Here is a 57,671-nt window from a genome sequence, read left to right as displayed (position 1 = left end):
ACCATCACGCAGTACGGTAATTTCATCACACAGTTGAAATATTTCTTCCATTTTGTGAGAAATATAAACAATACCGCATCCACGCTCTTTCAGCTTACGGATGATGGTAAACAGATGGTTAACTTCTTTCTCGGTTAACGATGACGTTGGTTCATCCATGATGACGATTTTGGCGTCATAGGAGAACGCCTTCGCAATTTCAATCATCTGCATTTGTGAAACGGATAATGTGCCGACGCGCGCACGCGGATCGATATCAATATCCAGTTCATCAAATATCGCTTTGGTATCGCGGTACATTTTTTCCTGATCGACAAACATACCTTTGGTGGGATAGCGCCCCAGCCACATGTTATCCATTACAGAACGTTGTAATACCAGGTTTAATTCCTGATGTACCATTGAAATACCATTCTCAAGCGCTTCTTTAGCAGAATGAAAATCGATTTCTTTACCCTGAAATAAAATACTACCGGAATCTTTTTGATAGATCCCAAAAAGACATTTTAATAATGTTGACTTTCCAGCGCCATTCTCGCCCATCAGAGCATGAATAGAATGTGGGCGGACTTTTAAATTGACATTATCAAGAGCCTTAACGCCGGGAAAGGACTTGTTGATGCCGCTCATTTCCAACAAGTATTCGCCTGACGACTGAGTATTAGTGCTGACCATAATTATACCTTGTTGGCCTTGCAGAGTGCGCAATTAAGGGCGCAATGAAATTGCGCCCACAGACGGAGTATTTATTTGTTGGTGAACTCTGCCAGATTATCTTTATCGACACCTACATATGGAACGCGAACAATTTTGTTCTCAATTTTCCAGTTGGTGCCGTCTGCCGCGCCTTTGCCATCAGCCAGGTTTTTCGCCAGATCAAAGGTGGCTTTCGCCTGGTTATTAGCATCGTTCAGCACGGTGCCGGCCATAGCGCCAGATTTCACCAGAGCCAGGGCTTCAGGCAGCGCATCGACGCCAAATACCGGGACGCTGGTTTTGTTGTGTGCTTTCAGCGCTTCAACTGCGCCCATTGCCATCGCATCGTTGTTGGCGATAACCACTTCGATTTTGTTTGCGTTAGGACCGGACATCCACGCATCCATCTTATCTTTCGCCTGAGCGGTATCCCACATTGCAGTATCTAACTGCAGTTGTTCAGTTTTGATGCCTTTATCGTTCAGCTCTTTAATTACGTAGGTCGTACGAGCTTCGGCATCCGGGTGTCCCGGTTCGCCTTTCAGCAGAACAAACTGAATTTTGCCATCTTTGTTCAGATCCCAGTTCGGGTTAGCGGCCCAGTGCTTGGCAATCAAGTCACCCTGAATAATCCCGGACTCTTTAGAGTCGGTACCGACATAATAGGCTTTGTCATAGCTGTCCAGCGCTTTACGGGAAGGCTCTTTGTTGAAGAACACAATCGGTACGTTCTGACCGCGTGCTTTTTCAATGACCGTTCCTGCTGCTGCCGGGTCAACCAGGTTGATAGCCAGTGCTTTAACGCCTTTTGCCAACAACACATCAATCTGATCGTTCTGTTTGGACTGATCGTTTTGCGAGTCATTCATCAGCAACTGTACATCCGGCGCCGCTTTGGCATCTTTTTCAATAGCCTTACGTACCACGGACATAAAGTTATCGTCATATTTATAGATAGTCACACCAATGCGGGTATCAGCAGCGTGCGCAGCCGCGCCGAATAACATGCTTGCCATTACAGCAGACAGGGTCAACACCTTCTTATTCATGGTATCTCCGGTTTTATTATGCAGGGTAGTGCTTGAGATAAATGCTCGGCAGGCAGAACGTTACTGAAGTGTTACTGAACGCCGAAGCTCACTTTTAAAAATATTTCTTCCGTGTCTGGCAACGCTCCAAAAACAGGCTTTAATTGTTGTTTAAGACGCCTATACCTCGATGAAAGTGATTATTCACCGTTACATAGTAGTTACAGCGCAGCAAACAGTGTCATCATAGCTATCGCATTGTTAAGATACTGTGAATTTACTCACATATTGAAAGCGGTTACATAGCCCGACATTATCAGTTAGTGATCGGTGCCGCATTCTGCCGCAAAGCCACAGAATGACGTCGCACCAGCGTCGGCATAAAGCAATGTGTTGCGTCAGGATCCAGCGTTCCCGCCGCGCCTTGTAGCGCAAGCTCAGTGGCCATTTTTGCCATAGAAGCAATGGGATAGCGCACCGTTGTCAGCTGCGGGTCAGTGTAACGTGCGATAGGAATATCGTCGAAACCAATGATAGATAGATGTAATGGAATGGCGATGCCGTTGTCTTTTAGGGCCGTTAGCGCGCCAGCGGCCATATTGTCGTTGTAAGCGAAGACTGCCGTCAGTTGCAGGTTACGTCCCAGTAGTTCCACCATTGCGGACTCTCCGCCCTGCATATCCGGTGAACCGGTACCTATCCAACTGTCTGCCGGGGTAACCCCCTGTTCTTTCAGGGCACTTAGCCACCCTTCTTTACGCATTGCATCGTCCTCAATGCGGTGACTTGATGCCAGGTAACCAATACGTTGATGCCCATTATTCAGCAACATACGGGTTGCCATTTTAGCCCCGCTAATATTATCCAGACAGACGCAACGATGCGCATAGCCCGGCACAATGCGGTTGATCAGCACCATGCCAGGGATCTGATCCATGAACCCGGCCAGCTCGCGATCGCTCAACGCTTTCGAGTGAACAATCAGTGCGTTACAACGCTGACGAATCAGTACCTCAATGGCATGACGTTCTTTTTCAGCCTCATGGTAGCTGTTGCCAATCAGGACGTACTTCTGATGCTGTTGAGCAACCATATCCACGGCTTTTACCAGCGCGCCAAAAAATGCGTCTGAAACATCCATCACCACAACGCCAATCGTGTCGCTCACCTGCGTCGCCAGCGCTTGCGCGTTGGCATTCGGTCGATAGCCGAGCTGAGTGACCGCCTTCATTACCGCTTCACGCGTATCGGGACTCACCAGCGCGCTGTTGTTCAGTACGCGGGAAACAGTCGCGACAGAAACGCCAGACTGTCGTGCCACATCACGGATGGTTACCATATTCACTACCCTGTTTAAGATGCGGTTACCCGCAGACACCCCAGGCTGGGTATTTTGTCAGCACAACGAAACGGACTGCGTGAGTGATGTCACAGGAATGAAAGCGCTTACATCCATTTTGTTAATGAATGTGATCCAGATCGTTATCTGGATGTTCGCGGTAATGATGTCCCTGACGCACGCAGGGTCAATTGACGCCATAGCCATTCTACCGGGCCTTGCCGGTAAAAATGCAACCAAATGACGGAGAAAAGCAGGTTAACGGCCCAGACCGGAATGACGAAATACAGCAACTCCAGCCGGTCGAATTTCATAAATAAGCCGAATTGATAAAACAGCGTGGTGCAAATTAAGGTTTGTAACAAATAGTTGGTTAGCGCCATGCGCCCAACGCAGGCTATGGCAATGACCCATTTTAAACGGCTAAGCTGCGGCCAGAAACCGAACATCAGCGCAGCGTAACCAATGGTCTGCAACGGCGCGCCCAGCTCTCGCGGGGCTTGTAACAGGAAAGCACACCAGCGGTAGGCCCAGTCCAGATGCCACTGCGCAACGATAGCAGGCAGGTTAATCGCCATCCCAATAATGACCAATAACGCGCCGGTACGTCGATAGTGCTGCAAACTGTACTGCCCTTTCAGCCAACCGCTGCGCATCAATGCCGCGCCCAGCAGCATCATCCCCGCCAGTTGCCAGCCGTACTGCGCACCCAACGCCAGCAAGCTATTGGACATCATATCTACGCGATTGCTGACCGCTTCCATACCGCCGTTCACCTTCCAGTATTTCTCATACAGCAACGCAGAAGCATCCGGTGTCCAGGCCCGACTGGTCTCACTTCCGGAGATAAATCCCAGCAGCAACAGCACACCAACGCCCGCCAGATAGAGCAACACGCCGGTATTAAACAGACTTTTGACGGAAGGGGCATCGCGAACCAACCGCCAGCAAATCAGCCCAATCAGGCCATACGCCAGCAGGATATCGCCATCCCAGAACAGCAAACCGTGAATAAACCCCAGCAGAACCAGCAAAGTGAGTCGTGACTGGATCCAACGTTTGCCTCGCGGTAGCAGCATCTGCAGACCCGCGCCAAACAGCAGCGCAAATAACGTGAGGAATTTCACCTGCGCGAAGAGATCAAGCACGGCCCAGGTCCAGGCATCTGACGGGGTAATGTTGCCGTACCAGGCAGGATTCAGATAGGCCGCCTTTGGCAGACCAAAGGCGCTAATATTGAGAAGCAGGATGCCGAGGATGGCGACGCCACGAATAAAATCCAGCGTGACATTACGCTCCATGGCCCCTGCCCTGATCAGTTGTGGTGACGTACGGCGCGCAGGAATTCCTGACGCGTATTCTGGCTGGACTTAAACAATCCGCCAAGCGAGGTAGTGGTGGTAGCGCTGGTCGCATCACGAATACCACGCGCTTTCACGCAGTAATGCACAGCATCAATTGAAACCGCCACATTATTCGTCCCGAGCAACGTTTGCAGCGCGGTGAGAATTTGCTGAGTCAGGCGTTCCTGGACCTGCGGGCGCTGAGCGAAGAACTGCACAATGCGGTTAATCTTCGACAGACCGATGACCGAATCTTTCGGGATATAGGCCACCGTCGCTTTGCCATCAATCGTGACGAAGTGATGTTCGCAGGTGCTGGTCAGCGTGATATCGCGAACCGTGACCATCTCATCAACCTTCATCTTATTTTCAATGACGGTGATTTTCGGGAAGTTGGCGTAATCGAGGCCGGAGAAAATCTCATCGACATACATTTTAGCGATGCGATGTGGCGTTTCCATCAGACTGTCATCGCTCAAATCAAGATTGAGCAATTGCATAATCTCGGTCATATGACCGGAGATAAGACGTTTGCGCGTTTCATTATCCATCTCTTGCACGGGCGGGCGTAGTGGTGTTTCAAGACCACGCGCGACCAGCGCTTCATGAACCAGTGCCGCTTCTTTACTGAGTGATGACATTTCTTTTTCTCCTGCAGGTGGGGCGCCTCTGCCCTGCGTGGGGCAAAGTTTTTAGGCTGTGTCACAGCCAGAACATTGTGCGTGAGGCGGCGCACATAATCCAGTATTCACCGCGATAATTATTGAAATTGGTGCTGCCTTTTAGCACACAGATTTCATATGTCGTTCAACCGGGTGAATTCGAGTGTTAATGTAAAGTTATATAGATGATGAAGTATGTTTGCTCAATGCGGAAGTGAAAGTTACTCACAGTGCAATGAATAATCTGTATTATGGTGAGTTCGCAAACACATTCAGGTTCAACACAACAAGGAGCCACGCATGGAAATGCTTGAAGAGCACCGCTGTTTTGAAGGCTGGCAACAACGCTGGCGTCATGACTCCACCACGCTAAATTGCACCATGACCTTCAGTATTTTTCTTCCACCCCCCCGGGATAGCACCCCACCTCCGGTGCTGTACTGGCTGTCAGGTTTGACCTGCAATGATGAAAACTTCACCACTAAAGCCGGAGCACAACGTATTGCGGCTGAACTGGGCATCGTTCTGGTGATGCCTGATACCAGCCCGCGTGGCGAACAGGTCGCCAATGATGAAGGCTACGATTTAGGCCAGGGTGCCGGATTTTATCTCAATGCCACGCAACAACCGTGGGTCTCACATTTTCGCATGTATGACTATATGCGTGACGAGTTGCCGGCACTCATTCAGTCACAGTTTAACGTCAGCGATCGCTGCGCCATCAGCGGGCACTCTATGGGGGGGCATGGTGCACTGATCATGGCACTGAAAAACCCTGGCAAATACACCAGCGTTTCTGCCTTCGCCCCCATCGTCAATCCATGTCGCGTACCGTGGGGTGAGAAAGCCTTTAGCGCCTACCTGGGTGAGGATAAATCACGGTGGGCGGAATGGGACAGCTGTGCGCTGATGCTGGCCAGTAAACCCGCAGATGCGATCCCAACGCTTATTGATCAGGGGGATAGCGATCAGTTTCTCGCCGATCAACTGCAACCCGCAGTGCTGGCCGAAACGGCCCGTCAAACCGCATGGCCGATGACATTACGCATTCAGCCGGGTTACGATCATAGCTACTACTTCATTGCATCATTTATTGAAGATCATCTGCGTTTCCACGCCCAATATTTGCTGAAGTAACGCCTGAGTGAGGGCGTCAGCCCTCTTCATTTCTCCATCATTCCTTCACTTTTTCTCCTTTTTTATTTCACCACTATCCCACTGAATTAAAAAGATTTTCCATGCTAAACACATCAAATACAAATGATTTCTATTATCATTTGTGTTTACAAAAATTCATACTTTTGTACAATCCCCCCGCTTCTTTACTGAAAAGAGTCCTTAAAAGACAAATACATACAATTGTCATGGCCTTTCACATGACACGCAGTTAGATTCATTTAAATGGAATGATACAAATGACTATACCTCACGTTAAGGCTGTAGCCGCCGCAGTATGCGTCGCGAGTCTCCCATCACTCGTCTATGCCGCCGACCAGGATACCGTGGTCGTCACCGCCACCGGGTTTGAGCAAAAAATTCAGGATGCCCCCGCCTCCATTTCGGTTATTACCAAGCAACAGATCGAAGATAAAGCGTATCGCGATGTGACCGATGCACTGAAAGACGTCCCTGGTGTTGTTGTGACCGGCGGCGGTAGCAGCAGTGATATCAGCATCCGCGGTATGGCCTCGCAATACACGCTCTTCCTGGTTAACGGTAAACGTATCAGTACACGCGGTACCCGCCCGAACAGCGACAACGCGGGTATTGAGCAAGGCTGGCTACCGCCACTGGAATCCATCGAGCGTATCGAGGTGATCCGCGGCCCGATGTCGTCTCTGTACGGCTCTGACGCTATGGGCGGCGTGATTAACGTGATCACCAAAAAAGTCTCGAATACTAAAGCCTGGACCGGCTCCCTGCATGGTGATGCCACCCTCCAGGAAGATCGGGACTCCGGAGACCTTTACCAGACAAATGCATACGCGTCCGGACCACTGATCGACGGGCTACTCGGCGCAAAAGTGACCGGGCTGTTCTCCCATCGCGGAGAAGATAAGATAGTCAATGGTTACAATGAACAACGCCTGCGCAACGGCGGACTCACCCTCAACTTCACCCCGGATGATAAAAATGACATCGACTTCGATGTCGCGCATGAACTACAGGATCGCAACAGCACACCAGGCGAATCGATGGCGGCAGAAAACTGCCGTAACGGTGTTTGTAAGCCAAACAGCAAAAGCTACAACCGTTATGAACACACAACGTATTCATTAACCCACAGCGGTTATTACGACGATTTCAACAGCACCAGCTATGTTCAGCAGGAAGAGACCAAAAACCCTGGTCGTCAGATGAAATCCTACAACACGATCTTCAATAACCAGAACCAGGTCTTCCTCGGGGCGCACACCCTGACAGTTGGCGGGCAATACCGTTATGAAAAACTGCGCGATAACGGCAACCAACTGCAAGCAGCTGACGGTCTGAACAAATTGACCCGCTGGAGTTGGGCGTTGTTTGCCGAAGATGAATGGGCGGTTACCGATACTTTCACGCTGACCGGCGGTCTGCGTATGGATAAAGATGAAAACTACGGTGACAACTGGACGCCGCGCGGCTATGGCGTATGGCACCTGAGCGATCAGTGGACCTTAAAAGGGGGAGTTTCTGCGGGCTATCGTGCACCGGATCTGCGCCAGTCATCCGCAAGCTGGGGGCAAGTGACCGGTGGCGGTCGTCTGAACGGTATCATTGTCGGCAACCCGGATCTGAAACCAGAAAAAAGCCTGAGCGAAGAGATCGGTTTGCTGTGGGATAACGGCAACGACCTCAATGCGGGTGTCACGCTGTTCAATACTGACTTCAAAAACAAAATTACCGAAGTCCGTCGCTGTAACAGCAGTGCCGATCCGGCTTGTACTATTGGCAGCACTCATTACGACTTTGTCAGCGATCGGGTTAACGTTGATAAAGCCAATATGCGCGGTGTCGAATCCACCTTCGGTTGGAAGATGACCTCCGACATCAACTGGACAGCGAACTATACCTACACTGAATCTGAACAGAAAAGCGGTCAGTTCTCGGGCCAGCCGTTGAACAAAATGCCGAAGCATATGTTCAACACCACGCTGGACTGGCAGGCTACGCAGGATATCGGTTTCTGGAGCCGTTTGAATCTGCGTGGCAAAACATCAGAATACCTGAGCCGTACCTCCATGGCGCAAGGCACCCCGTCCTATACCCAGGTCGATATCGGTATGCGTTACTATGCGACCAAAGATGTTCTGCTTACTGCTGGCGTGTATAACGTGCTGGATAAACAGATTGATTACGAGACCTATGACACCGTGCTTGATGGTCGTCGTTACACTGTTGGCCTGACATATAACTTCTAAATTTTAGACCATAAAAACCCCGGCATTCACCATGCCTAATGCTGTTCAGTTAACATAAAGCATCAACATGTGTTGGCGGGGTAATGAACATGCTCTCTCAGAGAAAGGGTTCCGTTCACCTCATGTTCATCGCTTCTCTGTACACTGAACACCCGTGAACGTGTTAAGGGTGCTATCTCCGCACCCTTAACAATCCCGGCTCCCGGCAGGAAAATTGTTGCTTCGCAATCCCCTCCGCTTATTCCTCCAGGCTACCGGGGCGGGCGCGATGCAACATCCCTGTCGTTCACACCCTGAACCCGCATCCCTGCGGGTTCTCCCGGCCTTATGGATACACGTCGGCAATTATCAGCCGGACCAGCCCACACCTCACCATCTGCGTTTTTTGTTTAAACAGCAAAACAGATTTAACTGGAAGTCAGAGCGTTGAAGCGATGACCCCGGTCCGGCTGAAAATCGATGAGGCGTTGACGGTTGACCGGGACGGCCTGCAGGGACGCGTGCCCGGGCCGGGCCGACCCGGCAGGCAGACGGAATAAGACGAATACATCGTGCAGCGGCGATTTTCCCGCCGGGAGCCAGGGTTGCAAGGGAGGCGGCGGCGAGCCTCCCTTGCACGCTCACAGATATCTGTGCTTCAGAGAAATGACACCACTAAGATGAACGGAACCCTATAGCGGAATCAAATGTTCTCCATAATGCTTACCTGGCAAGCATTATGCACTGGATTACTTCTTCACACGTTTCGGAAAGTGCATTTCGCTGTAACGAACGAAACGGGTTCCTTTGGTCAGCTTATAGCCAAACCAGATGATCAGGAACAGCGGGATACCAATATAGGTTGCCATTACACCGCCCCAGTCAATGGTATCCTTCAGGAACGCTTCGTAGTTTTGCCCCAGGGTGATTATCAAGCACAGGACAAAGGCAAAGATCGGCCCCAGAGGGAAGAAGCCTGAACGATACGGCAGATCATTAATATCATGGCCCTGCAACACGTAACCACGGCGGAAACGATAGTGGCTAATTGCAATTCCCAGCCAGGCGATAAAGCCCGTCATCCCGGAAGTGTTCAACAGCCACAGGTACACAGTCTGGTTACCAAACATGGATGTCAGGAAGCACAGACCTGCCACAACAGTCGTCGCATACAGCGCGTTACGCGGTACGCCGCCACGAGACAGTTTAGAGAAAATACGCGGCGCTTTACCGTCACATGCCAGGGTGTAGAGCATACGTGTTGATGCATACATTCCGGAATTACCCGCCGACAGCACCGCCGTCAGGATAACGGCGTTCATCACCGCCGCCGCAGACAGCAGACCCGCATGCTGGAATACCAGCGTGAACGGGCTGACGCTGATGTCTTTTACATCATTGCGCAGCAGGCTCGGATCGGTATACGGGATAATCAGGCTGATAATCAAAATCGCGAACACATAGAACAGCAGGATTCGCCAGAATACCTGACGCACCGCGCGTGGAATGTTCTTCTCTGGATCTTCAGATTCGCCCGCGGCGATACCAATCAACTCGGTCCCCTGGAAAGAGAAGCCGACGATCATCGCCACACCAATCATGGCGGCAAAACCGCCAGCAAAGGGGGCATCACCTGTCGTCCAGTTACTCCAACCCACCGGTTGAGCACCTTTGAAGATACCGATAATCATCATTACGCCAACCACGATGAAGATAATCACGGTGGTGACTTTAATCAGTGAGAACCAATACTCCGCTTCGCCAAATCCACGTACCGAGATGTAGTTCAGCAGGAAGATAACGCCAAGGAACAGCGCACTCCAGATCCAACCAGGCGTATCCGGGAACCACCAGCTCATTACCAATTGTGCGGCCACCAGATCCACGGCGATAGTCACCGCCCAGTTGTACCAGTAGTTCCAGCCGAGCGCGAAGCCAAAGCCTTCTTCTACATAGTTCTGACCGTAGGTAGAGAACGAACCGGAAACCGGCATGTAGGCAGCCAGCTCACCAAGACTGGTCATCAGGAAGTACACCATCAGGCCAATCAGAATATAAGAAAACAGCGCGCCGCCAGGACCCGCCGCAGAAATGGTTGCACCAGATGCAACGAAAAGACCCGTACCGATGGAACCACCAATGGCGATCATCGTCAGGTGACGCGCCTTCAGTTCACGGCGTAGCGTGGGCGCTTCTGTGGTTTTAGTTTCGGAAACCATGTGAAAATGCTATCCATCCAAAAAATGAGGCGCGATTGTAGCAGACGAAATGGCATTCTTCCGGCACAAATGCGCTGTTATAAGAGACCTTCATGACTGGCCGCGGATTATAAGTAAAGCAGAAATGGGCAACGTATGACGATTGCCCTCAGTTGACGATGGGGTGTTTATTGCAGGTACGACGCATCAGCGCCTTATTCAACCTGCTCTACCTGGTCGCTATAACGTAAAAAACGCAGCAGCGAGTTTGAAAGATGTTTTTGGCGATGATGGACGCGCCAAAGCGTGCGGACCAGACGTGGCAACGGCACCGGAACTTCGCTTAACGTTCCTGCCTGCAGTTGTTCTGCAATAACCCGACGCGACAAGCAGCTGATCCCGAGACCATGGCGCACCGCATGCTTAATGGCCTCAGAGTTACCCAACTCCATTGCCATCTGAAATCTCGGTAGATGAGACAACAGCAGGTAATCCACCAGCTCGCGAGTACCAGACCCACGTTCGCGCAGGATCCAGGGCGAAGCCGCAAGTTGCTCCAGCGTCACGGGCCCCGTGGTTAGCGGCGATGACGGCGCGGCAAATACCACCAGTTCATCTTCCAGCCACGGTTCAGAGATGATTTCGGTACTGTGACAGGGCCCTTCAATCAGCCCGATATCGACCCGAAAATCCAGCACGGCATTGATAACATCCTGGCTGTTGCCCACGCTGAGTTCCAGCGGCAAATCGGGGAAATCCCGCCGGTAACCTGCAATCATGGCAGGTAAAATATAGTTGCCAATGGTGCTACTGGCATAGACGCGAATCGCGCCATTATCTTCACGAAAAAGCTGTTCAATTTCTGTCGTTTGCTCGAGCAAGGCCAACGCACGCGGATAGAGTAAGCGCCCGTGCTCATTAACGACCAGTCGCTTGCCGACGCGGTCAAACAGTTGCACGCCAAGTTGCCCCTCTAAATCGGTAAGCGCAGCACTGACCGCTGACTGCGACAATGACAACATGACAGATGCCTGAGTCGTCGAGCCGCTTTTCAGTACCTCAGCAAACACTTCAAGTTGTCGCAGGGTGATATGCATAGTCGTTTTCCACCGGGTAGCCCGTGCTTACCACTTATAAAGATTAATTATAAATATATAATCAATTTTATTTTTAAGCCACTTCACCTTACAATTTTTGCCAAGAAATCATTCAAATTGTTCAGGAGGGGTTATGACTGAACTCGCCCTACAGAATCATCGTCGTACAGTGTGGCATTTTATTCCGGGGCTTGCCCTGAGTGCAGTTATCACCGGGGCCGCCTTATGGGGAGGTTCCATTCCCGCCGTCGCAGGTGCCGGGTTCAGCGCCCTCACCTTAGCCATTTTATTCGGGATGGTTATCGGCAACACCGTGTATCCACAAATCTGGAAAAGCTGTGACGGTGGCGTGCTGTTTGCCAAGCAACATTTACTGCGTCTGGGGATCATCCTTTATGGTTTCCGCCTCACCTTCGCGCAAATTGCTGACGTCGGCGTCAGCGGTATCGTGATTGATGTGTTAACGCTCAGCAGCACCTTTATGATTGCCTGCTTCCTTGGGCAGAAAGTGTTTGGTCTGGACCGCCACACCAGTTGGCTGATTGGCGCGGGGAGCAGCATTTGTGGTGCCGCCGCCGTATTAGCCACCGAGCCGGTGGTGAAAGCAGAAGCCAGTAAGGTAACGGTCGCCGTTGCTACCGTGGTTATCTTCGGGACCATTGCTATCTTCCTGTACCCGGCAATGTACCCGCTACTGGCGCACTGGTTTAGCCCGGAAACCTACGGGATTTATATTGGCTCCACGATGCATGAAGTCGCACAGGTTGTTGCTGCCGGGCATGCAATCACCCCGGAAGCTGAAAACGCAGCCGTCATTGCTAAAATGCTGCGCGTCATGATGCTGGCTCCGTTCCTCATCATCCTGGCAGCACGTGTTAAACAACTGTCTCCGGCGGCCAGCGGAGAAAAAAGTAAAATCACTATTCCGTGGTTTGCCATCCTGTTTATTGTGGTCGCGATTTTTAACTCGTTCCACCTGCTGCCGCAGTCGGTAGTGAACATGCTGGTAACGCTGGATACCATTTTGCTGGCAATGGCGATGGCCGCGCTGGGGCTGACCACTCACGTTAGCGCCCTGAAAAAAGCCGGTGCAAAACCTCTGCTGATGGCACTGGTGCTGTTTGTCTGGCTGATTGTGGGCGGTGGCGCGATTAACCTCGCTATCCACGCGCTGATGGCATAAACGAGCACGACTCCCCCCCATTAACCCGCTATACTCTCCCCTTTTGAGTATGGCGGGTTTAATTTATGAAATATATTGGAGCGCACGTAAGCGCCGCTGGCGGTCTGGCTAACGCCGCTATTCGAGCCGCAGAAATCGAAGCGACCGCATTCGCCCTGTTCACCAAGAATCAGCGTCAGTGGCGTGCCGCGCCGCTGACCACCGAAATCATTGATGATTTCAAATCTGCCTGCGAGAAGTATCACTATACTTCTGCGCAAATCCTGCCTCACGACAGCTACCTGATAAACCTCGGTCATCCGGTCAGCGACGCGCTGGAAAAATCACGCGATGCTTTTCTTGATGAAATGCAGCGCTGCGAGCAGCTTGGTTTATCCCTGCTTAACTTTCACCCGGGCAGCCACTTAATGCAGATCCCGGAAGATGAATGCCTGGCGCGTATTGCCGAATCAATCAACATTGTCCTTGCTCAAACTCAGGGCGTGACGGCAGTCATTGAAAACACCGCCGGGCAAGGCAGTAATCTTGGTTTTAAATTCGAGCATCTGGCGGCAATCATCGACGGCGTCGAGGATAAATCCCGTGTCGGCGTCTGCATCGACACCTGCCACGCCTTCGCGGCCGGTTACGATTTGCGTTCCGTTGACGAGTGTGAAAAGACATTCGCTGAATTTGAACGTATTGTCGGCTTTAACTATTTACGCGGTATGCACCTGAACGATGCCAAGAGCGCATTTGGCAGCCGCGTTGACCGTCACCATAGCTTAGGGGAAGGTAATATCGGTCACGATGCATTCCGCTGGATCATGCAGGACAACCGATTTGACGGCATCCCACTGATACTGGAAACCATTAATCCAGATATCTGGGCAGAAGAGATTGCCTGGCTGAAAGCGCAGCAAACTGAAAAAGCGGTGGCCTAATCATGAACGACAGGGAAAAGCAGATCCTTAAGATCCTGCGACGCAATCCGTTGATTCAGCAGAATGAAATCGCCGATATTTTGCAGATCAGCCGTTCGCGCGTCGCCGCACATATTATGGATTTGATGCGCAAAGGAATGATCAAAGGTAAAGGTTATATCCTTACCGAACAAGATTATTGCGTCGTCGTCGGAGCTATCAACATGGATATCCGGGGTATTGCAGACATCCACTATCCTCAAGCCGCATCTAACCCCGGCAGCATCCACTGTTCTGCAGGCGGCGTGGGACGCAATATCGCTCATAATTTGGCGCTGCTGGGCCGTGACGTGCATTTAATCTCCGCTGTTGGTAGCGATTTCTATGGCGAAACGCTGCTGGAACAGACCCGTCAGGCTGGTGTTAACGTTTCCAATTGCATTCGTCTGCATGGACATAACACCTCCACCTATTTGTCGATCGCGAATCAGCAGGAAGAGACCGTACTGGCGATTAACGATACCCACATTCTGCAACAGCTAACGCCGCAGTTGCTGAACGGTTCACGGGATCTTATCCGCCATTCCGGCGTCGTGCTGGCGGATTGCAACCTGACTGCTGAAGCCATCGAGTGGGTATTTACTATTGCTGATGACATTCCGGTATTTATTGATACCGTTTCAGAGTTCAAAGCGGCAAAAATGAAGACCTGGTTTACACGTATTCATACGCTCAAACCCACGCAGAAAGAGCTGGGCATTTTATGGGGTAAGCCTGTCCAGTCGGATGCGGATCGCATGCAGGCCGTCAACGACCTTCATCAGCAAGGAGTAAAACGCATCTTTGTGTGTCTGGAAGACGAATCCGTTTTTTGCAGCGAAAAGGACGGCGAACAGTTTTTATTGACGCCGCCTGAGCATACGGTGGTAGACAGTTTTGGCGCCGATGACGCTTTTATGGCGGGATTACTGTACAGCTTTCTGGAAGGTAGCGAGTTTCGTGAAAGCGCGCAGTTTGCCATGGCCTGCGCGGCATTATCGCGGGCCAGCGTCAGTATCAACAACCCAACGCTCTCCGCCGATAATGCCCTGTATTTGCTGAAAACCGCTTAGATATAATGCCGGATGGCGCTCTGCTTATCCGGCCTACAAACTTTATTTTATGCCAGTCCGATAAAGAAACCGGCTATTGTGGCGCTCATCAGGTTAGAAAGCGTTGCCGCTGCCAAAGCACGCATTCCAAGTTGCGCGATTTCCGGTGCGCGCTGTGGTGCAATGGCTGAAAACGCACCGACGACAACACCAATTGAACCAAAGTTTGCAAAACCACACAAAGCAAACGAGATAATCGCGATGGTCTTCACGTCCAGCGCACCGCCCGTTTGCAGATACGGCGAGAAGTTGAGATAAGCGACAAATTCGTTGATCGCCAGCTTCTGTCCAATCAGGCTACCTGCCAGCGTCGCATCGCTCCAGTCCACGCCCATAATCCACGCCAGCGGGGCTAACACATAGCCAAAGATCCCTTCCAGAGTGGCATGACCAAAACCAAACCAACCACCAATTCCGCCGATAATGCCGTTAATCAGCGCGATAATGGCGACAAATGCCATGACTACTGTCGCCACACCTGCGGCGATTTTCAGCCCGGTCATCGCCCCACTGGCCGCCGCTTCGATGATGCTTTTCGGTGGTGTCTCAGTAAACGACAGATTCTCGAAGGTAACGCGAGACTCTTCCGTTGCCGGACTCAGCATACGCGCGAACAAAATACCGCCAGGGATTGCCATCAATGATGCCGCCAACAAATAATCGATGGGTACACCCATTCCGGCATAACCAATCATCATTGAACCCGCAATAGATGCCATCCCGCTACAAATTGCAGTAAACAGCTCATTGCGATTCAGGCGATCAATAAAGGGTTTCACGATTGCCGGAATTTCGTTTTGCCCGAGAAAAATCGTCGTCACCGCGACAAATGATTCGATTTTGCTGATGTTCAGCGCTTTCTGGAAAATACCACCGAGAATACGGATCAACAGTCCCATTACGCCAATGTAGTAAAGCAGGCTTATCAGCGCGGTAACAAAAATGATCGCGGGGAGTACCCGGAAGGCAAAGATAAAACCGGCACCGTCAAACAGCACATCCATTTTAGGACCGACCAACGAGCCGAAAATAAATGCGCTTCCCGCATCGCTATATGACATGACCTTGTGGACGCCGAGTGCAGCCTGTTCAACCAGCCATTTCCCCGGAGGGAAATACAACATGATACCGCCAATGGCGATTTGCAAAACCAACGCAGCGCCAACGGTACGCAGGCTAATCCGTTTTTTATTTACTGACAGCAGAAACGCGATGGCCAGTAATACCACCATACCCACAACACTTCTCATTATATCCATAATGAAATCCCTTCATGCCAGGAAACCCGGCGCTAACGCCAGGTTTTGGTAGGTTTGATATTCACGGGCGACCGCTTTCTGCCCGAAAAATTTGGTCAGGCGAGGCGTTGGTATTCCTTCGCAATCTCGCAAGCCAGTACGGCGTTGTTGAACACCAACTGAATGTTTGATTTCAGACTGTCGCCTCCGGTCAGTTCCGCAACCCGCGCCAGCAGGAACGGCGTGCTATCTTTGCCCACAACGCCCTGTTCTTCAGCTTCCTTCACGGCCCGATCGATTGCCGCGTTAATTTTTTCCTCTGCCATGGCAAACTGCTCCGGGATTGGATTGGCGACAACCAGGCCGCCGTTCAGACCGGTTTGCCATTTCACCGCCATCGCGCGGGCAATTTCTTTTGCGCTGTCCAGACGAATACTGACGTCAAACGGGCTGGTGCGGCAGAAAAATGCTGGCAGCGATGTTGTCTGATAACCAATGAGCGGCACACCGAAGGTTTCTAAATATTCAGTTGTTAATCCGAGATCGAGAATAGATTTTGCCCCTGCGCAAATAACCGTGACATTGGTATGAGCCAGTTCTTGCAGATCCGCAGAAATATCAAATGTATGCTCAGCCCCGCGGTGAACACCGCCGATCCCCCCGGTTGCAAATACTTTAATTCCCGCCATAGCGGCAATAATCATGGTAGAGGCAACGGTAGTCGCGCCATTTTTCCCTGCGGCTACAACAAACGGTAAATCTCGGCGGCTAACTTTAGCAACGTTATGCCCTTCACGTCCTAAAAGTTCAATTTCGTCTTTACTCAAGCCAACTTTCATTACCCCGCCAATAATGGCAATGGTTGCAGGCACAGCACCATGTTTGCGAATAGTTTCTTCTACTTCAATTGCTGTTTGCGCATTTTGTGGAAATGGCATGCCATGGGAAATAATGGTTGATTCAAGTGCAACAATGGGTTTTTTACTGTTTAATGCTTCCTGAACTTCTGGAGATATTTGTAATAATTCAGAGGAAAGAGTTAATTCAGACATTCTGTGTTCTCCACTATTAAGCTAACATTCGCAACAGACAAATCAGGGTTATTGGTATATTCACAGGCCAGTGCCATAGATGAGCAACCCTGCGCAAATCGAACCGAATCAATAAAGGGCAGACCGTCTACCCAGCAGGAAGCCAGTCCCGCCATCATGGCATCACCAGCCCCCGTGACATTAATGACGTGAGTTTTAATGGGCAGCGACCAGCCGCTACTCCCCGAGATATCACTGTAATAAACACCGTCCCCCCCCATGCTGAGCACCAGGCGGTTTAGGCCGCGTTCATGAAACCACGTGGCAACTTTGCCAACATCCTCTCGCCCGGAGAGTGCAATCCCACTCAGGGTTTCAGCTTCAAGTCGATTAGGTTTTAAGGTATGGATTTTGCCGAGCTGCTCGCGAATTTTAACGCACTTCCATGCCGATACCGGGTCAATAAACACCGGTACCTCGCCCGCATTTTCCAACACCCATGTCAGCGCGTCTTCACTGATATTACAGTCAGCGACAATGACTTTTGCTGCACGAATAAAATCACGATGTTGCGACAAAAAATCCGCTGAAATGTGGTCGGTAATACTCATATCATTTATGGCAACCAGCATCTCACCGGTATTATCAAGCAGCGACAAATAACTTGATGTATTTTCTCCAGCAACAATCAGGCATTTTTCGACATGAACGCCAGATTGATTAGTTTGCGCCAGCAGTGATTGTCCATAGAAATCGTTACCAACAGCGGTCAGTAACCATGAATCTTTTCCCAGCAGCGCCAAATTATGAGCGATATTGCGTCCCACGCCGCCTGGCGTAAATTTTATTTTCCCTGGATTCGAGTCCGCATAATTCAGAGAAGCATGCGAATACCCGGCGACATCCATATTAGCCGAGCCAATGGTTACTATGTATTCCTTTTCACGCATAGCACGTCCCCTGGCAATATAATTACCAATAATGAGTTCGTCAAAAATAACCATTGCTACAGCAAAGGTTATTAGAGCACATGTTCACTATCAAACATGTGTTCATGTTAGCCAGGTTTTTTGTAAAGTAAATCCATCCGCAAGATCTAAAACAAATAGATATGAACAGAGTCACAATTTTTTATAGATACAGTTTGCAAGGGAGAGAAAAAATGAGAGGCAGAACACAAATTGAGCAAACCAGAAAAAAACCTCCGGATAACCGGAGGTTTTTCAGATGTGCCAGGCAGACTGGTGTGTATTAACTGAGCGAAACCAGGTCCTCCGGCATGTGGTTGTACAAAATCCGCCAGAAGTGCTCAGCCGTTTTATTCAAGCGGGTATCCATCCGGTAAATATAGGCCTGAATAGGCACCATCAGTTCCGGCGTCTGCAGACAAACCAGCCGCTTGTCACGCAGTTCGTTTACGATAGTCCACGCCGGCAGCCAGGCGATACCATGGCCATCTAATGCCATATTTTTCAATAACTCACTCATCGAAGACATAAACAGTGTACGAGCAGAAATACCGCCCACTTCCGCCAGATGACGGTTTACCAATCTTCCCATGTAGGATGTACTGGTATAGTTCAGAATCGGCACCTGCGGCTGATAGATATCAAACAACGCCTTCCCCTTCGCATCAGCCGCACAAACGGGATACAACTCAGACTCAAAAACCTTCAAACCGCAGAAGGGTGACTGCATTAAATCTTCATCCCGAAAAGAGATAATAAAATCACTTTTCCCTTCACGCAGGGTATTCACCGCTTGCACCACATCAATCGCCTCGACGTGATAAACAAACTCTTCCCCCCAGGCCGCCATTGAGTGCACTAATCTGGGCAACATCGTCAGCGACAGAGAATGTGCCGCCGCTATTTTAATATTGGGAACCCCAAGCAGGTTGTGCCCACTTAGCTCATCCAGATTGCATTCCAGCTGTTGCAGCAGGCTACGGGTTTGCGAATGGAATAGCTTGCCCTCCTCCGTGAGTTGCAGTGGACTCGTCGTGCGATCAAAAAGCTGTACTCCCACGGCGGATTCGAGCGCCTTGATCCGCCTGCTAAATGCCGGTTGGGATATATTGCGTTCCTCAGCCGCCTGGGAAAAATGACGACACGCCTCCAGCGTCAGGAAATCATATAACCATTTTGTCTCAATATTTTTCATGCCTGTCACGCGGATGTTTAAATAGGGTGATTAACCTAAAACATCATGCCAGAGGCGTTCCAGAGATGATATTGGCGATTAGCCACTGATGATTCGTTTTTTGCATCAAGCCTTCGTTTTTGGCATTAACATGTTGGCTTCGCCATTCAGTCATCCCCCTTCTCTGCAGGCAAAACTTCAGGTTTCGCACGTTTTCCGAACCTCATGGGAGGACGAAAGAAACTACAGTCATGCAGTTTTTGCATTTAGACAAACATTATTGCATTTCTCCTCTCGACTCTCTGCTGTTAAACATTAGGGCAAGATAAAAACAGCCTGAATATTATTTAACGGTAAATCGAGGTATATATCGTGAAAGGTTTAATTGGTGTACTGGGTGGTATGGGGCCAGCGGCAACCGTCGATCTCTTTAATAAATTCGTCACCTTTACCGCGGCACAACGTGACCAGGAACATATCCCATTAATTATTTCATCTATTCCTGACATTCCTGACCGAACTGACGCGTTAATGCATCATGGTAATTCCCCACTCCCGGCAATGCGCGATTATATGCATAAACTCGAAGATGCTGGCGCTGAGTGTATTGTCATCCCCTGTAATACCGCCCACTTTTGGTTTAATGAATTAAAAGAGTGCTGTCACACAGAGCTGCTCAGTATCGTTGAAACGACCATCAGCGAGGTCAGGAACTGTGGAAAATCACGTATTGGACTACTCGCCACCAATGCCACCTTGTACATGGGTCTCTATCAAAAAGGCATTGAATCTCTTGGGTTAACCTGCATCAGTCCTGACTCTGCCAGTCAGGAAAAAGTGATGGAAAGTATCTATTGCTTAAAAGCCGGTGATGTTAAGCGGGCGCAAACGCTGATGAATGAACAGGCTCAAGCACTCTTCTCTCGCGGCGCACAAGTTATCGTACTGGGATGTACTGAAGTTCCCGTCATCCTTGCTGAGGCTGTCAAAACGTCACCTGAAAAATATATTGATTCAACCGGTTCGTTGGTTCGCGCCGGTATTAAATGGTACGAGAAACGCGTTGGTAAAGATCATCTTTTAGTGCAATGAAAATCTATGCCTGGCTAATTATTGAATTAAATAAACACCCATTTTAATAACGAATTATTCTCTGGCGGAGGCCATTATGATTTGGCTGGAAATTATCGTAGTGTTGGGCGCAATATTTTTTGGTATCCGCTTCGGCGGTATTGGTATTGGTTTATGTGGCGGGCTGGGGCTGGCTATTTTAACACTGGGATTTGGGTTGCAAATTGGTTCGCCACCCGTTGACGTGATTCTCATTATTATGACGGTGGTAGTGGCTGCCTCAGCACTACAGGCCGCGGGTGGTATGGATTATCTGGTACGCGTTGCCGGGAACTTTATGCGGCGTAACCCTAAATATATCAATGTTATTGCGCCCATTATTACCTGGTCGATGACCATTATGGCGGGGACCGGATTTATTGTCTTCTCTACCCTACCGGTCATTGCCGAAGTAGCAAAAGAGTCCGGTATCCGCCCCTCACGCACGCTCGCAGGATCCGTCGTCGCCTCCCAGGTGGCAATATCCGGCTCGCCGATCAGCGCTGCAATGGCCGCAATGTTGACCATCATGGAGGGAAACGGCGTCAGCTTTATACAGGTCATGGCAGTATGCCTGCCGGCCTCGTTCGTTGCCGCAATGGTGGCGGCATTAATCGCTTCACGCCAGGGGTGCGAGCTACAGGATGATGAAGTGTATCTGCAACGCCTGCAAAAAGGTCTGGTCCGTAAATATGAAAGCCAGAGTAGCACGACGCCGGGTGCCGTGCTTTCCGTTGCCCTGTTTATGCTGGCAACGGTCGTCATCGTTATTCTTGCAGCATGTCCTCAACTACGTCCTGGATTCGATGCAGGTAACCCAATGAATACCCGGGATATCATCATTATCTGCATGTTATCTGCCGCTTGTCTGATGGTCGTACTGTGCAAAACATCGACAGATGCCATTGTACTGACATCCACTTTTCGAGCAGGTATGAGTTCGCTGGCCGTCATTCTCGGCATTGTTACACTGGGAACCACATTCATTGACGCACACTTAGCGGAAATTAAAGACATCGCGGGTAATATTCTACAGGCCTACCCGATGCTGTTGGCTCTGGTACTGTTTGGGACCTGCGCGCTGCTCTATTCGCAGGGAGCCACCACGCCGCTGATTATCCCGCTTGCCGTCGCGCTCGGCGTACCCACCTGGGCCATTCTGGCTTCCTACGTGGCAGTGACAGGTGTGTTTGTTCTACCCACATACCCCACTTCACTGGCGGCAATGGAGTTCGACACCACCGGGACAACGCGCGTGGGCAAATATGTCTTAAACCATCCGTTTATGTTGCCAGGACTGGGTGGGATCATCGCGGGCGTTGCCTTTGGTTTTATCATCGCGCCAATGATTGCCTGACCCGTTTTATTCAGGGGGCCGAAAGCGATATCGCCTCCTGAATACTTCGCGACTTACCTGACCTGGCTCACCATAGCAATACCGTCTTACCTTTATCTATTTGCTTCACATCGCTGCTTTTAATCACGCGGTGATAGCCATAGGTATCAGCATATTTTGTCAGTCCAGTCCCGGAATCCTGCTCAGGCTTGCCTTGCGTCTCTATCGTTGCCCCTGATGTTGTTGTCATCACCCAGGTGGTTGAGCACCCCGTAAGCAACAGCGTAGCGAGTGACAGAGAGGCAAAAATGTGCGTTTTTTTCATATTCGATTTCCGTGACGAGTTTGATTTAAGGGCACTTTATCGAATTTGGTTAAGACAGGATGGATTATTGTGGCGGTGCCGCAACTGCCGGGATCAAAGAATAAAAAAGGGCAGAGAAATCTCTGCCCAGGGAAGTAAAGAAGAGTTAGGCTACTTTCGCGACAGCGTCCACTTCCGGGCGCTTCAGCACCGCGTAGGAGAGACCGGCCACCAGCGTACCAGCAACAATCGCCAACAGGTAACCCAGTACAGGGGTAATGGCGCCTGGGATCAGCAGTACAAATAGTCCGCCGTGTGGCGCCATCAACTTCGCACCCACAGCCATTGAGATTGCTCCCGTCACCGCGCCACCGACGATACAGCATGGCAGAACACGCATCGGATCGCGTGCCGCGAACGGAATTGCCCCTTCGGTGATAAAGCATAAACCCAGAACCAGCGCCGCTTTGCCACCTTCCTGTTGTGCTTTGTCGAACTTGCGACGCGCAACCAGCGTTGCCAGACCCAGCGCCAACGGTGGCACCATACCTGCCGCCATAATGGCTGCCATCGGTGCATAAGTTTGCGTACTCAGCAGCCCCACCCCAAACGCGTAGGCCGCTTTGTTCACCGGACCGCCCATGTCGGTACACATCATGCCGCCAAGAATAGCGCCAAGCAGAACCGCATTCGCCGTCCCCATGGTTTGCAGCCAGTGAGTCAGGCCTTCCAGAATGCCCGCAACCGGTTTACCAATCAGGTAAATCATTGCCAGACCAACGACCAGGCTCGAAAGCAGCGGAATAATCAGAATCGGTTTCAGCGCTTCCATACTCTGTGGGAGTTTCAACTTCGTGCTGATGAGCTTCGCCACATAACCGGCAAGGAAACCGGCGATAATCCCACCGATAAAGCCAGAACCGGTGCTTACCGCCAGCATACCGCCAATAAGACCCGGCGTCAGACCTGGGCGGTCAGCGATAGAAAATGCAATGTAACCTGCCAGAACGGGCACCATCAGTGCGAAGGCTGAGCCCCCACCAATCTGCATCAGTGCTGCCGCAAGCGTTCCCTGCTCTTTGAATGCTTCAATACCAAAGGCGAATGACAGCGCAATACACAGACCGCCCGCAACCACCATCGGCAGCATGTAAGACACACCGGTCAGCAGGTGACGATACGCGCCCGCGCCCTCTTTTTTTCCTTCGGTGGCCGCAGTCTGATTTTTCCCGGCTGGCTGATACGGGGTCGCTTCATCCAGCGCTTTATCCAGTTCCTGCTTCGTTTTCTTCAGCGCCAGGCCCGTAGACGTGCGATACATCGGTTTTCCAGCAAATTTCGCCAGATCAACCTCAATATCAGCCGCCACAATCACCAGATCGGCCTCGGCAACCTCTTCCGGCGTAATGGCATTACCTGCCCCTACTGAGCCGCGGGTTTCCACTTTCACCCACCAGCCGCGTTTTTTCGCTTCGGTTTCGATAGCTTCAGCAGCCATAAACGTATGTGCGACGCCTGTCGGACAGGCTGTCACTGCCACCACACGTTTTGGACCATTGCTTTCCGCTGGCGTTGCCACAACCGGCGCACTATATGGCTGCGCATGACCTTTTGCTTCACTGAGAAAAAGCTCGGGATGCGCAACCGCACGACCGATGTCACCCAGCCAGACTTTTTTGCCGTTCAGCGAATTGTCGACAGGCAGCTTATCGCCCAGGACAATCGCCAGCTCTGCATCATTTGGATTGTCGATGATCTCCAGATGCGCTTTCTGTGCCGCCGCTCCAAGCAGGGTTTTCGCCATATAGGCGCGAGCCTGGCCGAGATTAGCGTCAATAATCAGCAGCGTTTTCATTATGCCTCTCCTGCTGTCAGTTAAACGGTTTTAAGTCGACACGCGCCATCATTGCGGCCAACTGAGGACGATCGGTAATACCCACATTACTTTGGCTTACCGCCAGGGCGGCAACTGCCGTCGCCAGACGCAGGGTATGTTCGCTGGATTCACGCATCAGCAAGCCATAAATCAGACCGCCAACCATCGAATCACCCGCACCTACAGTGCTGACCACCTCAACTGACGGTGGCTTAGCAATCCATTCACCCGAAGCGTTGACCCACAACGCGCCTTCCGCACCGAGTGAAATCACCACGTGCGCAATGCCTTGCTCACGCAGAGCATGTGCCGCATCGATAACATCTTTCATTTCTGGCAGCTTACGGCCAGCCCAGATTTCCAGCTCACGACGGTTTGGTTTCACCAGCCACGGAGCTGCCTTCAGGCCAGCGACCAGCGCTTCACGACTACTATCAAAGATAATGCATGGACACTGGCTGCGCAGGCGCGTCATCCAGTCAGTGAATGCTTCAGGGCTCACGCCGGTCGGCAAGCTGCCGCTGACGCACACCATATCGAATTGCCCCAGCCAGCTTAGTGAGTCATTCACAAAGCGTTCCCAGTCAGCCGGGGTGACTTCAAAGCCGGAGAAATTGAAGTCAGAAACTTCACCATCTTTTTCAGTCAGCTTGACGTTAATTCGGGTACGCCCCTGCACCACCTGAAAACGGTTAGCGATGCCCAGTTCACTGAACAATTGCTGAAAACCATCCTGGTTGTCCTTACCCAGAAAGCCGCCGACCGTCACGTCAATCCCCAGGTCCTTAAGTACTTTTGCGACGTTAATCCCTTTTCCCGCCGCATGCAGACCGGTCGTTTTCACCAGATTGACTTCACCGCGTTCAATTTCCGGGCAAAAACCGACCAGATCGTAAGCCGGGTTCAGGGTGATAGTTGCAACACGTCTGCTCATTATGCGCCCTCCCCAAGGCCTGCCGCGATGGCATCGCCAATGGCTTTTAGCGCCTGTTCAGCATCTTCACCCTGTGCGGTGAAGCGCAGGTGGTGTCCTTTTTTCACGCCCAATGCCACAACTTTCATCAAACTGCGTCCATTTGCCGGTTTTCCGGTTCCATCAAGATTTGTCACGGTTATTTCACTATTAAATTGTTTAATCGTATTCACCAGCATGGTGCCCGGACGGGCGTGTAAACCATGCTCATTACGCACCACAAACTCGGCACTCAGTACATCATCAGTTAATGCATCATCGCTGGTCAGCATCGCTAACACCGTTGCAGCATCCGCCTTCAGCAAACGGTCAGCTTTATTGCTCAGCAACAGATCGCCCAGACGCTTCAACACCGCAACGGGCTGGTCATCATTCATCGCGACAGTCACCAGCAGCGCAGCGGCTTCGCCCTGCACCTCAAATGCGGTTGCCGCACGACTGACCGCGACGGCGCTGCGCACATTGCCTTCAGCACAGTCATTCAGCCAGATGCCCTGACCAAGATTCATTGGTTGCTCGTTAATCGTTCTGGCCACAAAGGTGGCATCTACTGCACCGGCTTCTTTCAGACGCGCGGCGTTCAGCGCCTGCAGCGTCACCAGCGAATTGGCGACGACGTCCAACGACAGCGTTTCGTTATCAAGCTTCAGTTGCTCGCTCTGCTTTTCGCCCATCAGCAATGCGCGTAATTCTTCTGCCGTGGTGGCTGATTTCAGCTGTTCCGCAACCGAGTCATCACTCAATACATGAGTCAGCTGACGCAACAACCCAAGGTGCTCATCTGAGCTGGCCGCAATGCCGATAGCCACATACGCAATCTGACCTTCGCCCCACGTCACACCCTGCGGAAACTGAAACACCTGCACCCCGGTTTTCAGCACCTGATCGCGTGTGTCTGTCGTACCGTGAGGAATGGCAATACCATTGCCGAGAAACGTCGATGTTTGTTGTTCGCGCGCCAGCATGCCATTGACATAGCCGTCCGCAACGTTGCCCGCTTGCACAAGGGCTGCGGCAACCTGGCGAATAGCCTCTTCTTTATTCCCGGCCTGTTCGCCCGGGTGAATATCCTGAACAGATAACTGGAACATGATTCTCCTCTCCTGCTGAATTGAAACGATTCAGCTAACATGAGAAAAAAGGCGTCACCCGACTCCATCAGTTAAGGTAAGATGACGCTGAAACGTTTCAAGGAGTCTGGATCTTTCTGCTTCAGCTCGCAAGTAAAGTTAACAATTAACTTGCTGAATTTAGATGTACCGCACATTTTCTCTTCGTTTCTTTGAAACAAGCTGACGCAAAAACGTGTTCAGCTATTCAACTTCAGCATCGTCAGCATGTGGACTTCTCAGACTGAAATGACATTTTGATTTTCCATACCGATTTTGATTTAGTGCCCTGTTTATTTTCTGGCGAGCAGCGTAAACTCCGCCTCTCTTCACTCCACTGATAGCTAAACATGCATAACACCCCCGTAGCCGCCACACCCAAGGCGTTTGATTTAACGTCTTCGGCGTTCCTGCTTGTCGCTTTTCTCACGGGCATCGCCGGGGCATTACAGACGCCCACGCTCAGCCTTTTTCTGACCGATGAGGTCCATGCACGTCCGGGAATGGTGGGTTTCTTTTTTACCGGTAGCGCCGTCATCGGCATTTTGGTAAGCCAGTTTCTGGCCGGACGCTCTGACAAAAAAGGCGATCGTAAAAACCTGATCGTTTTTTGCTGTGTGCTGGGTATGCTGGCCTGCGTGTTGTTTGCCTGGAACCGTAACTATTTTATTCTGCTGTTTATCGGGGTATTCCTCAGCAGCTTTGGATCGACTGCCAACCCGCAAATGTTTGCGCTTGCTCGTGAACACGCCGATCGCACAGGCCGGGAAGCCGTCATGTTCAGCTCGATTTTACGTGCCCAGGTTTCACTGGCCTGGGTGATCGGCCCACCATTGGCCTACGCGCTGGCCATGGGGTTCAGCTTTACGGTGATGTATCTCAGCGCCGCGGTGGCATTTATTGTCTGCGGCGTGATGGTCTGGTTTTTCTTACCGTCAATGAACAAAAGCGTACCTCTCGCAACAGGGGCGGTTGAAGCTCCACGCCGTAATCGTCGTGATACGCTGCTGCTTTTTGCTATCTGCACATTAATGTGGGGCACCAACAGCCTCTATATCATTAATATGCCGCTGTTTATCATCAACGAACTGCATCTGCCTGAAAAACTCGCCGGTATCATGATGGGCACCGCCGCAGGACTGGAAATCCCAACCATGCTGATTGCGGGATATTTTGCGAAACGTCTGGGCAAACGTCTGTTGATGAGAATCGCCGCCATCGCCGGGTTCTTTTTTTATGCCGGCATGCTGTTGGCACATTCACCAGCTGTTTTGCTTGGCTTACAGTTGCTGAACGCGATTTACATCGGCATCCTCGGCGGGATTGGCATGCTTTATTTTCAGGATTTAATGCCGGGGCAGGCGGGATCAGCCACAACGTTGTACACCAATACCATCCGCGTCGGCTGGATTATTGCCGGCTCACTGGCGGGGATTGCCGCTGAAATCTGGAACTATCACGCGGTGTTCTGGTTTGCGCTGGTGATGATCGTCGCGACGGTTGTGTGCCTGGCGCGCATCAAGGACGTTTAAGGCGCGGTCAGCGCTTCAAGCTCGATGAGATAAATCATGGCCTGGTGCGTCGTCTGTCCGCACATTTCCGCACTGGGCTGTAAACCGCCGCACACTTTTGGTCGCAACGGAGACGCAAAAATTTTGCAACGCAGGGATTCATCCAACTGAACGCATGGCGTATTAGCAGGTTTGCCATCAGGCATGCCAGGGATGGGACTGGAGATTGAAGGCGCGGTGCAGCATGCACCACAATCCGGACGGCATTCCATACAGTACTCTCTTTATCGTAAACCATCGGATTGTGCGGGAAGCGCACAGTACCACCTTTTTGGCACCAGCAAAAGCATGAATTCCGCTTGCCTGAATGCCCCGGCGCGAGTAGTTTTACGCGATATTTTAGACACTCCTCACTACAGGATTTTTTCGATGCCAAGAGCGAACGAAATTAAAAAAGGTATGGTACTGAACTACAACGGCAAGCTGCTGATTGTAAAAGATATCGATATTCAATCACCGTCCGCACGTGGTGCAGCTACGCTGTACAAAATGCGTTTTTCTGATGTCCGTACCGGTCTGAAAGTTGAAGAGCGCTTCAAAGGTGACGATATCGTGGATACCGTCACCCTAAGCCGCCGCGGGGTTGATTTCTCCTACGTTGATGGCAATGAATATGTCTTTATGGATAAAGAAGACTATACCCCGTATACCTTCACCAAAGACCAGATTGAAGAAGAGCTGCTGTTCATCCCGGAAGGCGGAATGCCAGACATGCAGGTACTGACCTGGGACGGCCAGCTGCTGGCGCTTGAACTGCCACAGACCGTAGACCTGGAAATCGTTGAAACCTCACCGGGTATTAAAGGTGCTTCAGCGAGTGCGCGTAACAAACCAGCAACCCTGAGCACCGGTCTGGTGATCCAGGTTCCTGAGTATCTGAGTGCGGGTGAGAAAATCCGTATTCATATCGAAGAACGCCGCTATATGGGCCGTGCAGACTAATTTTCTGCCGCACATTGACGTATAAGGGACAGCGCAGGCTGTCCCTTTGTCATTTTCAGCGCTGACTGCTGAGGTAAAAATCATCCATCAACAATGATTCGAGATACTGCTCATCTTCCCGTATAAAACCCACAATGACGCTAACCGCCCGCGCATAAAATCCCTTCTCATCACGCTGCAGGCAGCTATCACGGAACAAGGGTGCCCAACACATAATGTGATGATGCAAAAAGTAATATTGTGCAGATAGCGTTTCCTCTTTGGCTGCCATCCTCGCCATCAAAGCCAGCTGTATAGCGATATGATCGGAGGGCTCATTTTCCTGCGCAGCCAGCCCGTGTTCAACCAACAGTACATTCATTTGTCGACGTTCTTCGGCCGCTGTTGTGTGCGGATAATGTCCCGCATACGGGGAAACACCGCCAGGCGGCGCCAGCAGAAATAACGTTGCAAAATCTGCGGCCAGCTCCAGTTGTCGGCTTTCACGACGCAGAGCCTGCGTCAGGCTACGCTCCAGTTTTTTGACATCCAGCGAAAGCCCGGGGATACCCGCCAGCGACCCAAGCCACTGTCGGGTATCCTCGCTTTCAAGACGAGCGAGTTGTTTCTGGTCCAGCTCACGAAACAGCAATTGTGAAAACCACTGATAGACCGCGGCACGTTGCTGGAAAATAAGGCTATGCTGCATTGTCCCCCTCCTCTTTTACTATCTCCGGCCCACCAAATCCCGTGACCGGTGGAACATGTTGCTGATAGCGCTCGACATCCACCAGCACGGTATGCGCTGAAGGCCCTTGCGCCAGTTGAGACGTACCAATATCCGCGCTCAGGACATTAGGATCGCCATAGGTACATAGCGTCCCGGCTTTCCCACCTTCCTGTGGGGAATACCATGCCCCTTCATGAATGCGGATCACGCCAGGGGTAAAATCAGGGCTAATCACCACCCCCGCCAGCACCTGACCGCGCGCGTTAAAGACCCGCGCAATATCCCCGGCTTTTAACCCCCGCGCGGCAGCATCTTGCTCGCTGATGTAAAGCGGTTCTCTTCCCGCTACCGCATACGTGCTGCGAAACGCATCACTTGAGCACAACTGGGAGTGCAGGCGTTTATCCGGGTGACAGGATTGCAGGTGCAGTGGATATTTATCTTTCCTACCCTGATGGCTACGTTCAAACGGCTCCATCCACACCGGATGTCCAGGGCAATCGTCATACTGAAAACCGGCAATCGTTTTGCTGTAAATTTCAATCAGACCTGATGGTGTGCCCAGGGGATTAAGATCGGGCTGATCGCGAAATTCGCCATGACGCACCCACGGTTGTCCCGCGGGATATTCAACATACCCTTCACCTTTCCAGAACGTGTAAAAGTCTGGCAACGTAACACCGAGCGAGGCCCCCATTTTGACCCCTTCGTCATAAAGCGCTTGTACCCACTGCATTTCATCGCGGTTTTCCCGGTATACCGACTCCTTGTCAAAACGTTTACAGAGTCCGGCAAACACGTCGAAATCATGCCGCGCTTCATATTGCGGTTTGACGACCTGATGCAGCGCCATCAGTCCCTTATTCGAATGGGTGCCAAACTGCTCAATATCGTTACGTTCAAAGCGTGTGGTAACAGGCAGGACGATATCGGCAAAACGACAGGATGCGGTCCATTGGTGATCTAACACCACCACGGTCTCCAGTTTCTTCCACGCCTCGATCATCCGGTTGCGATCCTGCTGGGCGTGGAACGGGTTAGCCGCGCTGAAGATCGCCATTTTGATGTCAGGGTAGATTAACGTCTCACCGTTAAACGCAATCTTTTTGCCCGGCTCCAGCAGGCAATCAACAATACGTGAGGTAGGAATATGCTCGGATACGCCGCGAAAATCTGCTTTATACTTCGCCTCTGGCGGATTGTTAATGCTCCCCAGACCAGAAAGTACCGGCCCGGCTGACGTCACCGTCCCTCCGCCGTTGTAGTGCCAGCCGAACCCCACACCGCCGCCCGGTAAGCCAATTTGACCAACCATACTGGCCAGCACCACCAGCATCCAGGGATACTGTTCACCGTGGTGCATACGCTGTACGCACCAGCCGCCCATAAACTGCGTCCGACCTTTCACCAGCAGCCGGGCAAAGTCACGGATCTGATCCGCCGTCAGCCCACAGATTTCAGCAGCCCACTCGGCGCTTTTCGGTTGTTTGTCTGTTTCTCCCATCAGGTAGGGTAAAAACTGCTCGAAGCCGACGGTGTAGTCGTTAATGAATGCCGTGTCGAACAGTTTTTCTTCATACAGGGTATGTGCGAGCGCCAGCAGTAACGCAACATCGGTCTGTGGTCGTAACGCCAGCTGTTCACACCCCAGAAAATTTTGCGATTTGCTGCGCACCGGATCAACGCTGATGACGCGCATTTTGCCCTGGGCGACGGCCTCTTTGATCTGCTGCCAGTAGCCAAACGCATCGTGATCGGGAACCAAAAATTCAATCTGCAAGTTCTTAATGGGATCACAGCCCCACAGTACGATGGTATTGCTGTTCTCGATAACCAGCGGCAGCGAGGTTTGCTGTTCATAGACTTCAAGCGAACCAATAACATGCGGCAAAATCACCTGGGCTGCAGCCGCTGAATAGTCGCCTACGGTCGTCACATAGCTACCATGCAGGCCGAGCCCTCTGTCCATTGCACCGCCAGCCTTGTGGTATTTGCCCACCATTTGCCAATCCGCCAGCCCGGTAAAGACGCCGGATGAACCGTAGGTTTTTTGCACCCGCTCAAGCTCTTCATAAAACAGGTCCAGCGCCTGATCCCAGCTAACCCGCACAAAACGATTATCTCCCCGCTGGCTACGATCCGACTTCTCACGCTTGCGTAACCAGTCCAGTCGAACCATCGGATAGCGAACCCGTGAAGGGTTGTAGACGATTTCACGTACCGCATTGAGCATATCGCACGGGTGTTTGTCATGTTTGAACGGACGCGTTTCCGTCCACTCGCCGTTAACCACTTTGGCTTCAAAAGCACCATAATGTGAGCCGGACTGGATCCATTGTTCGGGGTTTTCCCCCGCCGCCCATACTTTTGATATCAGCGGATTAGGCGCCAGCGCACTGGCTGCGCCAACCGCCAGCATTCCGGTCAGAAAACGACGGCGGGACGGATTAAAGTCATGAATATCCATATCTTATCCTTATTATTTGTTGGGTTCAGACACATCGCTGGCGTGTGTCTGGAGGTATTTCAACAACGTACGTTCTTCCACCGGATTGAGTCGATAATACGTCGACATCGCTTTCAGTCCGGCAATCCAGCCATTGGCGGTGTATCGGGTAGCCGGCGGCGTGCTGTGACAGGCGCTACACGTCGATTGCAGCATCTGATCTGAGTACTCCCATACCGGAGTAATGCTATCGATGAGTCCCTGCGCGGAGGTCCATGCGGTCACGCTCACCTGCTGCCATTCCTGATGCGAACCTGGGTCAGTCTGGGTTTGCAGGACTTTCACGTTTTCCATCAGTGAAGCATCCAGAACCGCGGAGAATACGCGTTTACCCATATACTGGGTGATCACCCGCCCACGCCCTTTGCTTTCACGCCAGCCCGTCACTTCCAACTGGACGTTGCTTCCCTCTTTTTGCAGCACCTTGACCTGGGTCGCCGGAAATAACAGCGCTTTCCCTGCTGGTGCCCCTGCCGTGGCTGTCAGTGTTTTTTCGCTTAACGAAAACAGTGTCATCGCAGTTGACAGTTTTTCTCCCTGCTGTTGTAGCTGCTTGTAGCGATCGCGATAACCACTGCTCATGTCCGGTTTGTGGTGCGCGATCCCTTTGTGGCAATCAATGCAGTTGCTGTCCTTCGCCGCTGCCGCCGTCATCTGCGCCGCGGCATTGGCGGATTGTTTTCCATGATCCATTGCTTCATAGCTGTGACACGATTTACAGGCTGCCGAGTTGTTGGCGCTCATCCGCGCCCACTCTCGCTGGGCGAGCTCAGCCCGTTTAGCATTGAATTTTTCCGGGGTATCGATAGAGGGTGAGATAAAGGTGTGATAGAGATCGTTTAGGGCTTCGGTTTTACGCATCAACGTCGGGACGACTCCCGGGGGAATGTGGCAATCCTTACACTCCGCTGGCACGCCAGAGGCATTACGAAAATGCACGCTAGTTTTATACTCCTCTCCAGGTGTGCGCATCGAGTGGCACGATAAACAAAACTCCGTAGTGCTGGTGTAATGGACTCCTTGCCATGTTCCCCAAATAACAATGGCCATTACGACAGCGCCACCTAACGCACACCAAAGCGCGTTCTTTTTTATCCACGACATACCTGCCTCCATTTTTTTAATAGCGTCACGCTAAGGGATATTAAAAAGCAAAAATAGAGACAGCGATTTCAGATTATAGGAACAGCCTTAACTCTATGAGGCGTGTCAAAATAGCAATATTCTGAAACGTGTAATATGCCGCTATTGTTTAAACAAGGAATTTCCTCATGCTGGCACTGTTTCTCAATAGGGAAAGTCGCACCCCGCTACAATTACAGATCTTTCAATTCTACTTTCAGGCAATTCAGCAAGGCGATTTGCTTTGTGGGGATAAACTGCCCTCTATCCGCGAACAGGCACAGACGCTAAACGTGGCCAAAATCACGGTGGTGATGGCGTATGAAAAACTGATGGCAGCCGGTTTTATTAAGAGCAGGCAGGGTATCGGCTATGAAGTCACATTTACGGCACCTATGCGTAGTCCCCCAACACACGTGCCATCTGCGGAAGGCTCACCACCGATAAAGCCTAAGCCTGCCGGTGTTTCTACCGATGTTTACGCTGAAATGGGGCGTGAGTGCTATTGCCGGATGGGCGTCCCTGACCCCAATGCGTTTCCCTGGTCAAGCTGGCGTAAATGGAATAATGCCCCCAGCGTACTTAAAGAGCAGCTACTGACTCGATATCATTCACCAAATGGATTATTTTCATTGCGTGAGCAAATTGTCAGGTACCTTAATTTATCCCGTGGTATTAATACCAGTGCACAAAACATCATCATTACTGATGGAATTCAGGAAGGGTTGTCACTGCTCAGTCAAATATTCATTATTCATCATGCACTAAGCCAGAATAAAAAGTGTCACGTGGTCGCCGAATCACCTTGTTATTCTGGCGCATGGCATCTGTTTAATTATTATGGTGCCGATATTACGTCTATTGCCGTGGATAATCACGGGCTGTGCACCGATAATTTACCCGAGGTTGAAACCCAGCTTTGTTATGTGACACCTGCTCACCAGTATCCAATGGGCAGTGTTCTGTCACTTGAACGACGTAAGTCATTACTCACGTGGGCACAGCGAGTGGGCGCCTGGATTATTGAAGACGATTACGATGCCGTATTTACGTATGGCGAGAATCCCCTTCCGGCACTGAAAGCCATGGATTACCACAACCGGGTTATCTACATGGGGACCTTCTCAAAAACGCTGGGACCGGGGGCACGTCTCGGTTACCTCGTTTGCCCCGATGAGCTGCTGCCCGCCGTTCAAAATATGAAAGCGCTGAACAACAATGGTAGCCAGTGGTTATTGCAGCAGTTTTTAGCCGAGTTAATGCAAAACCAGGTGTTTTATACCCATCTCGGTAAGCTAGCCTGCAACTATGCAGCACGCCTCGCATTACTGCGTGATGGCTTATCAGCCCTGTTCCCTGAAGGAAAGATCGATGGTGCCACGGCAGGGTTACATCTCTCATTACGCATTGACTGGTCGCCTGACGTCATCGCAAAACTACGCCAGCGCTGCCTGCAGGCAGGGGTGCGCTTTGATACATTACAGGAAATTGAAAACGGCTCAGAAACAGCGTGGCGGCAAAAAAATTCCGATGCTGTGATGTTCTTTGGTTTTGGCGGACTGCAGGTGCCGCACCTCAGAAAGGTATTAAACGTACTGGAGCAGGAGAGGTGTGCGTTATTACAGCAATAACAACGCACCTGAGTATTGCCGGGGGCGGGACAAGCGCCATCCGGCAATTTATCGCCTGGTGTTGGGCGAATTACAGCAGATCGCGGAACTGCGTTTTTTTCAGCGCCAGCTCCACGCCGCGAACTTCTGCCAGTCCTTTCAGGCGACCAATCGCGGAATAGCCCGGATTCGTTTTCTTATGCAGATCGTCAAGCATCTGATGCCCATGATCCGGGCGCATTGGGATCGGACGCAAATCACCCGCTTTCTTACGGCGTTGCTCTTCGCTCAAAATAGCTGCCACCACCGATACCATATCCACATCGCCCTGCAAGTGTGCGCCTTCGTGGAAGGTTTTCGGGTTTTCTTCACGGCAGGTTGAACGCAAGTGTGTGAAGTGAATACGATCGCCAAAGGTCTCAATCATTTTTACCAGATCGTTATCGGCGCGCACGCCGTACGAACCGGTACACATGGTGAAACCGTTATTGATACTGTCTACCGTTTCTTTCAGCCATTGCATATCTTCAATGGTCGACACGATACGTGGCAGACCGAGGATTGGCCTTGGCGGATCGTCAGGATGCACTGCCAGACGTACACCAACTTCCTCAGCAACAGGCACAATCGCCCGCAGGAAGACAGCCATGTTATTGCGCAAATCATCTTTGCTGATCCCATCATATTCCGCCAGGCGCGCGCGGAATTGATCCAGCGTATAACCTTCTTCGGCACCAGGCAGGCCAGCAATAATGTTGCGGGTCAGCTTTTCAATTTCTGCATCGCTCATGGCATTGAAGTAGTCCAGCGCCTGGCGTTGTTCTTCGTCGGTATAATCCGCTTCAGCTCCCGGGCGTTGCAGAATGTGCAATTCAAAAGCCGCAAAGGCAATCTGGTCAAAACGCAGCGCTTTGGACCCGTCCGGTAGCTGATATTCAAGGTCAGTACGCGTCCAGTCCAGGATCGGCATGAAGTTGTAGCACACGGTATCGATGCCGCAGGTCGCCAGGTTACGAATACTTTGCTGATAGTTGGCAATCCACGTTTGATATTGACCTGAACGCGTTTTGATATCTTCGTGAACAGGGATACTTTCCACCACCGACCAGGTCAGCCCTTTTTCGGCCAGGGTAGCCTGGCGCTTTTGAATTTCTTCTACGGGCCACACTTCACCGTTGGGAATGTGGTGCAAGGCGGTCACAACACCCGTTGCGCCAGCCTGACGCACATCGTCAAGCGATACTGGATCGTTTGGTCCGTACCAACGCCAGGTTTGTTCCATTACTTCACCTCACAAGTTGTTATACCAAATTAAACGACTTTTATGACGACTACCATACAGGCATCCGGTATACGATCAACACACCGCCCATCATTGATTGATCCAGCTCACATTACCCGGATAAATGAGGCACACCAATTCAATTTGTTGTCATATAACTTTATACTGCCATTGTTAATTAATAGTTAATCAGGTGTATTTAATGAAGACTATTGCCTCAGCGTCTCTTGCGGAAAATGTCGTGATGCCTCAGTACGATCGCCAACAGCTAAAAACGCGGATCGTACATTTTGGTTTCGGTGCATTTCATCGCGCCCATCAGGCGTTATTGACCGACCGGGTGCTGAATGCGCAGGGTGGAGACTGGGGGATTTGTGAGATCAGCCTGTTCAGCGGCGACCGGCTGATGAGCCAGCTACGCGAGCAGGATCATTTATTTACCGTGCTGGAAAAAGGTGCGGCCGGCAACCAGCCGATTATCGTCGGGGCCGTCAACGAGTGCCTGAATGCAAAGCTGGATTCACTGGCGGCTATTATCGAAAAATTTTGCGAGCCTCAGGTCGCTATTGTTTCGTTAACCATTACGGAAAAAGGCTACTGTATTGATCCTGCCACGGGGTCACTCGATATCGCTAACCCGCGTATTATTCACGATCTGCAGACACCGGCTGAACCGCACTCCGCGCCCGGAATTATTGTTGAAGCACTGCACCGCCGACGTCAACGTGGGCTGCAACCGTTTACCGTCCTCTCCTGCGATAACATCCCGGACAACGGTCATGTGGTAAAAAACGCTGTACTGGGAATGGCGGAGAAACGCTCACCTGAACTGGCTAACTGGATTCGGGAGCACGTCAGTTTCCCGGGAACCATGGTAGACCGGATTGTCCCGGCAGCGACGGAAGAATCACTGGATGAAATCGCCCGCGAATTAGGCGTGGCAGACCCTTGCGCAATCAGCTGCGAGCCGTTTATTCAGTGGGTTATTGAAGACCATTTTGTCAGCGGCCGTCCGCAATGGGAAACGGCAGGTGTCCAGATGGTCGAAAACGTCTTGCCGTGGGAACAAATGAAACTGCGGATGCTGAACGGCAGTCATTCGTTTCTCGCTTATCTCGGCTATCTGGCGGGATTCCAGCATATCAGCGACTGTATGCAGGACAGCGCATTTCGTGAAGCCGCTTACCGGCTGATGCTCAGCGAACAGGCCCCCACGCTGCAAATTACCGATGTAGATTTGGACCAGTATGCCGACAGCCTACTGGAACGCTTTGCCAATCCGGCGCTGAAACATAAAACCTGGCAAATCGCGATGGATGGCAGCCAAAAATTACCGCAACGTATGCTGGACGGGATCCGCGTTCATTTAGCACGTCAAAGCGAGTGGCCGCTGCTGGCACTCGGCATTGCGGGCTGGATGCGCTACGTAAGCGGGATTGATGATTCAGGTGAAATTATCGATATTCGTGACCCGATGAGTGACAAAATCCGCACTATCGTCGAACAGAGTACGGAATCAGAACGCGTCAGCGCGTTGCTTTCACTGCACGAAATCTTTGCCACTGACCTCGCGCAGAACCCACAATTCATCGATACCGTGGAACGAGCCTGGCAACGTATCGCCCAATACGGTGCACATCAGGCGGTCATCGAGACGTTAAAAAGTTAACGATTTCTGCCATTAAACAGGACGAAGTTCGTCTTCGTCCTCTCTGCGCTTCTCTTTTCCCCCGTTTTTCGCCAGGATTGTTAAAAGCCATTACGGTAATTTATGAATCTGGAGTAAGCGTGACTAAAACCAATCTCATCACGGGTTTTCTCGGCAGTGGCAAAACCACATCTATTCTTCATCTATTGGCCAACAAAGATCCCGCAGAGAAGTGGGCCGTTTTGGTCAATGAGTTTGGCGAAGTGGGTATCGACGGCGCACTGCTCGCCGACAGCGGCGCAATGCTCAAAGAGATCCCCGGCGGCTGTATGTGCTGCGTTAATGGTTTGCCCATGCAGGTTGGCCTCAATACGCTGTTACGTCAGGGAAAACCGGATCGGCTGCTGATTGAGCCCACCGGCCTCGGGCATCCCAAACAGATTCTGGATTTACTCACCGCGCCGGTTTACGAACCGTGGATCGACTTGCGCGCAACTCTCTGTATCCTTGATCCGCGCCTGTTGCTGGATGAAAAAAGCGTCGCGAATGAGAATTTCCGCGATCAGTTGGCCTCTGCCGATATCATCGTTGCCAATAAATCCGATCGTGCCACGACAGAAAGCGAAACTGCTCTGCAAACCTGGTGGCAGCACTACGGCGGTAACCGCCAGTTAGTTTATGCCGATCATGGACAGATCGACGGACAATTACTGGATTTGCCCCGACTGAATCTGACAGAACTTCCCTCCAGTGCGGCACATACTCACCAGCATGCTGATAAAAAAGGGCTGGCAGCACTAAGCCTGCCTGCCCAGCAACGCTGGCGCCGCAGTCTGAACAGCGGTCAGGGGCATCAGGCCTGCGGCTGGATTTTTGACGCTGACACGGTGTTCGATACCATCGGCCTGCTGGAATGGTCACGTCTCGCCCCTGTCGGCCGCGTGAAGGGAGTGATGCGTATTAAAGAGGGGCTGGTGCGTATCAATCGTCAGGGTGAGGACTGGCATATTGAGACCCAAAACGTCGCCCCTCCAGATAGCCGCATTGAACTCATCTCCGATACCGAGACCGACTGGAATGCATTACAGAGTGCATTGTTGAGGCTTCGTTTAGACGCTGGCGCGTAAGGTTGCCTCCGTTTTATGGCAATGGTAAACGACGATGAAAACCCGATACCCACTAATACTCCTGCTTAATATTGCTGGTCTGGCGCTGTTTTTGTCCTGGTACCTTCCACATGGGCATGGGCTCTGGTTTTCTCTCGATTCGGGCATCTTCCACTTCTTCAATCATAAGCTGGTTGAGAGCCCGCTCTTCCTGTGGATTGTCGCGGTCACCAATAACCGGGCATTTGACGGCTGCTCATTATTGGCGATGGGCACATTAATGCTGAGTTTTTGGTTAAAAGAAACGCAGGAAGGTCGTCGTCGTATTGTGGCAATTGGGCTGGTGATGCTGCTAACAGCGGTGATATTAAACCAACTGGGCCAGGCGCTTATTCCGGTTAAGCGCGCCAGCCCCACCCTCACGTTCGATAATATTAATCGCGTCAGCGAGCTGCTGCATATTTCAACAAAAGATGCGTCCAGAGACAGTTTTCCTGGCGATCACGGTATGATGCTGCTTATTTTTTCCGCATTTATGCTACGTTATTTCGGAAAAGTCGCAGGAATAATCGGCCTTATTATCACTGTGGTTTTTGCCTTTCCACGCGTAATGATCGGCGCACATTGGCTTACAGATATCGTGGTAGGTTCTATGACCGTCGTATTGATTGGCTTGCCCTGGTGGTTAATGACGCCATTAAGCGACCGTCTGGTTACGCTGTTTATTCATTATCTTCCCGGCAAAAACAAACAATTTTTAAACAAATAACGCAAAGTAATTAACATCATCAGGAATACTTCTGATTTCCTGATGATATCTGCCAGGAAATTATCCTTCTGACTGTCATTCTCCTGTCATATTATTCCTGTTTAAAATGAATGAATTGCGTGTTTTTCACTCTATTTGTTCTTAATTTAGCCAATGCAGTCTATTCACTTTCTGTATCACTTTTTCTTATAAGAAATCACATAAAATCACTCGCAATGACCGGAGCGATCGGGTAACCTCAGACTCGTTTTGCCTCGCGGGATAATTATTCACTATAAGAATAAATTTGTGCGTTCTGCCACAGATTTGACCTTAAAGAATTGTCTCATCATGCGTTGGTAATTAGTCTCGTCACGTTTGGCATTTTTTATAACGATATTTATCGTTAAGGACTTCAAGGGAAAACAAACAAAATGGTCAAATCTCAACCGATTTTGAGATATATCTTGCGGGGCATACCCGCGATAGCAGTTGCGGTTCTGCTTTCTGCATGTAGCACAACGAACACCGCCAGGAATATGCATTCTGAGACGCATGCTGTGGGCAATGGAGATAACTCTTCACTGCAAGCCTCTCAGGATGAATTTGAAAATATGGTACGTAATATCGATGTTAAATCACGTATTATGGACCAATATGCTGACTGGAAAGGCGTGCGTTACCGCCTTGGCGGCAGCACCAAAAAAGGTATTGATTGTTCAAGCTTCGTACAGCGTACGTTTCGTGAGCAATTTGGTTTAGAGCTTCCGCGCTCAACCTACGAGCAACAGGAAACGGGCAAATCCGTTTCGCGCACAAATCTGCGCACAGGCGATCTGGTTCTGTTCCGTGCGGGTTCCACCGGCCGTCACGTCGGTATCTATATCGGCAATAACCAGTTTGTACATGCCTCGACCAGCAGTGGCGTTATCATTTCCAGCATGAACGAGCCTTACTGGAAAAAACGTTACAACGAAGCTCGCCGGGTCCTGAGCCGCAGTTAATTTCGTTTGGCAGCTATCCCTTGGCTATCCTGATGAGACTTATCAAAAGCACTGCTTCGGCAGTGCTTTTTGCGTTGCGCTATGTTTAAGAAAAATCTCACTATACGAATCAATCCAGGTTATAGTTTTACAGATCAAGCCGTTTAATAATAAGCAGATACCCCAGGTAAACATAAGGAACTATGTTCAGACGTCCTTCATCTTCCAGTCGAAATGTCCTTTTTACCTGTATTTTTACGGGGGTAGTCGTCGCGGTACTTGTCAGCACCCTGCAGTTTTTTGCCACCTGGCACAAACGAGATGTAAAGTACGAAACGCTTCTTTCCGATATCGACTATTACATCAGCAGTTACCTCTCAGACCTCAAAAGCACAACAGATGCCCTGCAGCCGCTGGTCTCATACAATTGCCAACAAGTTGCCGCCAGGCTAACTGCCAGCGCAGCGTTTAACCTCAATGTACGCGCTTTTTTATTGGTAAAAGATGGTATTGCTTTCTGCTCATCCGCAACTGGCGCGATGGACTCGCCTATTCTGTCGCTGGTGCCGAAGCTGGATCTCAAGCAAGATGTCGATGTGGAATTACTGTCCGGTACCCCGATGATGCCGGACAATCCGGCGATCATGATTTGGCAGCGGAATCCTTCATTTAAGAATAGCGGCGTGTTTTCCTCACTGAATATCAATCTGGCGCCTTACCTTCTCTATACCGCCCGAGAAGATGATTTTGACGGTATTGCAATTATTGTTGGTGATACCGCTATCACGACATTTTCATCCCAACTGATGGACGTTTCCGCGCTTCCGGATACCACCTGGCGCCAGACGACGCTGAAAGGGATCCCGATGAAGATCCGGTTATACGCGCAAGAGTGGACGTACACTGACGTCTGGTATGCCGTCATGTTGGGATGTATGGCCGGGATCATGACCGGGTTGCTTTTGTGGTACTACAACTACGCCGTTCGTTTACGCCCGGGAAAGGATATTCTCAACGCTATCAAGCACGATCAGTTTTATGTGGTCTACCAACCAGTCGTTGAAATGCAGACGCTGGAAGTAAAAGGGGTAGAAGTATTGTTACGCTGGCGCCACCCGACAACAGGTGAGATCCCGCCAGATGCGTTTATTCACTACGCTGAATCACAGCAAATGATCGTGCCGCTGACGCAGCATCTGTTCAAACTGGTGGCCCGTGATGCCCCCGCATTAAAAAAAGTGTTACCGCAAGGCGCAAAGCTCGGGCTCAACATCGCCCCAACGCACCTGCATGGTGAAAGCTTTAAAGACGATATTCAACACCTGAACGCTTCCCTGCCGCCACACCATTTCCAGGTTGTACTCGAAATCACCGAACGCGATATGCTCAATCAGCATGAAGCCTCAAAGTTATTTGAATGGCTACACGCTGCCGGATTCGAAATTGCCATTGATGATTTCGGTACCGGCCATAGCGCACTCATTTATCTGGAACGCTTTACCGTTGACTATCTGAAAATCGACCGAGGATTTATCAACGCCATTGGGACAGAAACGCTAACGTCTCCGGTACTGGATGCGGTGTTGACACTGTCTAAGCGTCTTAATATGCTGACGGTTGCTGAAGGGGTAGAAACGCCTGAGCAAGCCCGATGGCTGCGCGATCGCGGGGTTCATTTCTTCCAGGGATACTGGATCAGCCGCCCATTAATGCTTGATGATTTTGTACGGTGGATGGCGCAATCCGATAAGCCAACGTGGTGATCGCACCAGGCGATTCATATATTTTCACTCGCCACCCCAACCGCTATTTCTCAGGCAAGAAGCCTGTCGGGTTGTGGCAGGACAAGGAAACCTCTGTGATATGATTCCTCGTGTACTGCTTCTGTTTATCGCCCTTATCGGGTTTAACGTTCATGCCCAATCCATCAAAGAAAGCTACGCCTTTGCCGTGTTGGGCGAACCCAAGTACGCGTTTAATTTTAATCACTTTGATTATGTTAACCCCGCGGCCCCTAAAGGCGGGCAGCTCACCCTCTCCGCCCTGGGTACCTTCGACAACTTCAACCGCTACTCGATGCGCGGCAACCCTGGCGCACGCACCGAAACGCTCTACGATACGCTGTTTACCACCTCGGATGACGAACCCGGCAGCTACTACCCGCTCATCGCTGACAGAGCGCGTTACGCCGATGATTATTCGTGGGTAGAAATCGCGATTAATCCGCGGGCCCGTTTTCATGATGGTTCACCCATTACCGCACGCGATGTTGAATTCACCTTCCATAAATTTATGACCGAAGGCGTACCGCAGTTTCGTTTGGTCTACAAAGGAACGACGGTAAAGGCAATTGCCCCGTTAACAGTGCGAATTGAACTCGCCAAACCGGGTAAAGAGGACATGCTCAGCCTGTTTTCATTACCGGTGATGCCAGAGAAGTACTGGAAAGATCATAAGCTCAGCGATCCCTTGTCATCACCACCGCTCGCCAGCGGCCCTTATCGCATCAGTCAATGGAAAATGGGCCAGTATATTGTCTATTCGCGCGTCAAAGATTATTGGGCTGCTGACTTGCCCGTCAATCGCGGACGCTGGAACTTCGATACCCTCCGCTACGACTATTATCTGGATGATAACGTCGCCTTTGAAGCATTTAAGGCCGGTGCGTTTGACCTGCGTCTTGAGAACGATGCCAAAAACTGGGCGACGCGTTATACCGGAAAAAATTTCGCCAATCATTACATTGTCAAAGACGAACAAAAGAATGAGTCCGCGCAGGACACACGATGGTTAGCCTTTAATATTCAACGTCCAATGTTTAGTGACCGACGTGTACGGGAAGCGATTACGCTGGCCTTTGATTTCGAATGGATGAATAAGGCCCTGTTTTATAATGCCTGGAGTCGGACAAACAGCTATTTCCAGAACACCGAGTATGCAGCCAGAGGTTATCCCGATGCGGATGAACTGGTGATCCTCGCGCCATTGAAAAAAGAGCTGCCACCGGAAGTCTTCAGTCAAATCTATCAACCACCGATGTCGAAAGGCGATGGCTACGATCGTGAAAACCTGTTGAAAGCCGATACGTTACTCCAACAGGCGGGATGGATACTGAAAGGGCAACAACGGATAAATAGCACCAGCGGTAAACCGCTGACCTTCGAGTTATTACTCCCGGCAGGCAGCAACAGCCAGTGGGTATTGCCATTCCAGCACAACCTACAGCGCTTAGGTATTACGATGAATATCCGCCAGGTCGATAACTCGCAAATCACTAACCGTTTGCGCAGTCGTGACTATGACATGATGCCAAGGTTGTATCGCGCAATGCCGTGGCCAAGTTCAGACCTGCAAATTCTCTGGGCCTCTGAATATATAGACTCCAGCTATAACGCGCCCGGAGTGCAAAGCCCGGTCATTGATAAACTGATTAGCCAGATCATTGCCGCACAAGGGAATAAAGCCAAACTGATCCCGTTGGGGCGGGCACTGGACCGGGTATTAACCTGGAACTACTACATGTTGCCGATGTGGTACATGGCTGAAGATCGTATCGCCTGGTGGGATAAGTTTTCGCATCCGGCGATCCGCCCGATTTATACCATTGGCATCGACAACTGGTGGTATGACGTCAACAAAGCGGCGAAGCTTCCCGCAGCCAGACGACAGGGAGAGTAAATGGGCGCTTATCTGATTCGACGTCTGCTGCTGGTGATCCCAACGCTTTGGGCCATCATTACTATCAACTTTTTTATCGTACAGATAGCACCTGGCGGTCCTGTTGAGCAGGCCGTCGCCGCCATTGAGTTCGGACAAAGCGGCGCGTTGCCCGGTGCGGGCAGCGAAGGTGTTCGCGCCAGCCACGCGCAAACCGGCGTAGGGAATATCAGCGACAGTAACTACCGTGGCGGTCGGGGTCTGGATCCGGAAGTCATAGCGGAAATTACCCGTCGCTACGGATTCGATAAACCCATTCATGAACGCTATTTCAAGATGCTCTGGGACTATATCCGTTTTGATTTTGGCGATAGTCTGTTTCGCAGTGCCTCTGTTCTTACGCTAATCAAAGACAGCCTCCCGGTGTCCGTTACCCTGGGGCTGTGGAGTACGCTCATCATCTATCTGGTGTCGATACCGCTTGGGATCCGCAAAGCGGTTCACAACGGCAGTCGTTTTGACGTCTGGAGCAGCGCATTTATTATTATTGGCTATGCCATTCCGGCCTTTCTGTTTGCCATTTTGCTGATCGTTTTTTTTGCCGGGGGCAGCTATTACGACCTGTTCCCGCTACGTGGGCTCGTGTCCGCTAACTTTGATGCCCTGCCCTGGTATCAAAAAATTACCGATTATCTGTGGCACATTACCCTGCCAGTGCTGGCAACCGTGGTAGGTGGGTTCGCCGCGCTGACCATGCTGACCAAAAACTCATTTCTGGATGAGGTTCGTAAGCAGTATGTCGTTACTGCGCGCGCCAAAGGCGTTAGTGAGAAAAATATTCTATGGAAGCATGTGTTCCGCAATGCCATGTTGCTGGTAATCGCAGGATTTCCCGCCACATTTATCAGTATGTTTTTCACCGGCTCACTGCTGATTGAAGTGATGTTTTCGCTTAATGGTCTGGGATTACTGGGGTATGAATCTACCGTATCGCGCGACTACCCGGTGATGTTCGGCACACTCTACATCTTCACCCTGATTGGCCTGTTGCTCAATATCCTCAGTGATATCAGCTATACGTTGGTCGATCCTCGTATTGATTTTGAGGGACGCTAATGTCGCGATTAAGCCCCGTCAATCAGGCCCGCTGGGCGCGTTTTCGTCATAACCGCCGCGGCTACTGGTCATTATGGATTTTTTTGGTGTTGTTTGGCCTGAGCATGTGTTCCGAGCTGATCGCTAATGATAAGCCGCTGTTGGTACGCTATGACGGCAGCTGGTATTTCCCTCTGGTTAAAAACTACAGTGAGAGCGATTTCGGCGGCCCGTTAGCAACAAAGGCTGATTATCAGGATCCGTGGCTGCAACACCGTCTGGAGAGACAGGGTTGGATACTATGGGCCCCCATCCGGTTCGGTGCTACCAGCATTAACTTTGCCACCGATAAGCCCTTCCCCTCTCCACCCTCTGCGCAAAACTGGCTGGGTACTGACGCAAATGGTGGTGACGTGCTGGCGCGTATCCTTTACGGCACCCGCATCTCAATTCTGTTTGGCTTGATGCTGACCCTGTGTTCCAGCGTCATGGGGGTGATGGCTGGCGCGCTACAGGGCTATTATGGCGGTAAGGTAGACCTGTGGGGACAACGGTTCATCGAAGTGTGGTCCGGTATGCCAACGCTGTTTCTGATTATTTTGCTATCCAGCGTCGTTCAGCCTAACTTCTGGTGGCTATTAGCGATCACCGTGCTGTTTGGCTGGATGAGCCTGGTGGGCGTGGTACGCGCGGAATTTCTGCGCACCCGAAACTTTGATTATATTCGTGCCGCTCAGGCGCTCGGGGTTAGCGATAGCAGTATTATTTTGCGTCATATGCTACCCAATGCGATGGTTGCCGCCCTGACCTTTTTACCGTTTATTTTATGTGCCTCAATCACCACACTCACCTCGCTGGATTTTCTCGGGTTCGGATTACCGCTTGGCTCGCCATCACTGGGAGAATTGCTGTTGCAGGGTAAAAACAACCTGCAGGCGCCGTGGCTTGGCATCACCGCGTTCATCTCCGTTGCCCTCTTATTATCGCTACTGATTTTTATTGGTGAAGCGGTACGCGACGCATTTGATCCCAATAAGGCGATTTAAGATGACACAACCTCTGTTAGCTATTGACAATTTATCGGTAGGTTTTCGCCAACAGAACACCGTGCGCACCGTGGTCAACAGTCTGTCACTGCGCGTTGATGCCGGACAAACGCTGGCGCTGGTGGGCGAGTCCGGCTCAGGTAAAAGCGTCACCGCGCTTTCGGTGTTGCGTCTGTTGCCCACGCCGCCTGCGGTGTACCTCTCCGGTGATATCCGCTTTCACGGCGCATCACTACTTCACGCTAACGAGCAGACGCTTCGCGGTGTGCGGGGAAATAAAATCGCCATGATTTTCCAGGAACCAATGGTGTCGCTAAATCCACTCCACAACCTGGAAAAGCAGCTTTATGAAGTGCTGTCGCTGCATCGGGGAATGCGTCGGGAAGCCGCACGGGCAGAAATTCTGACCTGTCTGGATCGTGTAGGCATTCGCCATGCAGCGAAACGCCTTACAGATTATCCGCACCAGCTTTCCGGCGGTGAGCGCCAGCGCGTAATGATTGCTATGGCGCTGTTAACCCGCCCGGAGCTGCTAATTGCTGATGAACCAACCACCGCGCTGGATGTCTCTGTGCAGGCGCAAATTTTGCAACTGCTGCGGGAGTTGCAGCGTGAGCTGAACATGGGATTGCTGTTCATCACTCATAATCTCAGCATCGTGAGAAAGCTAGCCGATTCCATTGCCGTCATGCAGAACGGTCAATGCGTTGAACAAAACCGTGCCGAGCCACTGCTTGCCGCGCCAACCCATTCCTACACACAGAAACTGTTAAATAGCGAACCCTCCGGCGATCCAGTCCCTTTAGCCGCCGGACAACCGCCATTGCTGGAAGTGAATGGGCTCAGGGTCGCCTTTCCCGTACGCAAGGGTATCCTCAAGCGCGTGGTGGATCATAACGTCGTGGTTAACAACGTCAGTTTTACCCTCAGACCCGGTGAAACACTGGGACTGGTGGGTGAATCAGGCTCCGGGAAAAGTACCACTGGTCTGGCGCTACTGCGATTAATCACATCGCAAGGCAGTATTGTGTTCGATGGTCTGGCGCTGCATACCTTAAATCGCCGCCAACTGTTGCCAGTACGTCACCGCATTCAGGTGGTCTTTCAGGACCCCAACTCTTCACTGAATCCGCGTTTGAGCGTATTACAAATTATTGAAGAGGGATTGCGCGTTCACCAGCCAACGCTTTCCGCTGAACAGCGTGAAGCGCAGGTAAAAGCAGTGATGGCTGAAGTCGGACTCGATAGCGAAACCCGCCATCGTTATCCTGCAGAGTTTTCTGGCGGTCAACGCCAGCGCATAGCCATTGCCAGGGCATTGATTCTCAAACCCTCGCTGATCATTCTGGATGAGCCGACATCCTCGCTCGACAGAACCGTACAGGCGCAAATCCTCACGCTGTTAAAGTCCTTACAGGAAAAGCATCGTCTGGCTTATATTTTTATCAGCCATGATTTGCATGTTGTACGTGCGTTATGCCATCAGGTAATTGTGTTGCGGCAGGGAGAAGTCGTGGAACAGGGGCAATGCGAGCACGTATTTAACGCGCCACAACAGGCCTATACGCGTCAGCTGCTCGCGCTAAGCTGACGCTCAAAACGGATTGTTGTTTGAAAACGGTTCTGCGATGGCCACGCCGAAATTTTTCAGTCTGCAGGTCGCGGCAAACTCATCCTGGCGATTCACAAACAGGCACGGTTCCCCTTCACATTCCAGCACGGAACAAGGTACCTCAATGTCGCTGAGAGCCTGGCTAAGTTTATGCATGACTGACCATGCGCTGTCACCATCAGGACTAAGCAATTTGAGGGCCACCAGGCTGTTCTCATTGTTCTGACCGTTGTGCGGAATCGGTTCAACCTTTGAACCTGCGAAACCCACCGACCAACGATAGCACTGCGGCAGACGATGAACGATTGAGAGTTGTAATGTCATCACTTTCTTTCCCTGGAAGTACAATCACTTCACAATTATTTTACATCAATATTAACACATCATTGACAATACGTCTTTAGACAGTTGGTAAACGTTTACACCCAGTCTTTATGCCACTTTCCGAACCCACTATTTAAATTTATTCAACGGTTCAGGCATGTTTCCGCGCTATATGTACTCGTTTCTGCGATCTAACTCAACCTTTTTAACTACAATGATGTGACTTTTTACATAAATTGATTTTACATAAAATAAACATAAGCGGGGAAAATGATAGATTTGCGGTTGATGTACATCAACTCTGGAGGCCTTATGATCCCCAGGTTGTGTAATAGATCACCGTTTTTTGGCGCGACTGGCGTAGAGATAGAAGAGAATTGAGCTGGTGGCGCAAAACGCTATCGACCATATCATTGGCCAGGCCGAGTTAAAGGTTGCCAGAGATAACAGCGCGCCAACAATCGCGCCGATGCCAAAACGAAACGTCCCCGCCAACGATGAGGCCGTCCCGGCCATGTGTGGAAACTCATCCAGAATGACCGCCATCGCATTTGATGACACCATCGACACACAACCTACAAACGCCGCAACACCGACAACCAGTGCCCAGAATCCAACGCCGAACAGCGCGCTGAATACCATCCAGCCCGCCATCACAAACTGGATCCACAGCCCGGTACGGAACATATTTAGTGCACCAACCCGCCGAACAAAGCGGCTGTTGATGATGGTCATCACGAACAGGAACACAATATTCAGCGCGAAGTAATAGCCGAAATTCTGCGGTGAAACGTGGTTGATCTCAATGTAGACAAAAGGTCCGGCGCTCAGGAAAGAAAACATCCCGGCAAAGCTAAACCCACTGGCCAGCATGTAACTCAGGACGCGCTTGTGGCGAAACAGCGAGGCAAAGTTGCCCAGAGTCGTGCGCAAGCGAAACGGCTGGCGACGCTCTACGGGCAAGGTCTCTTTGATCAGCGTAAAGATCATCACCGAGGCCAGAATCGCCGCCACAGCGAGGATCCAGAAGATATAGTGCCAACTCAGCCATACCAGCACCCAACCGCCCACAATAGGTGCCATCAGTGGCGCAATCGTCGTCACCAGCATGACAAATGACATCATGCGCGAGAATTCTTCTTTCGGATAGATGTCGCGCATCAGGGCATTGATGACCACGCTTGCCGCCGCAGCTGCCAGACCATGGAAGAAACGCATAGTGATCAACTGATCGATAGTTTGCGCCAACGCACAGGCGACCGCTGCTGCCGCAAACACCAGAGTCCCGCCCAGTATCACCGGTTTACGCCCGATGCTGTCGGCCATCGGACCATAGATCAACTGCCCAACCGCGAACCCCAGAATATAGGTACTGAGGGTCATTTGCGCGCTGCCTGCCGGCACGCCAAATTGAGCAGAGATCACCGGCAGTGCCGGAAGATACATATCGATCGACAACGGCATCAACATGGCCAATAAGCCAAGGATAAAAACAATGGCAATTGAAGAGTTCTGCCGGGTGGTCACATTTAGCTCCTGAAATTAACGCGGGGTTAAGTTAACGCTGGCGATTTCTTCTTCGGTCAATGGACGGTATTCTCCGGGCGCCAGATCCTCATCAAGCTTGATGGCACCGATGCGTTCACGATGCAGTTCCACAACGTGGTTTCCCACGGCGGCAAACATACGTTTAACCTGATGATAGCGCCCTTCACTGATGGTCAAACGTACCTGAGTCGGCGTAATCACTTCCAGCACGGCGGGTTTGGTCAGGTCTTTCTCATTGTGCAACTGTACGCCACGGGCAAACAGTTCGGCGGTATCATCTGCCACTGGCGACTCCAGTGTCACCAGATAGGTTTTCTCACAATGGTGGCGAGGCGAAGTGATGCGATGAGACCACTGTCCGTCGTCGGTCATTAACACCAGTCCGGTGGTATCGATATCCAGACGCCCTGCCGCATGCAGTTTGTAGGCCACTGGTTCATCAAGGAAATAGAGCACAGTCGGGTGATCCGGGTCATCCGTTGAGCAAACATAACCCTGGGGCTTATTCAGCATAAAATAGCGCGGGCCATTTTGTTGAACCAGGGAATTACCGTCATATTCTACGTCGTGCTCTGGCAGCAGCTTAAAAGCGCTATTTCTGACGATTTCGCCGTCGACGGTAACACGGTTACCACGGATCTCACGCCCGGCAATAGCGCGGCTGACGCCGAGTTGCTGAGCGATAAATTTATCAAGTCGCATGAGTGTGATTTTGCCTGTAACAATACGGAAATCGGGCGTTATGCCCGAAAAGTGGAGCCGTTTTCCGCTCAGTATAACGAGCTAACAACTTCCCTCAAGGGAAAAAGATTCGTGGCATACTATACGCGAGACTGTTACATATTGTGAGCCCATGATTTTTACTCTTCGTCCTTACCAAAAAGAAGCCGTGGATGCCACGCTCAACCATTTTCGCCATCACCGTACTCCGGCAGTTATCGTCCTCCCCACAGGCGCGGGCAAAAGCCTGGTGATTGCCGAGCTGGCCCGCGTGGCGCGGGGTCGCGTACTGGTACTGGCGCACGTCAAAGAGCTGGTCGCGCAAAACCACGCGAAATATTGCGCGCTGGGGCTGGAAGCCGATATTTTTGCCGCAGGTCTGAAGCGTAAAGAGAGTCACGGGAAAGTGGTATTTGGCAGCGTACAGTCGGTGGCGCGCAATCTGGACGCCTTTCAGGGAGAATTCTCCCTGCTCATCGTCGATGAATGCCATCGCATTGGTGATGATGAAGAGAGCCAGTATCAACAAATCCTGACACACCTGACCAACGTAAACCCTCACTTACGCCTGCTCGGACTTACCGCCACGCCTTTTCGCTTGGGCAAAGGCTGGATTTATCATTTTCATTATCACGGAATGGTGCGCGGCGATGAAAAAGCACTGTTTCGCGACTGCATTTATGAATTACCGCTGCGCTACATGATTAAACACGGCTACCTGACGCCGCCAGAACGCCTCGACATGCCGGTCGTACAATATGATTTCAGCCGCCTGCAGGCGCAAAGTAACGGCCTGTTTAGCGAAGCGGACCTGAATCAGGAACTGAAAAAGCAGCAGCGAATAACGCCGCATATCATCAGCCAGATTGTCGAGTTTGCTCAGACACGCAAAGGGGTAATGATTTTCGCCGCTACCGTTGAGCACGCCAAAGAGATAGTCGGCCTGCTGCCTGCTGATGATGCGGCGCTTATCACCGGGGACACGCCTGGCGCTGAACGCGACGTGTTGATTGAAGAGTTCAAAGCCCAACGTTTTCGCTATCTGGTGAATGTGTCGGTCCTGACCACTGGCTTCGATGCCCCGCACGTCGACCTTATCGCCATTCTGCGCCCGACCGAGTCAGTTAGCCTTTACCAACAAATCGTTGGACGAGGGTTGCGCCTGGCGCCGGGGAAAACGGACTGTCTGATCCTTGATTACGCCGGGAATCCGCACGACCTGTACGCCCCGGAAGTGGGTGCGCCCAAAGGGAAAAGTGACAACGTTCCGGTACAGGTGTTCTGTCCTGCCTGCGGCTTTGCCAACACCTTCTGGGGAAAAACAACGGCCGACGGCACGCTGATTGAGCACTTTGGCCGCCGCTGTCAGGGATGGTTTGAAGATGATGACGGCCATCGCGAACAGTGCGATTTTCGTTTCCGTTTTAAAAACTGCCCGCAGTGCAACGCGGAAAATGACATCGCCGCCCGCCGTTGTCGGGAGTGCGACACGGTACTGGTTGACCCGGATGACATGCTGAAAGCCGCGCTCAGGCTTAAAGATGCGCTGGTTTTGCGCTGCAGCGGGATGGCGCTACAAAATGGGCAGGATGAAAAAGGCGAATGGCTGAAAATTACCTATTACGATGAAGATGGCGCCGACGTCAGCGAACGCTTTCGCCTGCATACTCCCGCGCAGCGTACAGCCTTCGAGCAACTGTTTATTCGCCCGCACACCCGAACGCCCGGCATTCCCTTACGCTGGATAACCGCCGCCGATATCCTCGCCCAGCAGGCGCTGTTACGTCATCCTGATTTCGTGGTGGCGCGCATGAAAGGTCAGTACTGGCAGGTCCGTGAAAAGGTCTTCGATTATGAAGGACGCTTTCGTCGGGCACATGAATTACGCGGTTAATCGTACTTTTGATTGATGTACCAGCCGTTTGAGTATAGAATCTCGCCCGCTTTTGCATACGCAAAGCAGATCACTTACCTGTTGCTGGGTCGCCTGTAGCAGGAATTATTAAAGAGAGATTTAAATGTTTACTATCAACGCTGAAGTACGTAAAGAGCAGGGTAAGGGTGCGAGCCGCCGCCTGCGTGCCGCTAACAAGTTCCCGGCAATCATCTACGGTGGCGCAGAAGCCCCGATTGCTATCGAACTGGATCACGATGCAGTTATGAACATGCAAGCTAAAGCTGAATTCTACAGCGAAGTTCTGACCATCGTTGTTGACGGTAAAGAAGTTAAAGTTAAAGCTCAGGCTGTACAGCGTCACCCGTTCAAGCCGAAGCTGTCTCACATCGACTTCGTTCGCGCGTAATCGCAAACAAGTTGAAGAAAAACCCCGCCAAGGCGGGGTTTTTTTATGGGATTTTGTAATCGATACTGATGGTTCTCGTCGACCGGATAAGGCGTATACGCTCTCACCCGGCAAACGGTTTTATTTCCCGCCCGACGTGCGACGCTGCAGCTGGTCGCGCAGGTTCGGCGGCGTACCTTTGATGGTCAAAGTATCTGTAGCCGGATCCCAGAAAATACGTTCACCCAGTAACATGGCGTCGAAGTTGATGGTTAACCCACCGCCGCTTCCGGCAAATTTGGTTAACTGACGCAGCGTACTGCGATCCGCCGGAAAGCTCTCTTCCAGCTCGTAGCCTTTATCTGCGGTAAATTCGCTGAAGCTGACTTCACTGACGCCGGAAAGCTCTTTGGACAGCGACTCCAGCTCGATCTCTTCACCGGCTTGTAGCTGTTCGTTGCAGTAGCTGTACACCTGCTGACGCACGTTCTGGCGTTCAGCTTTATCGAGCTGCGCCTCGGCAGTAAAGTCGTCCACTGCCTGCAGCAGGCCACGGTTTTGCGCTTTGGCATTCAGACCTTCGCTGGCACCGAGGAAATCCATAAAGAAATCGGCGACTTTGCGCCCTACCCGCCCTTTCAGGAACGTCAGATAGCGCGTGGACTCCGGATTGGTTTCCCACTCGGTTAAATCAATACGCGCCACGATATCCGCATGATTGATGTCCAGATAGTGCGTCGGATTGATATCCAGATTTTCATTGACGCGCATGCTACTTAAATTGTTCAGCACGGCGACCAACAGATACTCTACCGCCAGATAACGGTAATGGCAGAACAGGACAATACCGCCGTCGGCAAAAGGATATTTCGCCAGCTCGTCCCGCAAGCGTCCGGTCGCGGCACGACTAAATGCCAGAAAATCCTCTTCACCCTGACGCTGTAAACGCAGCGTTTGCGCCAGTTCACTCTCTTCGCTAAACAGGCCATAGGCTTTATTCTTGGCGCTATACACCCGGTGCAGCTCAGCCATCATCTCGACAACCGTCGCTGTCGGTTCCAGTAATGAATCGCGCAAGACCAGCTCAAGGTTCTGCTCGTCACGTTTGATAAGCTGGTGCAGGGCAATCTGGTTGATATCCAGACTCATGATAAACTCTCCTTTTAGACCGGGCGGTATTCAACCACCTGCCGGGCAGTGACGCAATAGAAGATAAAAAAGCAGAAAAAAAACTGTCTGTACGGTAATATGTTGCCCTTTCATGAACAGACTGATTTCGATTTATGCCACAAATTTCCCGCTATAGTGACGAACACGTTGAACAACTGCTGAATGAGATGCTCAACGTACTGGAAAAACATAAGGCGCCAACCGATCTTTCCCTGATGGTATTGGGAAATATGGTGACTAACCTTATCAATACAAGCATCGCACCGGCCCAGCGCCAGGCGATTGCCAACTCTTTTGCCCGCGCATTGCAGTCTTCGGTAAACGACGACCAAGCGCATTAAGAGCCTGCTCCGGGGAAACGAACAACAGTTTATGGTAACTCATCGTCAGCGCTACCGTGAGAAAGTCTCCCAGATGGTTAGCTGGGGGCACTGGTTTGCCTTGTTCAACATTCTGTTGGCCATGGTACTCGGTAGCCGTTACCTGTTTGTCGCCGACTGGCCGACAACGCTTGCAGGGCGTGTTTATTCCTATGTAAGCCTGGTCGGACATTTTAGTTTTCTGGTGTTTGCCACCTATCTGCTAATCCTGTTTCCTCTGACGTTTATCGTCATGTCCCAGAGGCTGATGCGATTCTTATCAGCCATTCTGGCGACAGCAGGTATGACGCTGTTGCTCATCGACAGCGAAGTGTTCACCCGCTTCCACCTGCATCTCAACCCCATCGTCTGGGAGCTGGTCATTAACCCTGACCAGAATGAAGCGGCGCGTGACTGGCAACTGATGTTTATCAGTGTGCCAATCATTCTGCTAATCGAAATGCTGTTTGCGACCTGGAGCTGGCAGAAACTGCGCAGCCTGACGCGTCGCCGCCATTTTGCCAAACCGTTAGCCGCATTCTTCTTCATTTGCTTTATCGCCTCGCACGTGGTGTACATCTGGGCTGATGCCAACTTCTATCGCCCGATTACCATGCAGCGCGCAAACCTGCCGCTCTCTTACCCGATGACGGCGCGTAAGTTTCTGGAAAAACATGGTCTGTTGGATGCGCAAGAGTATCAACGCCGCCTGATTGAACAGGGTAATCCGGAAGCGGTCTCCGTCCAGTATCCGCTCAGTGAGCTGCGTTACCGTGATATGGGAACGGGTCAGAATGTCCTGCTGATCACCGTTGACGGTCTGAACTACTCGCGCTTTGAACAGCAAATGCCTGCTCTGGCAGAATTTGCCGGGCAGAATATCTCCTTTACGCGCCACATGAGTTCGGGAAATACTGCCGACAACGGGATTTTTGGCCTGTTTTATGGCGTTTCACCAAGCTACATGGACGGCATTTTGTCGACCCGAACGCCTGCCGCGCTAATCTCTGCGCTAAATCAACAAGGCTATCAGTTGGGATTGTTCTCCTCTGATGGCTTCACTAGCCCACTGTATCGCCAGGCATTGCTGTCAGACTTTTCGATGCCAAACGTGCAAACGCAATCTGATCAACAAACTGCAAGCCAGTGGATTAACTGGCTGGGCCGCTATGCGCAAGATGATAACCGTTGGTTCTCATGGGTTTCCTTTAACGGAACGAACCTTGATGACAGCAACCAGAAGAATTTTGCCAAACGCTACGCCAGCGCGGCGCAAGATGTGGATGCCAACATCAACCGTATACTCAGCGCCCTGCGTGACTCCGGCAAACTGAACAACACGGTGGTCATTATTACCGCGGGCCGGGGCGTGCCGTTGACGCAGGAAGAGAATAACTTTGCCTGGTCGCGTGGCCATCTACAGGTGCCTCTGGTTATTCACTGGCCGGGAACACCTGCGCAGCGTATTAATAGCCTGACCGATCATACTGACCTGATGACAACACTGATGCAGCGCCTGCTCCACGTCAGTACCCCAGCAAGCGAGTACTCACAGGGTCAGGATTTGTTTAATGCAACACGCCGCCATTACTGGGTCACGGCAGCTGACAGCAGCACCATGGCCATTACCACACCAGAGATGACGCTGGTGCTTAATAACAACGGTAATTACCAGACCTATAATTTACGCGGCGAGAAAATTAAAGATCAGAAACCGCAGCTAAGTTTGCTGCTGCAAGTGCTGACGGATGAGAAACGATTTATCGCTAACTGATTAATTATAAATCAGTTAGCAGTCCATCCTCTTGCATTCGTGGTGGAAAGCAGTAGTATTAGCAGCCATAAGTGTCGGCACGTAGCGCAGCCTGGTAGCGCACCGTCATGGGGTGTCGGGGGTCGGAGGTTCAAATCCTCTCGTGCCGACCAAAATTCCCCAAAAAAACCAACCTTCTACGGTTGGTTTTTTTATGCCTGTTTTCTGTATGGGGAAGCAATGGGGAATTATCGGGGAAAAACCCCGGCGCACAGTGTAAATAGACCCGTTTTAGTTCCATGCTTTTTTTGAGATCCCGGCCAAATTGCCCCTAGCTCCCAGGTCTTTACCAACATCCTTTTCTGATTGTTTATGTGAAGGCAGACCATTAGCGATTCCACCGCCACCTTTCATCAACTCTCCGTCAACATCCTCAATCCCAATTTTCAGCATCGGATTGATATCAAAGATACCGGGCTTATCCTTGCTCAACGAGTTATTCTCAACAACAACTTTTTCCGTTGCGAAGTCAGCCTGTGAACGACAGTTTTTCCTGTGTACTCAGCAAGTTACAACCCAGTTTTCCTGCTGCATTTTGCTGTACTGGACCCAACGCCCCGATACGCGGTTTTCGCCCCCGGCACGCTACCGCCTCGCCGTGGTGTTTGTACCTGCACCCCGCATCATAGCAGCGATGTCAGCCGCTGCTATTACCGTTGAGCGCCTGTCCACCGGCGAACTGCCGGTGTACAGGCGCGGGGGCGGGCATTGTGGGCAAGTCTGACGGCTGATAACACGATCCCAGCACAGAGCCGGGATCTTCATTATTACTCTTTTCTTAGATATACCAGTAAACCATTTGTATTCTTTATCCTCTGTGGAGAATCAAGGCGCTGAACTGTTGTATCTACAGTAAAATCATCATCAAAATCGGCAATAATTTCCGTTTCTATTACCGACGCAAGCTCTTCGTCGTCATCATCAACTTCACCTTCAAAATAAAAAAGTAAGCTAATGTTCTTACCAGATAATTCAGCAATAACGGCTCTAATATTAGGGGTCACGTTTCCCAACAAAGCCCTCTGCAATGAAAGTCTCAGGTATACACTTAAATCAGATAAAACCATTACTTCTCCCTTATTATTCTGAAGGTCTTGCGGGAACAATATGCACACCATTTTTACCATAGTGGACTATGCCATTTGTAGTAGGAGTAGATACTCCTGTCTGAGGGTCAATATAGTTTCCAATATTTTGACCATAATTTATGCGCTCCTTAGAACCAGGAACACCTACGGGAGTATTACCTACCTGCTGACCCGTTCCCAATTTGGGTAGCAATGAATCAGGTGCTAGGGTAAGAACACTTTTATTCAAACCCGCTTCGGAAGCTATTTTATACTCGTTCGTTCCTGGTAAGTGCTTGTTCTGTTGTCCTTTATTAATCGTGAACTTACCAATGCCACCACCACCTTTCAACGGCTCCCCATCAGTGTCCAGCACATTTGGTTTCAGCGGATTGATGTCGAAAATATTGACCGGTAACTTGTCCTTATCACCAAGTGCATTATTCTCAATCGCATTTTTCCCGGCCTGCGCCCCGGCAGCCGCCGACGCCGTGCTATCGCCCGACAGACCACCGGCCATCCCTGCTGATATCGTTGCCAGCGTGCTGATGGTCTGCTTCTGATCCTCACTCAGTTGCGACAGGTCAGTCACATCAGGATACAGCATACCTGCAATCGCCCGGGCCGCAAGTTCACCCGTTGCCGCACCCGCT

At 51.2% G+C, this 57,671-nt stretch carries 50 protein-coding genes, 1 tRNA gene and 1 pseudogene (1 of these 52 running past the window's edge); 24 read left to right on the top strand and 28 right to left on the bottom strand.

The window, feature by feature from the left end; translation table 11 throughout:
* From mglA to folE, 5 genes are all read right to left on the bottom strand, one after another.
* Nucleotides 1-675: the beginning of a galactose/methyl galactoside ABC transporter ATP-binding protein MglA gene (gene mglA, locus FDX24_RS21200; RefSeq protein ID WP_048211171.1), read on the bottom strand. Its footprint begins 846 nt before the window's first position; the window shows 675 of its 1,521 coding nt (coding positions 1-675); it begins with the start codon at nt 673-675; its stop codon lies beyond the left edge, outside the window.
* 71 nt (nt 676-746) lie between these two features.
* Nucleotides 747-1,745, bottom strand: coding sequence for a galactose/glucose ABC transporter substrate-binding protein MglB (gene mglB / locus FDX24_RS21195; RefSeq protein WP_003027399.1), 999 nt, complete (start codon nt 1,743-1,745; stop codon nt 747-749).
* Between the two features lie 295 nt (nt 1,746-2,040).
* A complete protein-coding gene (gene galS, locus FDX24_RS21190) occupies nt 2,041-3,063 on the bottom strand; it encodes an HTH-type transcriptional regulator GalS (RefSeq protein WP_061068163.1) in 1,023 nt (340 codons plus the stop codon).
* Nucleotides 3,064-3,206: 143 nt separating this feature from the next.
* Nucleotides 3,207-4,364: a DUF418 domain-containing protein YeiB gene (yeiB, locus tag FDX24_RS21185; RefSeq protein ID WP_061068164.1), complete on the bottom strand. Its 1,158-nt coding sequence runs from the start codon at nt 4,362-4,364 to the stop codon at nt 3,207-3,209.
* A gap of 14 nt (nt 4,365-4,378) precedes the next feature.
* The gene (folE, locus tag FDX24_RS21180; RefSeq protein WP_003027410.1) at nt 4,379-5,047 is read right to left on the bottom strand and encodes a GTP cyclohydrolase I FolE; all 669 of its coding nucleotides are present in this window, start codon (nt 5,045-5,047) and stop codon (nt 4,379-4,381) included.
* Nucleotides 5,048-5,368: 321 nt separating this feature from the next.
* Between folE and fghA the strand changes: the two genes are divergently transcribed.
* Together fghA and FDX24_RS21170 are read left to right on the top strand one after the other, a co-directional pair.
* Nucleotides 5,369-6,205, top strand: a complete 837-nt coding sequence (gene fghA / locus FDX24_RS21175; RefSeq protein WP_137364883.1) for an S-formylglutathione hydrolase — start codon at nt 5,369-5,371, stop codon at nt 6,203-6,205.
* A 278-nt stretch (nt 6,206-6,483) separates the two neighbouring features.
* Nucleotides 6,484-8,469 (top strand): ligand-gated channel protein, encoded by a 1,986-nt coding sequence (locus FDX24_RS21170; protein ID WP_048211167.1) that lies wholly within the window; start codon nt 6,484-6,486, stop codon nt 8,467-8,469.
* A gap of 728 nt (nt 8,470-9,197) precedes the next feature.
* Here the strand turns inward: FDX24_RS21170 and lysP are convergent.
* Nucleotides 9,198-10,667, bottom strand: a complete 1,470-nt coding sequence (gene lysP / locus FDX24_RS21155) for a lysine-specific permease (protein ID WP_048211166.1) — start codon at nt 10,665-10,667, stop codon at nt 9,198-9,200.
* A 194-nt stretch (nt 10,668-10,861) separates the two neighbouring features.
* Entirely contained in the window at nt 10,862-11,743 is an 882-nt protein-coding gene (gene yieE, locus FDX24_RS21150) for a DNA-binding transcriptional regulator YeiE (RefSeq protein WP_048211165.1), read from the bottom strand.
* A 133-nt stretch (nt 11,744-11,876) separates the two neighbouring features.
* Between yieE and FDX24_RS21145 the strand changes: the two genes are divergently transcribed.
* The 3 genes from FDX24_RS21145 to FDX24_RS21135 all read left to right on the top strand — a co-directional run bounded on the left by FDX24_RS21145 (nt 11,877) and on the right by FDX24_RS21135 (nt 14,940).
* Nucleotides 11,877-12,926: a YeiH family protein gene (locus FDX24_RS21145; RefSeq protein WP_048211164.1), complete on the top strand. Its 1,050-nt coding sequence runs from the start codon at nt 11,877-11,879 to the stop codon at nt 12,924-12,926.
* 65 nt (nt 12,927-12,991) lie between these two features.
* Nucleotides 12,992-13,849: a deoxyribonuclease IV gene (gene nfo / locus FDX24_RS21140; protein ID WP_048211163.1), complete on the top strand. Its 858-nt coding sequence runs from the start codon at nt 12,992-12,994 to the stop codon at nt 13,847-13,849.
* Between the two features lie 2 nt (nt 13,850-13,851).
* Nucleotides 13,852-14,940 (top strand): sugar kinase, encoded by a 1,089-nt coding sequence (locus FDX24_RS21135; protein ID WP_048211162.1) that lies wholly within the window; start codon nt 13,852-13,854, stop codon nt 14,938-14,940.
* A 47-nt stretch (nt 14,941-14,987) separates the two neighbouring features.
* Here FDX24_RS21135 and FDX24_RS21130 read toward each other — a convergent pair whose 3' ends face one another.
* The 4 genes from FDX24_RS21130 to hypT form a co-directional block, all read right to left on the bottom strand.
* Nucleotides 14,988-16,238 (bottom strand): NupC/NupG family nucleoside CNT transporter, encoded by a 1,251-nt coding sequence (locus FDX24_RS21130; RefSeq protein WP_137364881.1) that lies wholly within the window; start codon nt 16,236-16,238, stop codon nt 14,988-14,990.
* Nucleotides 16,239-16,333: 95 nt separating this feature from the next.
* Entirely contained in the window at nt 16,334-17,269 is a 936-nt protein-coding gene (locus tag FDX24_RS21125; protein WP_048211160.1) for a pseudouridine-5'-phosphate glycosidase, read from the bottom strand.
* Nucleotides 17,257-18,198 (bottom strand): pseudouridine kinase, encoded by a 942-nt coding sequence (locus FDX24_RS21120; RefSeq protein ID WP_048211159.1) that lies wholly within the window; start codon nt 18,196-18,198, stop codon nt 17,257-17,259. Before FDX24_RS21120 ends, FDX24_RS21125 begins: the two co-directional genes overlap by 13 nt.
* A gap of 301 nt (nt 18,199-18,499) precedes the next feature.
* Entirely contained in the window at nt 18,500-19,411 is a 912-nt protein-coding gene (gene hypT, locus FDX24_RS21115; RefSeq protein ID WP_048211158.1) for a hypochlorite stress DNA-binding transcriptional regulator HypT, read from the bottom strand.
* 351 nt (nt 19,412-19,762) lie between these two features.
* Between hypT and FDX24_RS21110 the strand changes: the two genes are divergently transcribed.
* Together FDX24_RS21110 and FDX24_RS21105 are read left to right on the top strand one after the other, a co-directional pair.
* Nucleotides 19,763-20,482, top strand: a complete 720-nt coding sequence (locus tag FDX24_RS21110; protein ID WP_048211157.1) for an aspartate/glutamate racemase family protein — start codon at nt 19,763-19,765, stop codon at nt 20,480-20,482.
* Nucleotides 20,483-20,558: 76 nt separating this feature from the next.
* Nucleotides 20,559-21,857 (top strand): anaerobic C4-dicarboxylate transporter, encoded by a 1,299-nt coding sequence (locus tag FDX24_RS21105; RefSeq protein ID WP_101741562.1) that lies wholly within the window; start codon nt 20,559-20,561, stop codon nt 21,855-21,857.
* Between the two features lie 67 nt (nt 21,858-21,924).
* Here the strand turns inward: FDX24_RS21105 and FDX24_RS21100 are convergent, their stop codons facing one another.
* From FDX24_RS21100 to fruB, 4 genes are all read right to left on the bottom strand, one after another.
* A complete protein-coding gene (locus FDX24_RS21100) occupies nt 21,925-22,161 on the bottom strand; it encodes a YgdI/YgdR family lipoprotein (protein ID WP_048211155.1) in 237 nt (78 codons plus the stop codon).
* 145 nt (nt 22,162-22,306) lie between these two features.
* Entirely contained in the window at nt 22,307-23,995 is a 1,689-nt protein-coding gene (gene fruA / locus FDX24_RS21095; protein WP_137364880.1) for a PTS fructose transporter subunit IIBC, read from the bottom strand.
* A 16-nt stretch (nt 23,996-24,011) separates the two neighbouring features.
* Nucleotides 24,012-24,950, bottom strand: coding sequence for a 1-phosphofructokinase (fruK, locus tag FDX24_RS21090; protein ID WP_003027446.1), 939 nt, complete (start codon nt 24,948-24,950; stop codon nt 24,012-24,014).
* Nucleotides 24,950-26,080, bottom strand: coding sequence for a fused PTS fructose transporter subunit IIA/HPr protein (gene fruB, locus FDX24_RS21085; protein ID WP_048211153.1), 1,131 nt, complete (start codon nt 26,078-26,080; stop codon nt 24,950-24,952). Before fruB ends, fruK begins: the two co-directional genes overlap by 1 nt.
* A 368-nt stretch (nt 26,081-26,448) precedes the next feature.
* Here fruB and setB point away from each other — a divergent pair, with 368 nt between their 5' ends.
* Nucleotides 26,449-27,630, top strand: coding sequence for a sugar efflux transporter SetB (gene setB, locus FDX24_RS21080; protein ID WP_137364879.1), 1,182 nt, complete (start codon nt 26,449-26,451; stop codon nt 27,628-27,630).
* Here setB and FDX24_RS21075 read toward each other — a convergent pair.
* A complete protein-coding gene (locus tag FDX24_RS21075) occupies nt 27,627-27,881 on the bottom strand; it encodes a YkgJ family cysteine cluster protein (RefSeq protein WP_040230605.1) in 255 nt (84 codons plus the stop codon). The genes setB and FDX24_RS21075 overlap by 4 nt on opposite strands.
* A gap of 157 nt (nt 27,882-28,038) precedes the next feature.
* Here FDX24_RS21075 and yeiP point away from each other — a divergent pair, with 157 nt between their 5' ends.
* A complete protein-coding gene (gene yeiP, locus FDX24_RS21070) occupies nt 28,039-28,611 on the top strand; it encodes an elongation factor P-like protein YeiP (protein ID WP_005129255.1) in 573 nt (190 codons plus the stop codon).
* Between the two features lie 55 nt (nt 28,612-28,666).
* Here the strand turns inward: yeiP and torD are convergent, their stop codons facing one another.
* From torD to torC, 3 genes are read right to left on the bottom strand one after another with little or no spacing between them, the layout of a single operon-like run.
* Complete coding sequence (torD, locus tag FDX24_RS21065) at nt 28,667-29,299, bottom strand: molecular chaperone TorD (protein ID WP_137364878.1); 633 nt, start codon at nt 29,297-29,299, stop codon at nt 28,667-28,669.
* A complete protein-coding gene (gene torA / locus FDX24_RS21060; RefSeq protein ID WP_137364877.1) occupies nt 29,289-31,787 on the bottom strand; it encodes a trimethylamine-N-oxide reductase TorA in 2,499 nt (832 codons plus the stop codon). Before torA ends, torD begins: the two co-directional genes overlap by 11 nt.
* A 12-nt stretch (nt 31,788-31,799) precedes the next feature.
* Nucleotides 31,800-32,930: a pentaheme c-type cytochrome TorC gene (gene torC, locus FDX24_RS21055; protein ID WP_137364876.1), complete on the bottom strand. Its 1,131-nt coding sequence runs from the start codon at nt 32,928-32,930 to the stop codon at nt 31,800-31,802.
* A gap of 167 nt (nt 32,931-33,097) precedes the next feature.
* Between torC and FDX24_RS21050 the strand changes: the two genes are divergently transcribed.
* Nucleotides 33,098-34,579, top strand: a complete 1,482-nt coding sequence (locus FDX24_RS21050) for a PLP-dependent aminotransferase family protein (RefSeq protein ID WP_061068176.1) — start codon at nt 33,098-33,100, stop codon at nt 34,577-34,579.
* Between the two features lie 70 nt (nt 34,580-34,649).
* Here FDX24_RS21050 and uxuA read toward each other — a convergent pair whose 3' ends face one another.
* Nucleotides 34,650-35,840: a mannonate dehydratase gene (uxuA, locus tag FDX24_RS21045; protein ID WP_048211147.1), complete on the bottom strand. Its 1,191-nt coding sequence runs from the start codon at nt 35,838-35,840 to the stop codon at nt 34,650-34,652.
* 202 nt (nt 35,841-36,042) lie between these two features.
* Here uxuA and FDX24_RS21040 point away from each other — a divergent pair, with 202 nt between their 5' ends.
* The 9 genes from FDX24_RS21040 to yejF all read left to right on the top strand — a co-directional run bounded on the left by FDX24_RS21040 (nt 36,043) and on the right by yejF (nt 47,714).
* Entirely contained in the window at nt 36,043-37,509 is a 1,467-nt protein-coding gene (locus FDX24_RS21040; protein ID WP_115643156.1) for a mannitol dehydrogenase family protein, read from the top strand.
* A gap of 119 nt (nt 37,510-37,628) precedes the next feature.
* Nucleotides 37,629-38,615, top strand: coding sequence for a GTP-binding protein (locus tag FDX24_RS21035; protein WP_048211145.1), 987 nt, complete (start codon nt 37,629-37,631; stop codon nt 38,613-38,615).
* 34 nt (nt 38,616-38,649) lie between these two features.
* Nucleotides 38,650-39,363 carry a phosphatase PAP2 family protein gene (locus FDX24_RS21030; RefSeq protein ID WP_048211144.1) on the top strand — a complete coding sequence of 238 codons (714 nt, stop codon included), beginning with the start codon at nt 38,650-38,652 and terminating at the stop codon, nt 39,361-39,363.
* A 413-nt stretch (nt 39,364-39,776) separates the two neighbouring features.
* On the top strand, nt 39,777-40,346 hold the full coding sequence (gene mepS / locus FDX24_RS21025; protein ID WP_003027474.1) for a bifunctional murein DD-endopeptidase/murein LD-carboxypeptidase: 570 nt from the start codon (nt 39,777-39,779) through the stop codon (nt 40,344-40,346).
* Between the two features lie 182 nt (nt 40,347-40,528).
* Complete coding sequence (locus FDX24_RS21020) at nt 40,529-42,088, top strand: cyclic di-GMP phosphodiesterase (protein WP_048211143.1); 1,560 nt, start codon at nt 40,529-40,531, stop codon at nt 42,086-42,088.
* Between the two features lie 100 nt (nt 42,089-42,188).
* A complete protein-coding gene (locus FDX24_RS21015) occupies nt 42,189-44,003 on the top strand; it encodes an extracellular solute-binding protein (protein WP_124021784.1) in 1,815 nt (604 codons plus the stop codon).
* On the top strand, nt 44,004-45,098 hold the full coding sequence (locus FDX24_RS21010; protein ID WP_040230596.1) for a microcin C ABC transporter permease YejB: 1,095 nt from the start codon (nt 44,004-44,006) through the stop codon (nt 45,096-45,098).
* Complete coding sequence (locus FDX24_RS21005) at nt 45,098-46,123, top strand: ABC transporter permease (RefSeq protein WP_061068180.1); 1,026 nt, start codon at nt 45,098-45,100, stop codon at nt 46,121-46,123. Before FDX24_RS21010 ends, FDX24_RS21005 begins: the two co-directional genes overlap by 1 nt.
* Nucleotide 46,124: 1 nt before the next feature.
* The gene (yejF, locus tag FDX24_RS21000) at nt 46,125-47,714 is read left to right on the top strand and encodes a microcin C ABC transporter ATP-binding protein YejF (RefSeq protein ID WP_048211140.1); all 1,590 of its coding nucleotides are present in this window, start codon (nt 46,125-46,127) and stop codon (nt 47,712-47,714) included.
* A gap of 3 nt (nt 47,715-47,717) precedes the next feature.
* Here yejF and FDX24_RS20995 read toward each other — a convergent pair whose 3' ends face one another.
* From FDX24_RS20995 to rsuA, 3 genes are all read right to left on the bottom strand, one after another.
* Entirely contained in the window at nt 47,718-48,062 is a 345-nt protein-coding gene (locus tag FDX24_RS20995; protein ID WP_086523392.1) for a YejG family protein, read from the bottom strand.
* Between the two features lie 333 nt (nt 48,063-48,395).
* Nucleotides 48,396-49,586: a Bcr/CflA family multidrug efflux MFS transporter gene (locus FDX24_RS20985; protein WP_048211138.1), complete on the bottom strand. Its 1,191-nt coding sequence runs from the start codon at nt 49,584-49,586 to the stop codon at nt 48,396-48,398.
* 15 nt (nt 49,587-49,601) lie between these two features.
* The gene (gene rsuA / locus FDX24_RS20980) at nt 49,602-50,309 is read right to left on the bottom strand and encodes a 16S rRNA pseudouridine(516) synthase RsuA (protein ID WP_115601762.1); all 708 of its coding nucleotides are present in this window, start codon (nt 50,307-50,309) and stop codon (nt 49,602-49,604) included.
* A gap of 151 nt (nt 50,310-50,460) precedes the next feature.
* Between rsuA and FDX24_RS20975 the strand changes: the two genes are divergently transcribed.
* Both FDX24_RS20975 and rplY read left to right on the top strand, forming a co-directional pair.
* Nucleotides 50,461-52,221, top strand: a complete 1,761-nt coding sequence (locus FDX24_RS20975) for a DEAD/DEAH box helicase (protein ID WP_061068182.1) — start codon at nt 50,461-50,463, stop codon at nt 52,219-52,221.
* A gap of 124 nt (nt 52,222-52,345) precedes the next feature.
* A complete protein-coding gene (rplY, locus tag FDX24_RS20970) occupies nt 52,346-52,630 on the top strand; it encodes a 50S ribosomal protein L25 (RefSeq protein ID WP_003027502.1) in 285 nt (94 codons plus the stop codon).
* A 120-nt stretch (nt 52,631-52,750) separates the two neighbouring features.
* On the opposite strand, the gene yejK is transcribed toward rplY, so the two are convergent.
* Nucleotides 52,751-53,758 (bottom strand): nucleoid-associated protein YejK, encoded by a 1,008-nt coding sequence (gene yejK / locus FDX24_RS20965; RefSeq protein WP_005129293.1) that lies wholly within the window; start codon nt 53,756-53,758, stop codon nt 52,751-52,753.
* A 134-nt stretch (nt 53,759-53,892) separates the two neighbouring features.
* Here yejK and FDX24_RS20960 point away from each other — a divergent pair, with 134 nt between their 5' ends.
* The 3 genes from FDX24_RS20960 to FDX24_RS20950 all read left to right on the top strand — a co-directional run bounded on the left by FDX24_RS20960 (nt 53,893) and on the right by FDX24_RS20950 (nt 56,064).
* A complete protein-coding gene (locus tag FDX24_RS20960; RefSeq protein ID WP_003027506.1) occupies nt 53,893-54,120 on the top strand; it encodes a YejL family protein in 228 nt (75 codons plus the stop codon).
* Between the two features lie 31 nt (nt 54,121-54,151).
* Nucleotides 54,152-55,912, top strand: coding sequence for an LPS biosynthesis-modulating metalloenzyme YejM (gene yejM / locus FDX24_RS20955; protein WP_061068183.1), 1,761 nt, complete (start codon nt 54,152-54,154; stop codon nt 55,910-55,912).
* Between the two features lie 75 nt (nt 55,913-55,987).
* Nucleotides 55,988-56,064: transfer RNA gene (locus FDX24_RS20950), tRNA-Pro, on the top strand.
* Between the two features lie 118 nt (nt 56,065-56,182).
* Here the strand turns inward: FDX24_RS20950 and FDX24_RS23755 are convergent.
* From FDX24_RS23755 to FDX24_RS23905, 4 genes and pseudogenes are all read right to left on the bottom strand, one after another.
* Nucleotides 56,183-56,383, bottom strand: coding sequence for a hypothetical protein (locus FDX24_RS23755; protein ID WP_226814018.1), 201 nt, complete (start codon nt 56,381-56,383; stop codon nt 56,183-56,185).
* A 335-nt stretch (nt 56,384-56,718) separates the two neighbouring features.
* Nucleotides 56,719-57,018, bottom strand: a complete 300-nt coding sequence (locus FDX24_RS20940) for a hypothetical protein (RefSeq protein ID WP_115601761.1) — start codon at nt 57,016-57,018, stop codon at nt 56,719-56,721.
* Between the two features lie 13 nt (nt 57,019-57,031).
* Nucleotides 57,032-57,406, bottom strand: a complete 375-nt coding sequence (locus FDX24_RS23910) for a polymorphic toxin type 50 domain-containing protein (protein WP_371414778.1) — start codon at nt 57,404-57,406, stop codon at nt 57,032-57,034.
* 30 nt (nt 57,407-57,436) lie between these two features.
* Nucleotides 57,437-57,671: pseudogene (locus FDX24_RS23905) on the bottom strand (VENN motif pre-toxin domain-containing protein); the annotation flags it as partial.

The organism is Citrobacter sp. wls716, from assembly GCF_005280975.1.
GTDB classification, from domain to species: Bacteria; Pseudomonadota; Gammaproteobacteria; order Enterobacterales; family Enterobacteriaceae; genus Citrobacter; species Citrobacter youngae.
Note: the sequence above shows the minus strand (reverse complement) of the source record. Positions and strands in the feature narration are given on the sequence as shown.

Excerpts from the sequence above, each read along its gene's own strand:
- FDX24_RS21020 (WP_048211143.1), top strand. The coding sequence starts at position 40,529 with ATGTTCAGACGTCCTTCATCTTCCAGTCGAAATGTCCTTTTTACCTGT.
- rsuA (WP_115601762.1), bottom strand. The coding sequence starts at position 50,309 with ATGCGACTTGATAAATTTATCGCTCAGCAACTCGGCGTCAGCCGCGCT.
- FDX24_RS21120 (WP_048211159.1), bottom strand. The coding sequence starts at position 18,198 with ATGCGTGAAAAGGAATACATAGTAACCATTGGCTCGGCTAATATGGAT.
- fghA (WP_137364883.1), top strand. The coding sequence starts at position 5,369 with ATGGAAATGCTTGAAGAGCACCGCTGTTTTGAAGGCTGGCAACAACGC.
- fruB (WP_048211153.1), bottom strand. The coding sequence starts at position 26,080 with ATGTTCCAGTTATCTGTTCAGGATATTCACCCGGGCGAACAGGCCGGG.
- setB (WP_137364879.1), top strand. The coding sequence starts at position 26,449 with ATGCATAACACCCCCGTAGCCGCCACACCCAAGGCGTTTGATTTAACG.
- rplY (WP_003027502.1), top strand. The coding sequence starts at position 52,346 with ATGTTTACTATCAACGCTGAAGTACGTAAAGAGCAGGGTAAGGGTGCG.
- FDX24_RS21075 (WP_040230605.1), bottom strand. The coding sequence starts at position 27,881 with ATGGAATGCCGTCCGGATTGTGGTGCATGCTGCACCGCGCCTTCAATC.
- yejF (WP_048211140.1), top strand. The coding sequence starts at position 46,125 with ATGACACAACCTCTGTTAGCTATTGACAATTTATCGGTAGGTTTTCGC.
- FDX24_RS21105 (WP_101741562.1), top strand. The coding sequence starts at position 20,559 with ATGATTTGGCTGGAAATTATCGTAGTGTTGGGCGCAATATTTTTTGGT.
- yejK (WP_005129293.1), bottom strand. The coding sequence starts at position 53,758 with ATGAGTCTGGATATCAACCAGATTGCCCTGCACCAGCTTATCAAACGT.
- FDX24_RS21040 (WP_115643156.1), top strand. The coding sequence starts at position 36,043 with ATGAAGACTATTGCCTCAGCGTCTCTTGCGGAAAATGTCGTGATGCCT.
- FDX24_RS21015 (WP_124021784.1), top strand. The coding sequence starts at position 42,189 with ATGATTCCTCGTGTACTGCTTCTGTTTATCGCCCTTATCGGGTTTAAC.
- hypT (WP_048211158.1), bottom strand. The coding sequence starts at position 19,411 with ATGAAAAATATTGAGACAAAATGGTTATATGATTTCCTGACGCTGGAG.
- FDX24_RS20960 (WP_003027506.1), top strand. The coding sequence starts at position 53,893 with ATGCCACAAATTTCCCGCTATAGTGACGAACACGTTGAACAACTGCTG.
- FDX24_RS21170 (WP_048211167.1), top strand. The coding sequence starts at position 6,484 with ATGACTATACCTCACGTTAAGGCTGTAGCCGCCGCAGTATGCGTCGCG.
- mglB (WP_003027399.1), bottom strand. The coding sequence starts at position 1,745 with ATGAATAAGAAGGTGTTGACCCTGTCTGCTGTAATGGCAAGCATGTTA.
- torD (WP_137364878.1), bottom strand. The coding sequence starts at position 29,299 with ATGCAGCATAGCCTTATTTTCCAGCAACGTGCCGCGGTCTATCAGTGG.
- FDX24_RS21030 (WP_048211144.1), top strand. The coding sequence starts at position 38,650 with ATGAAAACCCGATACCCACTAATACTCCTGCTTAATATTGCTGGTCTG.
- FDX24_RS21145 (WP_048211164.1), top strand. The coding sequence starts at position 11,877 with ATGACTGAACTCGCCCTACAGAATCATCGTCGTACAGTGTGGCATTTT.
- yejM (WP_061068183.1), top strand. The coding sequence starts at position 54,152 with ATGGTAACTCATCGTCAGCGCTACCGTGAGAAAGTCTCCCAGATGGTT.
- galS (WP_061068163.1), bottom strand. The coding sequence starts at position 3,063 with ATGGTAACCATCCGTGATGTGGCACGACAGTCTGGCGTTTCTGTCGCG.
- lysP (WP_048211166.1), bottom strand. The coding sequence starts at position 10,667 with ATGGTTTCCGAAACTAAAACCACAGAAGCGCCCACGCTACGCCGTGAA.
- folE (WP_003027410.1), bottom strand. The coding sequence starts at position 5,047 with ATGTCATCACTCAGTAAAGAAGCGGCACTGGTTCATGAAGCGCTGGTC.
- FDX24_RS20940 (WP_115601761.1), bottom strand. The coding sequence starts at position 57,018 with ATGGTTTTATCTGATTTAAGTGTATACCTGAGACTTTCATTGCAGAGG.
- FDX24_RS20975 (WP_061068182.1), top strand. The coding sequence starts at position 50,461 with ATGATTTTTACTCTTCGTCCTTACCAAAAAGAAGCCGTGGATGCCACG.
- FDX24_RS21005 (WP_061068180.1), top strand. The coding sequence starts at position 45,098 with ATGTCGCGATTAAGCCCCGTCAATCAGGCCCGCTGGGCGCGTTTTCGT.
- FDX24_RS21100 (WP_048211155.1), bottom strand. The coding sequence starts at position 22,161 with ATGAAAAAAACGCACATTTTTGCCTCTCTGTCACTCGCTACGCTGTTG.
- FDX24_RS21050 (WP_061068176.1), top strand. The coding sequence starts at position 33,098 with ATGCTGGCACTGTTTCTCAATAGGGAAAGTCGCACCCCGCTACAATTA.
- nfo (WP_048211163.1), top strand. The coding sequence starts at position 12,992 with ATGAAATATATTGGAGCGCACGTAAGCGCCGCTGGCGGTCTGGCTAAC.
- uxuA (WP_048211147.1), bottom strand. The coding sequence starts at position 35,840 with ATGGAACAAACCTGGCGTTGGTACGGACCAAACGATCCAGTATCGCTT.
- fruA (WP_137364880.1), bottom strand. The coding sequence starts at position 23,995 with ATGAAAACGCTGCTGATTATTGACGCTAATCTCGGCCAGGCTCGCGCC.
- yeiP (WP_005129255.1), top strand. The coding sequence starts at position 28,039 with ATGCCAAGAGCGAACGAAATTAAAAAAGGTATGGTACTGAACTACAAC.
- yieE (WP_048211165.1), bottom strand. The coding sequence starts at position 11,743 with ATGCATATCACCCTGCGACAACTTGAAGTGTTTGCTGAGGTACTGAAA.
- FDX24_RS21135 (WP_048211162.1), top strand. The coding sequence starts at position 13,852 with ATGAACGACAGGGAAAAGCAGATCCTTAAGATCCTGCGACGCAATCCG.
- fruK (WP_003027446.1), bottom strand. The coding sequence starts at position 24,950 with ATGAGCAGACGTGTTGCAACTATCACCCTGAACCCGGCTTACGATCTG.
- torA (WP_137364877.1), bottom strand. The coding sequence starts at position 31,787 with ATGGATATTCATGACTTTAATCCGTCCCGCCGTCGTTTTCTGACCGGA.
- yeiB (WP_061068164.1), bottom strand. The coding sequence starts at position 4,364 with ATGGAGCGTAATGTCACGCTGGATTTTATTCGTGGCGTCGCCATCCTC.
- FDX24_RS21125 (WP_048211160.1), bottom strand. The coding sequence starts at position 17,269 with ATGTCTGAATTAACTCTTTCCTCTGAATTATTACAAATATCTCCAGAA.
- mepS (WP_003027474.1), top strand. The coding sequence starts at position 39,777 with ATGGTCAAATCTCAACCGATTTTGAGATATATCTTGCGGGGCATACCC.
- torC (WP_137364876.1), bottom strand. The coding sequence starts at position 32,930 with ATGTCGTGGATAAAAAAGAACGCGCTTTGGTGTGCGTTAGGTGGCGCT.
- FDX24_RS21130 (WP_137364881.1), bottom strand. The coding sequence starts at position 16,238 with ATGGATATAATGAGAAGTGTTGTGGGTATGGTGGTATTACTGGCCATC.
- FDX24_RS21010 (WP_040230596.1), top strand. The coding sequence starts at position 44,004 with ATGGGCGCTTATCTGATTCGACGTCTGCTGCTGGTGATCCCAACGCTT.